Genomic DNA, 46,739 nt, shown 5'->3' with positions numbered 1-46,739 from the left:
TTTAAAGAGATAAAAAAACCAGCAATAGCTGGTTTTTTTAATTCGCCAAATTAAATATCAGACTATTCTTGATCCTTGTTAGCCTTATATGCATAAGCATAATTATAGCCATAACTACCAACCGTCCCTTTTTGTACATCATTCAGAATCACGCCATTGACTTTTACATTGGCTTGTTCAAAACGGTTTACAGTAATTTCCAGCTCTTTAATTTGTGTTTTACCATGACGAGCAATTAATAAGTTTACTCCTGCATATTGAGCAATAATAATGCCATCAGTCACCGCTAGTACTGGCGGAGTATCAATCAACACATAATCAAAATGAGCAGATGCCTTCTCTAGGATAGCTTTAAACTGATCAGTGCTCAAAAGTTCTGAAGGGTTGACTGGACTTTTACCTCGAGTGATATAGTACAGATTATCTACTGTAGAATTTTGAACAACATCCTCATAACTATTTTGATGATTCAATAGTTCAGATAGACCCGGTTTTATATCTGCATTGAAATACTTATGTAAGTAACCACGACGCATATCACCATCAATGACCAGAACTCGTTTTCCCCCTTGCGCTAAAATAGCTGCTAGGTTAGTAGTAATGAATGATTTACCGATTTCTGGAGCAGGGCCTGAAATTGCAATTACATTGTTACTTGCATTCATCAAAGCAAAATGAATCGCAGTTCGCATGCTACGTAGACTTTCAATCGCAATATCATCGCTGTCTTTAACCGCAAGAATTGGGATATTCTTTTTCTTCTTCAGAAGTTTGATACGACTTTCTTGAATTATAGAGCGAGGCACAGTGGCATATACTGGCAAGTCTAACTCATTTTCAATCTGAGTAGCATCTTTAATGCCTGAACGCATCATATTTTTAAGTAATGCCAGTAAGACACCAATAAAACCACCGACAAACAGTGATAAAATTAAAACAATCAATTTTTTAGGTTTAATTGGCTCTATTGGTTCTACTGCTGTATCAACAATACGTACATTACCAATTTCACCTGCTTTAGCAATACGAAGTTGCTGGTATGAATTAAGTAAGCCTGTATAGAGTTGCTGCTTGACTTCAACTTCACGAAAAAATTGTAAATACTGGCGCTGCAATTCTGGCAAACGTTTTAAAGTACCATCTAGTTCTGCAATTTTTTTATTGATTGCACTGAGTTGTGCATTCATTTGCAGCATTATAGGATGTTCGTCTAAAAATTTTGCTGAAGCTTCAGCTACTTTTTGTTCTAATTCGGCTTTTGTGTTTCTAAAGCAATACTTTGGGTTAAATAGAGTTCTGATTCTTTAGTCACATCTACAGTATTATATTGTTGACGAAAACGGTTAAACTCACGCTCAGCAACATCAAGTTGTTGTTTTAGTTCAGGTAACTGATCTTCAAGAAATTTAAGAGTTTGCGCTGTTTCTGCAGAACGTCGTTCAATATTCTGTTGGCTATAGGCCGATAAAATAGAATTCAGGACTTGAGTAATATGCTGTTTATCTTCGCCTTGATAGTTAAGACCTAAAACACCACTCATCTTACCTTTTTCTGCCACTGAGTAATTGCTAGTTATAAATTCCATTGCAGCAGGCAAACTCAGCTTTTCAATATTATAAGTGGTATCGAAACTATCTTGACTAAAGATACCTACTTTCCAAAGACCGTACTTAGATGAGGATTGGCTAACTTGGTTTAATGGTGCAGAAAAAACTAACTGTTCAGTTTCCTCATCAGTCAGGTTATATTTATCGTCTGAAAAACTCAAAATTAAGTTTTTATCCTGAAAATATTGTGGGATATCAAACTGGCGAATATCAAAACTGTTTTGATTGTCTTTAAATACTACAGATTTTTCTGAGTAAGCAGTGTCATACTCGTTTTTGTCTATTAGACGGTTCCAGAAACTGTCTTCTGTTCCCGAGACACGAATATTTAAATTTAAATGATTTATAACCTCACCGAGCACCAAACGTGATTTTAAAATTTCAATTTCGGCTTCAGCTGGAGATTTTTGCTCAATCATACTAGATAAATCACCCAGTAACGCAGCCGAAGCTCCTTTACTATTTTCTACCTGTACTAGGGCATCTACAGCATATGTATCTGGCGTGGTTCTTAAATATAGTAAGGCACAGACCAAACTTAAAATAATGCATAGTGCAATCAATTTCCATTGAGCAATTAAAGAAAAAAATAGTTCTTTTAAATCAATGGTATCTTCGGTGTTAGTAGTTTGGCTCATAATTTAAATATCAAAAAGTAAAATTTCAAAAAAACTTAAATATATTTTTTCCAGTCAGCAATACAGTCTTGAATCAATTGACAGGTTTCATCAAAAACTGTTTGATCATGCTGATATGGGTCGGCAATATTTTTGCTTTGCCAATGTCCTAATCTAAAAGTTTTGCCTTTAGCAAATGGCCAGGTTTGCTCTATATGTTTTTGTTGATTTTGGCTCATAACTAGAATTAGGTCAGCTTTTTTAATCTGCTCAGCATTCAGTTTTTTCGCAATATGTGGACTCATATCAATCCCCAATCGTTGCATACATAGCTGGGCTTTTTCATCCGCTGGATGCCCCATTAAACCTGAAATACCGGCAGACTCAATTCTAAGGTGTGGGTATTCCTGTCTTAAAAAATATTCTGCCATCGGGCTGCGGCAAATATTACCAATACATACCACTAAAATATGATTAATTTTCATTATTTACCTAAATTATCTAGCTGATTAAGGGCACTAGAGAATGGAATGATTTGATTTATTACACGTTGCCAGCGAGCTAGTCCTGAAGCATCGACATAGACAATATCATTACTCTGCATTTTAAACTGATTCGCGAGACCAAAGTTGGCAATACTGGTCAAATCCATCTGGTAGACTTCAGTGTGGACTGCATTAGATTGACTTCGTACTACATAAATTTTACTACGACTGGCAGAAAGTGGATTTAATCCCAGACTCTCTCCAAGTACATCACTCAGGCTCATGCCTTGATCACGCAGTGGTAAGGATTGATTTTTACCCGATTCACCCATGACATAAATTTTTGATTTTCACGATTGTTTACATATAGTGTGTCATTTGGCTGGATTAATAAATTATGTAGTGAAAAACCAGCTTTTTCTAATTCAACGGCATTTAAGTTATATGAGCGTCCCTGGCGTACCAGAGTGATAGATGCATTATCACCTTGCTGTGCATTCACACCACCTGCCATTCCTAAGGCAGTATAAACACTGACAGGTTGGTCACTTAAGTAAAATTGACCTCCTTTCATTACATTACCCTGTACTGAATAACGTTGACCTTGATATGATAATACTCGTGCAATCACATCTGGGGTTCTCAGGTAACGTGACAACTGGTTACGTAACTCACTATTGATTTGGGTGAGTGATTTGCCTGAGGCTTTATAACGACCAATAATTGGAAACTGGATATAGCCTTCAGAGTCGATCTGGAAGCCATTTGCTAGAGCAGATTGATCACTAGTAATGCTGTTGCTCGGAGATGTAAGTTCTGGATAAGCCCATAAATAGATGGATAAAATATCACCTGGGCTTAGATTATAACGTTTGTGTGATGTGCTAAAAAGATGAGAATATTGTTGTATATTATGTTCAGCGGGCTGAACAGCCATAATTGAATCTTGAGTGAGTTTAATGACATTTACTGTAGTGCCAAGGTCCGTTTGAAAGACACCTTCACTTGGTAAGTCATTTGTTTGTAGACCCGAGGTGACTGCGCATCCAGTCATACCCAAACTGAATGCTAACAAAATACTGTAACGATAGTAACTCACTCTAAATCCTGTTTTATAAAAATAATGTTTAGATACTATGAGGCAAAATAATATATGCCAAATAATGCAGATAAAATCTTTTATAAGATTCTATACTAAGTTTTATAGCTAGCCTAGGTTCATCCTTCTATATTATGCCTCTTAAATAAATTTATAGCATGGCTTAGTTGTACTAAGCTTTAAAAATTAAAAGTGAACCGTACCGGGTTTGTCGGAGAGTCAATATTCTGAGAGACTATCCCGATGACAAAATTAAAATATACCCCTGAAATCAGAGAAAGAGCGGTTCAATTATTGATTGAATCTGAAAAAGATTATCCATCGAATTGGGCTGCAATCACAGCAATTGCGCCTAAGATTGGTTGTACTCCTGAAACACTTCGTGCCTGGCATCAAAAGCATTTAGATCAGCAAAATCCTATTAAAGTACAACAGATATCTGATCAAGAAAAAATGAAGCAAATGGAACGTGAAATTAAAGAATTAAAGCGTGCCAATGAAATTCTACGTAAAGCAGCCGCTTTTTTCGCCCAGGCGGAGCTCGACCGCCCACACAAATAATGGTGGATTTCATCCATAACAATAAAGACTTATATGGTGTTGATGCGATTTGTAGGATTTTACCGATCGCAGCTTCAACCTATTACCGGACTCTAGATCTCTGCGATGAGAAGCATTGCTTCGCAAGGGAACATCGAGCAAAGCGAGATTTACATGATGAGCATCATGCTGAGGAGATTAAACGAATTTGGAAGGAAAGTTCAGGTCGGTATGGTGTACGTAAAGTCTGGCAAAAACTGAAACGTGAAGGCTATATTATTGCACGCTGTACTGTTGCTCGATTAATGAAAAAGCTAGGTATACAAGGTGTTTGGCGAGGTAAGAACAAACAAACCACCCGTAGCCGAGATGACCAAAAAAGAGCAGATGATTTAGTGAAACGTAATTTTAATGCTGATCATCCAAACCAACTATGGGTGGGTGACTTTACGTATATTCAAACTCATTCAGGCTGGGTCTATACCGCCTTTATTATTGATGTGTTCTCACGAGCAATTGTTGGATGGAAAGTATCTACACGGATGAATACAGATATGGTGCTCGATGCACTTGAGCAAGCATTGCACGATCGAGGCATGCCAAAGAATGTGATTCATCATTCCGATAGAGGTGTTCAATATCTTTCTATTCGCTATACCAATCGTTTAGAAACAGCAAATTTACGAGCATCAGTCGGTACGACTGGTGATTCATACGATAATGCTTTGGCTGAAACGGTGAATGGCTTATACAAAACAGAGGTGATTGAATATCTAAAAGCAGATTGGCAAGGTTTAGCAGATGTACAACTTGCGACACTAAACTGGGTAGATTGGTTCAATAAAAAGCGTGTACACAGTGCACTGGGTTATGTATCGCCTTTTGAGTTTGAAGCAATGTACTATGATAAGATTAACCCGTTAGGTCAGGTGGCCTAACTTAAATAAAAAAGTCTCCGACAAACCCGGTACGGTTCAATAAAATGATTGTGGTAAGCACTTGATGGGCAAGGCTTTAGATGCAGAAGAAAGATTACATGTTTGCTTTAAAATGATCACAAGCATGATGAGCGCAAAGCACTTTAAATGTGACTTGTTCCATTTTAGATATTTGTTTAAGATAAGATATAACTCATTGAGATGTGTCATAGTATTCGTCGTTAGAAAACAATTATTATGTCATTATTTCAATGAGTTATCTATTTTTGTCGTGTACAGAGAAATTTCAGTGACAATTTGAGTATGAGGAGTATTGTGGCAGTCTTAAAATTGGATGATATTTATCAAGGATACGGGCGCAGGGCACTTTTTTTAGTAAAAGTATAATAAAATACCCAGTAAAGTAATTCTATTTATTACTTTAGTTTATATTATTAGATTCATCAAAATTCAAGGTTTAGATTGATGCTAAAGCTCTCGGAAGTAAAAGTTGCCATTATTGGATTGGGCTATGTCGGTTTGCCGCTAGCAGTTGAATTTGGTAAAAAAATTCCGGTTATGGGTTTTGATATTCATCAAAAACGTATTGATGAGCTGAAATCTGGTAAAGATCATACATTAGAAGTCCTTCCCAAAGAGCTAGCTCTTTCGACACAACTGAATTACAGCTCAAATTTAGAGGATTTAAAAGACTGTAATTTTTTTGTGGTCACTGTCCCAACCCCAATCGATGAATATAAACAGCCTGATTTAACACCTCTTGTTAAAGCATCACAAAGTATTGCTAAGGTGCTGAAAAAAGGTGATATCGTCGTTTATGAATCAACTGTTTACCCCGGCGCGACAGAAGAAGTCTGTATTCCTGTGCTTGAGCAAGTGTCAGGTTTGACCTTTAACCAAGACTTCTATGCAGGTTATAGCCCTGAGCGGATCAATCCCGGTGATAAACTTCACCGTGTAACCAATATTCTTAAAATTACCTCAGGTTCAACCCCTGAAGTCGCTGACTTTGTCGATGAAGTGTATAATTTGATCATTGATGCAGGGACACACAAAGCATCCAGTATCAAAGTTGCTGAAGCGGCAAAAGTGATTGAGAACACTCAGCGTGATGTCAATATTGCATTGATCAATGAGCTGGCTGTGATATTTAATAAAATGGGCATTGATACTGAAGCAGTACTTCAAGCAGCGGGCACTAAATGGAACTTCTTACCGTTTCGTCCAGGTCTGGTGGGTGGTCACTGTATCGGCGTTGATCCATACTACTTAACCCATAAAGCACAGTCGATTGGTTACCATCCTGAAATAATTTTGGCAGGTCGTCGTCTTAATGATGGCATGGGTGCTTATGTGGTGACTCAGCTTGTTAAAGCCATGCTCAAGAAAAAGATTCAGGTCGAAGGTGCTAAAGTTCTAGTACTGGGCTTAAGCTTTAAAGAAAACTGCCCGGATATTCGTAACACCAAAATCATCGACATCGTGCATGAACTTCAGGAGTATCACATTCAGGCGGATGTATACGATTCATGGGTAGATGCATCAGAAGTGGAGCACGAATATGGGATTACGCCTGTCGCTTCACTCGAAAATGGTCAATATGATGCTGTGATTTTGGCGGTGGCACATGAGCAATTTAAAGAGATGAGTGCGGAAGCTATTCGTGCACTGGGTAAAGCCAATCACGTATTATATGACTTGAAATATGTATTAAGTCAGTCTGAATCTGACCTTCGTTTATAATAGGACATACCCCATGCATCAATATCAACAGGTATGTGAGCAACTGCAAGCTCAGCCGAAAATATGGCTGGTGACAGGTGTTGCTGGTTTTATCGGTTCAAATCTTTTAGAAACTTTACTGAAGCTTGATCAAACTGTGGTGGGGTTAGACAACTTTGCTACTGGTCATCAGCATAACATGGATGAAGTGCAAAGTTTGGTGTCTGTAGAACAATGGGCGAAATTCAGCTTTATTGAAGGCGATATCCGCAAGTTCGAAGATTGCCAAAAAGCCTGTGCAGGTGTGGACTATGTCTTACATCAAGCGGCACTGGGTTCAGTACCACGCTCGATTGCCGATCCGATCACCACCAATGACACCAATATCAGTGGTTTTTTAAATATGTTGACTGCGGCACGTGATGCAGATGTTGCCAGCTTTACCTATGCCGCAAGTAGCTCAACCTATGGTGATCATCCAGCATTGCCAAAGGTGGAAGAAAATATTGGCAATCCATTGTCGCCGTATGCAGTCACCAAATATGTCAATGAGCTGTATGCTGATGTCTTTGCACGTAGCTACGGTTTTAAAGTGATTGGTCTGCGTTACTTCAATGTCTTTGGCAAACGCCAAGATCCAAACGGTGCTTATGCTGCGGTGATTCCAAAGTGGACAGCATCGATGATTAACGGTGAAGATGTCTTCATCAACGGTGATGGTGAAACCAGTCGTGATTTCTGTTTTATCGACAATACGGTTCAAGCCAATATTTTGGCTGCAACCGCATCGGATGAAGCGAAAAATCAGGTTTATAACGTGGCTGTCGGTGACCGCACCACATTGAATGATTTATATCGTGCGATTCAAGAGGCGCTTGCGTCTAACGATGTACAGTTTGATCGTGATCCAGTATACCGTGATTTCCGTGCAGGGGATGTACGTCACTCACAAGCCAGTATTGCCAAAATCCAGCAACATTTGGGTTATGCACCTGAGTTTAAAATTGTGGAAGGTATTCGACTGGCAATGCTCTGGTACGTGAACAACTTAAAATGATCTTGAACAGATGATTGCGAAACTCTTCGCAAAATATCAGTCAATAGGGCTGATCACATTAAGTTTACTGGCAGGTGCGATAATAACATTTATCGCACTTCCTGTTTTAACACGCCTGTATTCTGTTGTGGACTTTGGTGGTTATGGCATTGCCTTGGCGCTTGTCAGTGTTTTATCTACTGTTGCAAATTTACGCCTAGATCAAGCTTTATTGGTCGCTGAGGAACAGGATAAAAAAAGCCTGATTTTTGAAGGGGCGGTGTTCTCAACTGTTATTGCTGTTGTAAGTGGCATCATCATCAGCTTTATTTTAAATATTGAAATGGCAGGTGCGGTGGTGACAGGCGTGCTTGCCAATACCTTGATTCAAAGCTTGTATAATTATCAATTTTCAGCCCACAAAGAATATTTTTGTGCAGGCTTAAATATTTTTCGCAGTACGATTGTGGTGATAGTTCAACTATCTTTACCATTGGTTATGCAAATCAGTTTGGTTAATAGCTATAATGTTAGCTCGATCATCATGATTGTGGTGGTGGTGATCTATTTAATAAAGCATCAACTGTATCAAGTCAGTTGGCAGGCCCTTAAAAATTATAAAGATTTTATTTATGCCAATACTGCACATGCCTTGTTGAATAGTTTTTCACATAACTTGCCGTACTATGTGGTTTCACATTTTGTCGGTGTGCAGGCGATGGGTTTCTATGCCATTGTAGAACGAACTTTACGTGTACCGATCAATCTGATTTCGCAAACCTTGCGTCAGTTCTTTATTCGCAAATTTAAAACCACAGAATCCAATCAAAATGCCTTAAAGGCGAGTGTACTGCTTAGTCTGGTTTCACTGCCTTTATTTGCTGTATTTTTTATTCTGCCCGAATCACTGTATTTATGGATTTTTGGCAATGAATGGGTCGGTATCTCAACCTATTTTCAAATTTTAGCCTTGGGCTATTGGGCGATTTTTTGTAATCCACCAAGCTCGGCTTTTTTGATTGCGAAGCGCAACAGCCACGTTTTATTTAAACTGCAAATTGTGGAAATGATCATAAAATTTGCATTATTTGCCGGCTTATATGTGTTAATTGACGATAAAATTTATATGCTGTTAGCGGTGCCTGTAGCGCTGATTATCTATAACTTTGCCATTTTATATGTGGTGTGGAGAAACAAAAACTGATGTTTTTAAAGCTATTAAAACTGATGAATTGGTTCACTGCACAATGTCGTCAGCAATTTTATAACCTCGCTTTTGGTACGAAGTTTCGCTATTTCGGCAAGGGCTGTATGGTTGATATTCGTGGGCAAGTCAAAATCGGCAAGAATGTCTATATTGGTGATCATGTCAGTTTAATTGTTGAAAATGGTGCGGTTTTAGAAATTGCCGATAACAGTTTTATTGGTGAAAACTGCTATATCAAATGCTTTGGTGGTAAGGTTTCAATTGGTCAGGATGTCAGTATCAATTCCAAATCGTATATCAATGGCTGTGGAAGTGTGACCATTGGTGATAACACCCGTATTGGCACGCAAAGCATTATTATCGCTAGTAATCATAAATTTGGTGAGCCTGATCTTTTGATTAAAGATACGATTACTAAACTCGGTGTGAATTTAGGTAAAAACATTTGGCTTGGCGCACGAGTGACGGTTTTGGATGGTGTTAGCATTCCAAGCAATAGCGTGATTGGTGCCTGTAGTTTGGTGTCTAAACCATTGGATGATGCTGGGGTGTATGTCGGTAGCCCAGTCAAGAAAATTAAAGCACTTTAAACAAGTTTCATGTGACTTTGACATTCATATCCGAAAACATATTTTCAGCGTAAAATATTCAGCCACTTTTCCTCCTTTTTAGAACCTCACATAGGTCAAGTATATGACATTGATTGTTTCTGCTTTTCGACAGCTGTTTGATCTTGCTTATTTTATGGCAAAGGGCAGTGTGGCATATGCACGTAAAAGGGGGGTGAAAATTGGTGAAAACTGCCGAATTTATATTAAAAATTGGGGCTCAGAACCGTTCTTGGTCAGCATTGGTGATCATGTGACGGTCACTTCAGGGGTAAAATTTATTACCCATGATGGCAGTACCTGTTTAGTCAAAGATGAGCAAGGGAAACGCTATCAACGCTTTGCCCCGATTCAAGTAGGTTCGCATGTCTTTATTGGTATGAATAGCATTATTATGCCGGGCGTGAGCATTGGCTCAAATGTGGTGATTGGTGCAGGTTCGGTGGTAACCAAAGATATTCCTGACCATAGCGTGGCGATTGGTGTACCTGCCAAAGTGGTGTCGAGCTTTGCTGATTATCAAGCCAAAATTCAAAGCATCTGTGCCAGTGATAGCGACTTGGTTGGCATCACCGATTACCGTGCCCGTGTGGAACGTGCCATGTCGATTCAAGCCTCAAAAAACTCGCATTAATATTCTCCCATTTCATTTTATTTAGGTCCGATTATGTTGAATAAAGTTATGTTCTTTTTGCCAAGCTTGGGCGGTGGTGGTGCAGAACGTACGGTCATTCAACTGGCGAATAGTTTGGCCGAACAAGGGCTTAAGATTCATTTAGGCGTATGTGACCTGAATGGTGACAAAGCCAAGCTGTTACCCGAATTGAGTTCTAAAATTGAATTGGTCAATTTTAATTGTGGTCGGGTGATGAATAGCATCACGCCTTTAAAAATAAAAATGAAAGCTGAGCAATATGATTGCTTAGTGGCCACGCAAACCCATACCAATATTGTGGCAGGGATTGCGAAAAAGCTTGCAGGTGTTGCAACACGTTTGATCTTCCGTGAAGTATCTACACCGTCAAAAAATATGAAGTTTCAAGGCATTGCTAAATTTGTGCTGAAAACTTTGGTGAATTGGACCTACTCCATGGCACAGCAAGTGGTCTGTGTTTCTAAAGGGGTAGAAGCTGATTTTCGTGAATATTATGGCTCTAAAAATAATAATTTGAGTACCATTTATAACCCTGTATTGGACGATGCCTATTTTGAAAAACTCAAAGCGCCAGTCACACACAAATTTTTAAAAGGTGACCATAAAGTGATTTTGGCAGTGGGGCGTCTCACTGAAGCAAAGAACTTTGGTTTTCTGATCCGCTCCTTTAAAGCCTTGCATAATCAGCATCCTGAAACCCGATTATTGATTTTAGGTGAAGGCGAATTACGAGCTGAGTTTGAGGCTCTAGTGGCTGACTTGGGTTTAAACGATGTGGTGGATTTACCGGGCTTTGATGCTAATCCATACGCTTATTTTAAATATGCATCGCTGTTTGTTTTAAGTTCCAATTGGGAAGGTTTACCGGGTGTACTGATTCAGGCACTGGCTTCTAAAGTGAAGGTGGTCAGTACCGATTGCCCAAGTGGACCAATGGAAATTTTAGACCATGCAAAATTTGGCTTATTGGTCGAATGCAATGATCAAGTTGGCTTGATGCAAGCCATGCAACAGGCGATTTTTGCCGATTATGTACATTATTCAGAAGCTGACTTTGAAGCGCATATTCAGCAATTCCATAAAGCAACGGTATTGCAGCAGTACTTAAATATGATGGAGTCTGCAATATGAATAAACCGTTAATGGTGCATGTGATTACCAATTTTGCAGGCGTGGGGGGGCTGAGATGATGTTGGCACGTTTGATTCAGTTTACTGAAGATCAGTATCAGCACGTGATCATTAGTTTGATGAAAACCTCAGAGGTGTATCAAACGACCTTAGATCGTTGTCAGTCACATTATGCGCTAGGTTGGAATGGCTTAAATACTTTTGGCACCATTCAAAAGCTCCGTAGTCTACTTAAAAAATTACAACCGAAAACAGTGCAATGTTGGATGTATCATGCCAATGCATTGACTAGTTTAAGTGTCATTGGTTTGTCTCAAAAGCCGAATGTCGTGTGGGGCATTCATCATTCACTTGCTTCACCCAAAGATGAATCGATCAGTACCAAGATCGCATTAGGCTTAAGTAAAATCTTATCAAAACAGCCTAGTCACATTCTTTATTGTGCGCATTCGTCCATGCAGCAGCATCAGGCCTTCGGCTTTAAAAATGGCAATAGCCAAGTTATTGCCAATGGCGTGTTTTTAAATAAATTTCAGCCTAATCCCCAATTTCATGAACCAACCGTGATTGGTTTTGCGGGGCGTTATCATACGGCCAAAGGTTATACCTATTTGTTTGAAACCATGGGTTTGCTGAAAGACAAAAACATCATCTTTAAAATTGCAGGTTCAGGTGCGAGCTTAGAGAACGTAGACGTCAAAGCCTTGTTTGAGCAGTATCAGCTAGATGCTCAAAAAGTGCATTTGCTTGATCAAATCTCGGATATGCCTGCTTTTTACCAATCGATTGATGCATTCCTCATGACCTCAATTACCGAAGGTTTTCCGAATGTGTTGGTCGAAGCCATGGCATCAGGTTTACCGTGTATCAGCACAGATGTTGGCGATGCCAAATATATTGTGCAGGATTTAGGAAGTATCGTTCCACCACGTAATGCGCAAGCTTTGGCTGATGCCATTTTAGCTTATACGCAAAAATCAGAAGCAGAAAAACAAAGCTTAAAACTAGCGACGCGTGAACGGGTAGAGCAGAATTTCAGTATTGAAAATGTCAGCCGTCAATATATGCAGGTGTGGAGCCAACAGGCATGAAGTTTTTAATGATCAGCAGTTTTTTGCCTTCTGTTTTAAATTTCCGCGGGAAACTGTTGGAAACCATTCATGCGCAAGGCTATGAAATTCATCTTATGGCGCCTGAGTTTGCATCATTTCCTGAAGAGCAGCAAAAATTGCAGGCCCTGGGCTATCATCTGCATGAGATTCCCATGCAGCGTACCGGCACTAATCCACTGGCTGATTTAAAACTGTTAAAACATATCTATCGGCAAATTCGTCAAATTCAGCCTGAGTATGTGCTGTTCTATACTATTAAACCTGTGATTTATGGCACGCTCGCGTCATGGCTGGCGAAAGTACCGCATCGTTTTGCCTTAATTACAGGTTTGGGCTATGCCTTTCAAAATGTGGAATCTGGCAAGCGTAGTTTTTTTCAAAAGCTGGTGCATGGCTTATATGCGCAAGCGCTCAAACGTAGCGACAAAGTCTTTTTCCAAAACCCTGATGATTTAAAGCTTTTCCAAGACATGCATTTGCTTGATGCCAATAAACCAACTGTGGTGGTGAATGGTTCAGGGGTAAATGTACAAGACTTTGATGTCATGCCTTTACCGAAAGATGATGCAGGCGTGGTCAAAGCTTCATTCTTGCTCATTGCACGGCTTTTGGGGGATAAAGGTGTGCGTGAATATGCTGAATCGGCACGTATCATCAAAGCACAATATCCTGAATCTGAATTTCATTTGGTCGGATGGATTGATGATAATCCTTCGGCCATTTCACAAGCTGAACTTGACACGTGGATTGCCGATGGTCGCCTCAAATATTGGGGCAAGCTCAGTGATGTCCGTCCTGCAATTGCGGAAAGCTCGGTCTACGTTTTGCCCTCCTACCGTGAAGGCACGCCACGTACGGTATTAGAGGCGATGGCGATGGGACGGGCGATTATTACCACCGATGCGCCGGGCTGCCGTGAAACCGTTACCAATGGTGTAAATGGCTATTTGGTTGCGGTTAAATCAGTCGATGAGCTGGTGCAATGCATGCAGTATTTTATTGAAGATCCAAAACTGATTGAATATATGGGACAGCGTTCGCGAGAAATTGCGCTGAATAAATATGATGTGCATCAAGTGAATAAGCACATGATGGCTGAAATGGATATTCATTAAAGGCGATTTACCCAATTTTAGAGGCGATCCAGATGACCTTAAAATATATAAAAAGTGATTTATACCGTTATACCGGTCATGTCAGTTTGAAAACCTTTTTGAAAACTTATTTTTTCAATCGTGGTTTTAATTTTTCATTTTGGCTGCGTTTAGCTAGTTCAAAAACTGTATGGGCAAAGTTGGCTTATCCTATTTATTATTATAAAAAAAAGCAGTACGGCATTGATATTCATACCACGACTCAAATTGGCTACGGCTTGTTTATTGGGCATGGCGGGCCGCTAGTTGTTAACCCTACGACTGTGCTTGGCAATAATGTGAATTTATCGCAATTTACCACCATTGGTGCAAATGGCGGCCGTCAAGCTGCAGAAATTGGCGATAATGTTTATATTGGGCCCAATGTCTGCATCATTGAGCATGTCAAAATTGGTAATAATGCCACTATAGGTGCAGGAAGCGTTGTGACAAAAGATATTCCTGAAAATGCAACTGCGGTGGGAAACTATGCGAAGGTGATCAGCATGAATAATCCGGGTCATGCAGTTAATCGTCGTTGGACAGATCTCTAAACGGCTATATGGTTTGGCAGCTTTTAGAATGAGGAATATTTGAGTCCCTTTGACCGTTGAAATATTTTACAAATCTGATGGCTTTGGACAGGGTATAATCATTGCTAGAAATGGATACCATTTCCCCATCTTTATCTAACCTCAAGAGTGAACCATGTTAAAGCGCTTATTGGATATTGTGATTGCATCGTCTGCGCTAGTGCTGCTGTCTCCTGTATATGCTTTTGTGGCATATAAGGTGCGAAAAAATTTGGGTTCACCCGTGTTGTTCCGTCAGGTGCGTCCGGGCATCAATGGCAAACCTTTTGAAATGATCAAATTCCGCAGTATGAAAGATGCGGTCGATGAACAAGGCAATCCTTTGCCAGACAGTGAGCGTCTGACGCCTTTTGGTCAAATGCTACGTTCCAGCAGTTTGGATGAAATGCCAGAACTTTGGAACGTGATTAAAGGGGAGATGAGCATTGTCGGGCCACGCCCTCTGTTGATGGAATATTTGCCGTTATATAATAGTGAACAAGCCAAACGTCATAACCTGCGACCCGGTATTACAGGTTATGCGCAAGTGAATGGCCGCAATGCCATTTCATGGGAAAAGAAATTTGAGCTAGACACATGGTATGTCGAAAATCAGTCGCTGTGGCTAGACTTTAAAATTATGCTGAAAACGGTACAAAAAGTATTGTCTAAAGATGATATTAGTGCCGAAGGAGAAGCTACCATGAGTAAATTTACCGGTACTTCCGAGCCTAAAGATGACTAAGCTCTATGCAATTTATGGCGCTTCAGGCTGCGGGCGCAGTTTAATGCCTGTTGCACGCCAGCAATTAGCACGTGAAAGCGATGCTTCAGAAATTGTATTTATTGATGATGCCTTGGAATCGGTTGCAGAAGTAAACGCTCATCGTGCCATGAATTACTTCGCATTTTTAAATGAAACGGCCTTAGAAAAATACGTGCAAATCGCGATTGCCAATAGTCATGTACGAGAAAAGATCGCTCAGCATTTAGAGATGGATGGCATTCAGCTTTGGTCGATCATCGCGGACAATGTAGTTCTAATGGATCAGCTTGAGCTCGCTGAAGGCTCTGCTTTAAGTCCATTTGTGACCATTGGCTCAAATGTCAAAATCGGTAAGTGTTTTCATGCCAATTTATATAGCTATGTCGAGCATGATTGTGTGATTGGGGATTTCGTTACCTTTGCGCCAGGCGTAAAATGCAACGGCAATATTCATATTCATGACCATGCCTATATCGGCGCAGGTGCCATGATTAAGCAGGGCACGCCCGATCAGCCATTGGTGATTGGCAAAGGCGCGATTGTCGGCATGGGTGCCGTAGTCACCAAAAGTGTCCCTGCGGGCGCAACAGTGGTGGGTAATCCTGCGCGGATTGTCACCACTTCACAGCAATAAGTTTTAGGAAAATTCCATGTTAAACAGTGCATTTGAGCCTTGGCCAAGCTTTACCCAAGCAGAAGCTGATGCGGTGTCAAACGTCCTTTTGTCTAATAAAGTCAATTATTGGACAGGGCAGGAATGCCGTGAATTTGAAAAGGAATTTGCACAGTTTGCAGGAACCCAACATGCCGTTGCAGTGGCTAATGGCACGGTCGCACTGGATTTAGCCCTGAAAGCCCTAGGCATCGGTGCAGGTGATGATGTGATTGTTACTTCACGTACATTCTTAGCTTCTGCAAGCTCGATTGTGACCGCAGGTGCGAATCCTATTTTTGCTGATGTCGAACTGGATTCGCAAAACATCTCACGTCGTACCATTGAAGCGGTGATCACGCCAAACACCAAAGCGATTATCTGTGTGCATTTGGCAGGCTGGATGTGTGATATGGACCCGATCATGCAATTGGCTGAGGAAAAAGGCATCTTCGTAATTGAAGATTGTGCCCAAGCGCATGGGGCGATGTATAAAGGCAAATCTGCAGGTTCAATCGGTCATATTGGAGCATGGTCATTCTGCCAGGACAAAATTATGACTACCGGCGGTGAAGGTGGCATGGTCACCACTAATGATGAAAGTCTTTGGAAAACAATGTGGTCGTATAAAGATCACGGTAAAAACTTTGACAGTGTGTATAACACACAACATACACCGGGATTTCGCTGGTTGCATGATTCCTTTGGTACCAACTGGCGCATGATGGAAATGCAAGCAGTGATTGGTCGTTTGCAACTGCAACAAATGCCAGAGTGGACAGCGAAACGTAATGCCAACATGGCACGCATCCAAGCGATATTTGAAAATAGTCCTTATTTTACAGTGGCTAAACCATCAAGTGACTATATGCATGCCGCTTATAAATGCTACGTACAAGTGAATGTTGATGGCTTACCTGAAAGCTGGTCACGTGATCGCATCATGGCGGAAATCAATGCGCAAGCCGTGCCATGCTTTAGTGGTTCATGTTCAGAAGTGTATTTAGAAAAAGCGTTTGATGGAACAAAGTGGCGTCCAAGCGAGCGTTTAACCAATGCTCAAGCCTTAGGTGAAAGCAGTCTGATGTTTTTGGTGCATCCGACTTTATCCGAACAAAGCCTGCAAAAAACTGTAGATGTGATTCAAAGTGTGATTACGCAGATTCAAACTGAAAACAGCGTATAATCACGCCGTGCTATTTCAGCAGATATAACCGAGCTTCAATGAAAGATTTTATTCGATCGATTGCCTCTTTACCGCGTCGCCAAAAACAAGTGGTTTTGGTGACCATGGATGTGTGCATGTTGCCACTGATGATGTGGCTTGCCTATGCCATTCGCTTGGCACGTCCAAATGTTACGGTGATGCAAGGGCTTGAGGCTTGGTATATCTATGTAGCGATCTTTGGCGTATCGGTTTTTGCTTTGCTCGGTATTTACCGTGCCATTGTGCGTTCATTTAACGAAGATTATTTACTGCGTATTTCAATCGGTACATTCGTTCAAATTGTGGCGTTGTACGCCATTAAAAAATTAGATGTAGCGTTTATCCCGATGAGCATTCCGCTCATGTATGGCTTTATGTTGTTTTCATACATGTGGTGGAGTCGAGCAGTCATCCGTTACGCAACCTTAAAGACCTTTGCGAAAAAACAAACCCGTAAGCGTGTGGCAATTTATGGGGCAGGGTTGGCAGGTCAACAAATTGCGGCAGCTTTAAATCGTTCCGATGATTATCTGCCTGTTTGTTTTATTGACGATAAGAAATCCCTGCGCAGTCAATCCTTAAGTGGTTTGAAAATTTACTCACCGAAAAAAGCGCAAAAGAAACTAGGAAAATTTGGCATTGAAGAAGTCTTGCTTGCCATGCCATCGGTGGGCCGTGCCCGTAAAAAGGAAATGATTGAATCTTTTGAAGCCACTGATGTGAAAATCATGGAATTACCAGGGGTGACCCAATTGGTCGATGGCAAAGTCAAAATCTCTGATATTCGTGAAGTCGATATTATTGATTTACTTGGACGTGATCCTGTCCCACCGAAACCTGAACTGCTAGAGAAAAATATTAAAAATAAAGTCGTGATGGTGACTGGGGCAGGGGGGTCAATTGGCTCAGAGCTTTGTCGTCAAATTGTGAAACATCAGCCGAAAATGCTAGTGCTGTTTGAAATGTCTGAATTTGCGCTCTACTCGATAGATCGTGAACTACAATCTTCAGGCATTGAGGTGATTCCAGTTTTAGGCTCTGTCACCAATCAGCAAAAATTGGAACGTATATTGCAACAATATGCTGGGCAAACGGTGTATCATGCTGCAGCTTATAAACATGTACCATTGGTTGAAGCCAATCCTTTTGAAGGCATATATAATACCTCGATTGGCACACAGCGCAGTGTAGATGCTGCAGTGAATCAAAATGTTGAAACCTTTGTATTAATTTCAACGGATAAAGCCGTGCGTCCAACCAATGTGATGGGCGCTTCTAAACGCATGGCAGAGCTGTATTGTCAGGGTTTAGCATCGACAAATCCAAAGACTCAAATCAGTATTGTACGTTTTGGTAATGTGCTGGGTTCATCAGGTTCTGTGGTGCCATTGTTTAAAAAGCAAATTGCACAAGGCGGACCTGTCACGGTGACGCATCCTGAAGTAACGCGTTACTTTATGACTATTCCAGAGGCTGCACAGCTGGTGATTCAAGCGGGTGCGATGGGTACTGGTGGTGATGTATTTTTATTAGATATGGGCGAGCCTGTTAAAATTGTAGACTTAGCCAAACAAATGATTCGCTTGAGTGGTTTTAAGCCTGTAGATGAAAAAGGGCTTGGGGATATTAAGATTGAATTTACTGGGCTAAGACCAGGTGAAAAATTGTATGAAGAATTATTAATTGATGCAGAAAATGTTGAAAAAACAAAGCATGAGCGGATTTTAAAATCTTTTGAAAAATATTATGAGTTTTTAGAAATAGTTAGTATATTTGAGCAACTTGGCGAAAGTTGTAAAGATCTTTCAAAAATACTTCATTTGAAGTCACTCTTGGAGAGTTACGTTGATGGTTACTCCAGAAATAATTAATTAGGTTCTATAAATGCAACGAAAAGAAATTTCTTTACTTGTGATTTTGTATGGCAAGGATTTTACGCAATCTCAAACACTAAAATGTATTCTTGATTTTGAAAATAAAATCGACAATTTAGTAGTTGTAAATAATGGTCCTGAAAAGTTAAATGGTGAAGATAGCTTTTTGAATTTTCTAAAATTAAAGCATAATCAAGTTTATTTTTTTGAGTTTTTGGAAAACAAACCTTTAAGTTGGATTTATAATGATTTTGTTGCTAACTTTAAAAGTGATTATTATGTGATTTTTGATGATGATACTCATATTTCTAAAGAAAGTGAAAAACAAATTTTTAATTTAAGTGATATTGATATAGAAATCCCAAAAATTTATGCAATTCAAGATAAAAAACAATATTATCCAATCGTAAATGGAAATATTTACACATCTTATGGTCTGATTACTGAGTATTCTGAGATTTACTCTATTGGTTCTGGCTTGATTTTTTCTAAAAATGTTAAAGATGTCTTCAGGGATAATAATCTTGAATTGTTTGATTCGAATTTTTCACTTTATGGTGTGGATATTAGCTTTTTTAGGAAAATTAATTATTTAAAGGGTGAAAATATAGCCTTTAAAGTTAGCTCTTTGATTTCTATTGATCACTCCTTATCCCGAGCTGAGGGGGGGATCAGTGAATGGCGATATATAGAGAGATTATATGATCAGACTTTATCTATAAAATATTATCAAAAATTTAAAATGCTCAGGTTGTTAAAGCTACTAATAAAAAATTTCCGAAAATTAAATCGTATACAAGTAATACTTATGACTTATTTTAATGGATTTCACCCTAGATGTGCGAAAAAAGCGAAAAAATAGATGTCATTATTAAATAATGTGAAATGGATTGGGGTTAGTCAGTTAGTAAAAATTTTAGCACAAATAGTAACAATTTTTTATCTAACACGGATTATCTCGCCAAATGAATATGGTTTGCTGGCAATGACAGCGATAGTCATGAATTTGGCAATCATTTTTAGTGATATGGGAACTGCTTCTGCTGTTATACAAAAGCAAAATATTACTATTGGTTTTTATAACTTAGTATATAAAATTAATATATGTATTGGAATTTTAGTATTAGGTGTGATTTTTTTATGTGCACCTATTGTTGTTGAATATTTTGGAAGGTCAGAGCTTTATGGTTTACTTTATTTTTTATCTATAATTTTTCCAATTACTGCTTTAGGTATAGTGCATAGGGCAAAATTAGAAAAAGAGCAGAATTTTAAACTATTAGCAAAAATTGAAATTTTTTCTAGTACTACTGGCTTGGTAGTGGCAATCATAATGGCGCATCTTGATTTTGGTGTGTATAGTATTGTAACTCAGATGGTGGTTTCAGCTTTACTGATTTCTATTTCTTGCCGGTTTTTATCTGGAGTGAAGTTGAGTCTATTTGATTCATATAAAAATGAAGATTTAAAACATATTTATCATTTCAGTGGGAATTTATTAGGATTTAATTTAATTAATTATTTTTCCAGAAACTTAGATGTTATTTTAATCGGTAGATACTTTTCCTCTGCTGTTTTAGGTGCCTATTCAATTGCATATAGAATAATGCTTTTTCCTGTGCAGAGTATGACATTTGTTGTTTCGAGAGCTCTTTTACCTCATATTTCTCATGATTTAAGCAACTTTGATGTAATTAGATATAATTATTTTAATTGTGTCTTCATAATTTGCATGTTAACAGCACCTCTAATGTTTGGGATATCTGCATTATCAAATGATTTTGTAGCTCTTTTTTTTAAAGATGAGTGGGCGGGTGTTACGATTATTCTTTGCTGGTTAGCGCCAAGTGCCATCATTCAAGCCATATTAAGTACATCGGGTGCAGTTTTTACAGCATTCCAACGTACAAATTGGTTGTTTTTATTGGGGTGTGTTGGAGCTCTTATATATAGTTGCGCATTTTTTATAGGTGCTCAGTATGATATTGAAATATTTGTGAAAATGTATTTTATAGCAAATATTTTGAACTTTTTCCCTGTAATGTTTTTAATGGGTAAAATTTTAAAATTTTCCTTAAAAGATGTTTTTCTCGTTATTTATAAAACTATAATACCGGCATTATTTATGTTTTTAGTGCTGTATGTAGTAAATTTATATTTAGAAAAAATAACATTTAACAATTTTTTTATTAAACTTATAATAGGGTTAATTGCATACATAATACCTCTTTGTTTTTTGAATCCAAATTTGGCAAAGAAATTTTTGAATAGATAAAAGGGCATTATTATGATGAAAATCTGTGTTGTTGGCACGGGCTATGTGGGTTTATCTAATGCGATGATGTTGGCTGATCAGCATAAGGTTATTGCATTAGATATAGATCAGCGTAGGGTAGCTTTATTGAAAAATGGAATTTCTCCGATTCAAGATGAATATATCGAGAAATATTTAAAACACGTTGCTCATTTTGAGGTGACAATTGATCGGGCGATTGCTTATAAAGATAGAGATTTTATTATTATTGCGACACCGACCAATTATGATGAAGAAACTAATTACTTTGATACTTCTTCTATTGAACAAGTAATTAAAGACCTAGATACCTTACAGTCGAAGGCAACGATTATTATTAAATCAACTATTCCAGTGGGTTTTACTCAAAATATTCGAATCCAATATCCGAATTTAAATATCGTCTTTTCACCAGAGTTTTTACGAGAAGGTAAAGCGCTGTACGATAATTTATACCCTTCACGAATAGTGATCGGTGACCGTTCAGAAACAGGGCGTAAAGTTGGGGAGTTGTTTCAGCAGGCGGCATTAAAAGATGATGTTGCTGTTTTATTGATGGAGTCAACAGAAGCAGAGGCTGTAAAACTGTTTTCTAATACCTACTTAGCAATGCGTGTAGCTTATTTTAATGAATTAGATACTTATTGTGAATTACGTGGATTAAACAGTAAAGATATTATTGAAGCTGTATGTTTGGATCCGCGAATAGGTAGCCATTATAATAATCCATCATTTGGTTATGGTGGTTATTGCTTACCTAAAGATACCAAACAGTTATTAGCCAATTATCAAGCTGTGCCACAAAATTTAATTGGTGCAATTATTCAGTCCAATACCACCCGTAAAGACTTTATTGCGCAACAAATTATGCAATTAAAGCCACAAGTGGTTGGAATCTATCGTTTAGTGATGAAACAAGGCTCGGATAACTTTAGAGAATCTGCGATTCAAGGTATTATGAAGCGTATTAAAGCCAAAGGTATTGACGTGATTGTCTATGAGCCAAATTTGATGGAAGAGCGCTTTTTTAATTCTGAAGTAGTGAATGATTTTCTGTTTTTAAACAACGTGCAGATGTGATTATTGCGAATCGGGCTGTAAATGAATTAAGTGATGTGCTCGATAAAGTGTATACACGTGATCTTTTTGGTGAAAATTAATATTTCGGAATTATTATGAAAATACTTGTTACTGGGGGAGCTGGTTTTATTGGATCAGCAGTAGTACGTCATATTGTTCAAAACACTCAAGATGTTGTTCTGAATGTTGATAAACTCACGTATGCTGGAAATTTAGAATCTCTAGCAAGTGTTCACGGTCACGAACGTTATACATTTTCACAAACTGATATTTGTGATCGTCAAACTTTAGATCGCCTTATTGCTGATTTTCAGCCAGATGCGATTATGCATTTAGCTGCAGAGTCACATGTAGATCGTTCCATTTCAGGCCCTGCTGCTTTTATTGAAACCAATATTATTGGTACGTACCAGTTGTTAGAGGCATCACGCCAATATTGGAATACTTTACCTGATAATAAAAAACAAGCTTTCCGCTTTCATCATATTTCTACAGATGAAGTGTATGGTGACTTAGAAGGGATAGATGATCTTTTCTTAGAAACAACACCTTATGCACCAAGTTCGCCGTATTCGGCAAGTAAAGCAAGTTCAGATCATTTAGTCCGTGCTTGGCATCGTACTTATGGTTTACCTGTGGTAGTGACCAATTGCTCGAATAACTATGGACCTTATCATTTCCCTGAAAAACTTATTCCTTTGATTATTCAAAATGCTTTGGCAGGAAAAGCCTTGCCTGTCTATGGTAATGGTCATCAAATCCGTGACTGGCTTTTTGTTGAAGATCATGCACGTGCTTTATATAAAGTCATGACAGAAGCTGCAGTGGGCGAAACATATAATATTGGCGGTCATAACGAACAAAAGAATATTGATGTTGTAAAAGCCATTTGTGATTTGCTTGAAGATTTAGCACCAAATAAGCCTCAAGGTATTAAGCACTATCAAGATTTGATTACTTATGTAACAGATCGACCAGGGCATGATTTACGTTATGCGATAGATGCGAGTAAAATTCAAAAAGACTTGGGTTGGGTACCTCAAGAGAGTTTTGAGACAGGCCTAAGAAAAACGATTGAATGGTATTTAAGTAATCAAGAATGGGTTGAGCATATTCAGAGTGGTGAATATCAGAACTGGATTCAACAGCAATATCGAACTGAACAGGTCTGATTATTCAATGAAGATTTTACTTTTGGGTAAAAATGGTCAGGTTGGTTGGGAGCTTCAACGTGCATTACAGCCTCTGGGTGAAGTCACAGCCTTAGATCGCTCTAATAATGAAATTGGATTATGTGGTGATATTGCAAACTTTTCAGCGATTGAACACGTATTGAAGCAAATCCAACCTGATATTGTGGTTAATGCGACTGCATACACGGCAGTCGATAAAGCAGAATCTGAACAAGATGCTGCTGATTTAATTAATCATACCGCAGTGGCATATTTGGCTGAGCGATGTAAACAGCAGAATATACTGTTAATACATTACTCGACTGATTATGTATTTGATGGTATGGGGGTAAATGCTTGGACTGAAGATGAGGTCAAACAGCCTATAAACTATTATGGCCGTAGTAAGCGTGATGGTGAAATTGCGCTTGAAAATAGCCAAGTGCGTTTTATTAATTTCCGTACCTGCTGGGTCTACGGTACACATGGGCATAATTTTATTAAGACTATGCTTAAATTGGCAAAAACCAAAGATGAATTGAGCATTATTCAGGATCAAGTGGGTGTGCCTACAGGTGCAGCTTTAATTGCTGATATTACAGCTCAGGTTCTACGTTATTACAGTTTGCAATCTTCTGGGCAGCAAGCAATCTTACATGGGCATTATCATTTGGCACCTGCGGGCGAAACAACATGGTATGACTATGCTCAGTTTATTTTCGCACAAGCTCGTCAAAGTGGCATAAATTTAGCTATTCAAAGGGTAACTCCAATTGCTACATCTGCATACCCAACTCCAGCACGACGCCCATTAAATTCGCGTTTAAATACACAGAAATTAAAACATACATTTAAGTTGCATTTACCAGAGTGGAAGCAAGGCGTAACTCAGGTCATTCAAGAGATTTTATAACATGACAAACTCAATAAATCGTAAAGGCATTATTTTAGCAGGTGGCTCTGGTACACGTTTATACCCAATTACAATGGGAACATCTAAACAATTGCTACCAATTTATGACAAGCCAATGATTTACTACCCGCTTTCTGTTTTGATGCTAGCGGGTATTAAAGAAATTCTGATTATATCGACACCAGAAGATTTACCAAATTTTGAAAAACTATTGGGTACGGGTGAGGAACTTGGTATTCAACTGTCTTATAAAGTTCAGCCTTCACCAGATGGTTTGGCGCAAGCATTTATTTTGGGTGAAGAGTTTATTGGCGAAGATAATGTTTGTCTGATTTTAGGGGACAATATTTTCTATGGTCAACACTTTAGCGATCAGTTAAAACGTGCGACAGATCAGTCAAATGGTGCAACTGTATTTGGCTATTATGTCAATGATCCTGAGCGTTTTGGGGTGGTTGATTTTGATACTGAAGGTAAAGCTTTAAGTATTGAAGAAAAACCGGCAAAACCAAAATCAAATTATGCCGTAACTGGTCTTTATTTCTACGATAATTCTGTTGTTGAGATTGCGAAAAATATTCAGCCCTCACATCGTGGTGAGCTCGAAATTACTGACGTAAATAATGTTTATCTTGAAAAGAATGCCCTAAATGTAGAAGTTTTAGGCCGTGGTTTCGCGTGGTTGGATACGGGCACACATGACTCATTGCTTGAGGCAAGTCAATTTGTACAAACCATAGAAAATCGTCAAGGTTTAAAAGTAGCTAGCCTGGAAGAGATTTCTTTTAATAATGGCTGGATTGATGCTGATCAGTTAAAAGCACGAGGCGACTTCTTTAAGAAAACGGGCTATGGTCAATATTTATTAAAACTGCATGCTGAACATATCAATCAGGATTAATATTTAAAGTGCCTATTATGAGCACTTTTCTTTAGTCAACTTTTTAGAATATAAGGAGTACAACGAATGAATGTTATTGAAACAAAGATAAAAGATTTATTGATATTTGAGCCGCGTGTGTTTGGAGATGATCGTGGTTGGTTCATGGAGAGCTTTAATCAGCAGGCATTTGAAAGTGCGCTGTCTGAGCGTGGGTTGGACATCCCTCACTTTGTACAAGACAATCATTCATTTTCAAAAAAAGGTGTCTTACGAGGTTTGCACTATCAGTTAAATCCACATGCTCAAGGTAAATTAGTCCGCGTTGTTCAGGGACGTGCTTGGGATGTTGCCGTAGATATACGTAAAGACTCTGAAAGCTTTGGTCAATGGGTAGGTGTAGAGTTAAGTGGAGAAAATCATAAGCAGTTTTGGATGCCTGCTGGTTTTGCGCATGGTTTTATAGCATTGGAAGATAATACACAGTTTTTATATAAAACAACTGATTACTATTCTAAAGAGTGTGAGCGTAGTATTGTTTGGAATGATCCAGAAATAGCAATTGAGTGGCCTAATATTGGAGTTGATATTCTCTTAACAGAGAAGGACCGATTGGCATGTAAATTAAATAACGCCAAGATTTTTGGTTAAAATAATATGAGAATTTTAATCGTAAATACATTATATCACCCATTTAAGGTGGGTGGGGCTGAGGTTTCTGTACAACTTCTGGCTGAAGGTCTTGTAAAAGCAGGGCATCAGGTTCGAGTCGTTTCTTTACATGATCAAAATGTAAAGAAAATAAATAGAGTAAATGGAGTAGAGGTCTCTTATTTACCACTGTTTAATAAGTATTGGCCATATTCTGATTATGTGCCGACTAAATTGGAAAAGTTAGTTTGGCATTTTTTAGATAATTATAATATAGTCATGGCGAAAAGAGTTGAAAGTGAGATTTTGGACTTTAAACCAGATATTATCCATACTAACAATTTAGCAGGATTCTCGGTATCAATTTGGAGTAAAGTTTCAAATTTAAGAATACCTTTGGTACATACATCAAGAGATTATTATTTATTTCATCCTAATAATACCTTATATAAAAATAATGATATTCAAGATCCTAATTCAATAGAAGTGAGACTGTTTTCAATTTTTAAGAAAATAATTTCAAAAAAGGTGCAATATTACATTGGGATAAGTGATTTTATAAAAGAATTTCATTTAAAAAATAATTTTTTTGATAAAAATAAATCTTCCTTTATTTATAATGCTGTTGATATGATAAAAAAAGAAAATAATGTAGATCGAAGAAAAAAAATTGGGTATATAGGAAGTTTAACAAAAGATAAAGGTTTCGATAAATATTGTGAAATAGCTAAAAATAATAATGATAAATATGATTTTTTAGCTGCTGGTAGGTTTAAAAAAAATACTGAAGGATTGCGTTTAGAAAAAGAAGCAGAGCTATCTAATGTAAAACTATTAGGCTTTGTTGAATTTAAAGATTTTTTAAAAATAGTTGATTCTGTAGTTTTACCAATACAATGGAATGAACCATTTGGAAGAGTGATAGTTGAGAGCTGTTTAGCCGGAGTGGATGTTTACTCTAATAAAGTTGGTGGAATATCAGAATTATATAAAATTTTTCCTAATTTAAAGGAAATAAAGAATGGTGATCTATTCATAAATGAAAAGCGTGTAGATAATACAGTTATTTCACACATTTTTAGTGTTGAAAATGTAGTATTTGAACATTTGAAAATATATGAAAAAGTGTTGAGTGAGTTTTATGGCGATCGCTAATTTAAAATTTATCATTAGTTACAGAAAATTCATTTTATTCCTTTTATTTCCTTTGATTTTCTATTGCTGCTACTTAGTTTCATTAAGAAGCCCATTTTTCCCAGATTATCAGATGTATCAACATTTATTTTATAATGAAAGAGATTATGTCGAATTTTCTTTTAATTATATCTCTTCATTGTTTGATAAAACCGATCAAGGTTTTTTGAATTTTTTATTTTATATGCAATTCTAGGGTTTGGATTGCATATGTTTTTTCTGGCTAGATATGTTTATTTAGTTAGAGGCTTAGGATGGTATTTATTATCCCTATTTATATATTTTCCTTATTTCTATATTTATTGGGGGCTTATTCAAATTAGATATGCTGCAGGCATATCATTTCTATTATTGGGTTTAATGGCTAAAAAAAATATAAATAGATACGTATTTTTTGTTATTGCAGTATCTTTTCATAATACAATGTTACTTCCAGCACTATTGTATTTAATATTTTATCAAATAAAAAATATGACAATCAAATTATTGTTAGTGCCTATATTAATTGCTTTAGCAGTATTTGGAATATCTTTTACAAGATACAAGGAAAAATATTCTGATTATGGCATGGAGTCTTTTGGTTATCTTAGTGGTAATATGGTCTTACTTTATTGCTTTTGTATTTTATTCTTTTTCTTTAGAGGGGATATAATTGATAAATTTAAGGATAGAATTATAAATACATATTTAGTGGTTATCGTTTTACTTTTATGGGTTCTGTTTTTTAACTTAATAATGCCTATAGTTGCAAATAGATTTTTAACTTTAAATATTTTTTTAGCAGCTATTTGTTGTCTTTTTATTAAAAATAAATATTATTGGATTTTAATGACGCTTCTAGTTTTCTTGTTTAGCATTTGGAACTTAGAGGTTCTTATATTAAGAGAAAATGAAGTTTTTACTCCATAATTCAAATTTAAGGTTTTATAGAATGATATATGTTAATGGTCGTTTTTTAACTCAAAAATTATCAGGTGTGCAACGTTTTGCATATAATATTTTATTAGAATTATCTAAGTTTTCTTATGTCACGGTTTTGGTACCTAAAGGTAATATTTTATATCAACTTCCAGAAAATGTAATTTTAAAATCTGTAGGATTTGGAAATGGTCATTTTTGGGAGCAAATCACATTACCTTTTTTTTTAAAAAAATTAAATAACCCATTACTATTAAGTTTATGCAATACAGCTCCTTATTTATATAATAATAATATATATACTTTACATGATTTAATATTTAAAGAATATCCGTTATCGTATTCATATTTATTTAGAAAATACTATAATTTTTCATCAAAATATCATGTGTTTAACTCTAGACATGTGTTCACTGTTAGTAAATATTCTAAAACAAAAATTTTAGAGTATTTTTCTGTTTCACCAAATAATATTAGTGTAATTTATAATGCGGTTACCACTGATATATTAAATATATCAAAAAAAATTAATAAAGATAATTATTCCAAAGATAGGTTTATTATGACTCAGGCTTATTTTGATGAAAATAAAAATATACAAGTTTTAATTGATGCTTTTAAAAAAATTGATCCAAAATTTAATATATATTTATATTTGGTTGGTTCTAATATTATTAAAGATCAGAATAAATTTAATGATTTAATAAAACTTAAAAATGTTAAATATATAGGTAGAGTTACTGATTGCGAGTTGGTGAGTTTATATAGCGAAGCACTTTGCTATGTAATACCATCTAAATTAGAAGGTTTTGGAATTCCACCTCTAGAAGCTCAAGCTTGTGGATGTCCTGTAATATCATCAAATACAAGTGCATTACCAGAGGTTGTAGGAGATAGTGCGTTGTTATTTGATCCGGAATCTAGTCATGAATTATATAATAAATTAATGGAAATTATTGTCGACGAAGATGGTTGTACGCGTAAATCAATAATAGATAAAGGCTATAAGAATTATATTAGATTTAGTTATTATAAATCGGCTAACAAAGTTTATAATACTATTAAATTATTTGATTCGGAAGCTTAGAAATTATGAAGATTTCATTTGTTATTTTAGCAGAAGATGGTGGTGGTGGTCCTCAATCTACGAAAGATATTATTCATAGTCTTGATTTGAATGGTATCAAATCTAATTATTATATTTTTAAATGTAAAAAAGGAATTTTTGGTTTGATGTATGATTGCTGGAATTTTTTATTATATATTTTAAGACATGATAAAGATGGTCTAATTTTTAATAGTGCTGGATTATTTGTTGGTGCATTATTAAGTTTTATTGTAACCTTTTTAAATATTTTTGGAAGAAACATAAAGCTAATTCAAATTTTTCACAATCGTGTTAAACGTGAAGATAAATCTTATATAAGAAATTTATTTCGCCATATTCTATTTGAAATTATTTTATTAACATATTCTAAATTTGTTAGTGTTTCTAAAGGGATTCATAATGAAATTACAGGCGAGACATGGTTTAGTTCCAATAAGTTAAAAAAACATGGTAGATACATTTATAATCCTACTAGAAAGTTGGAAAATTTTGAAACTAATCCTTATAAATTTGATGGTAAAGTTATTCTTGGTGTAGGAAGGTTATGTGCACAAAAAGATTTTAGTACATTAATAGAAGCACATTCATTATATTCAATAATTGACCCAACATGTAACTTAGTAATTGTCGGAGATGGCGAAGATAAGAAATACCTTCAAAGCTTAGCCATGAATTCTAACAATCCTGATCGTATCCATTTTTGGGGGTATGATTCAAATATTGAAAAACATTATAAAAATGCTGATGTTTTTGTATTGTCATCTATTCACGAGGGTTTTGGTTTAGTGTTAGTTGAAGCAATGAATTCAAAGTTACTGACTATTTCAACTAACTGCCCTTATGGACCTGAGGAAATTTTAGACCATGGTAAGTTTGGTAAATTGGTAGATATTGGTGATTCGCAAGCTATATGTAAAGCAATTCATGAGGTTCTTTCTATGGACAATTCACTTAAAGATTTAATGATTGATCTAGCGTATTCTCGTTCTTTGCAATTTAGTCCGAGTGTAATTGGTCAAGAATACAAAAAATTAATCCAAAGTCTGTGAGTTTGTTCAATCATGTATAATTCATTTAAAATTGCTTTTGTAGCGGATTGGCTAGTTACTTATGCAGGTGCTGAAAAAGTCATTAGTGAGATGTTAAAAGTTTTTCCACAGAGTGAACTTTTTTCAGTAATTGATTTTCTCAATGATGATGCTAGAGCTAAGATGTTAAATAAACGTGCTCAAACTACGTTTATTCAAAAATTACCCAATGCTGAAAAAAAATATAGAAACTATCTACCACTAATGCCATTAGCAATTGAGCAATTAGATGTTTCAAATTATGACATTATATTGTCAAGTAGTCATGCTGTTGCAAAAGGTGTGTTAACAGGACCAGATCAATTGCATATTAGTTATGTACATTCCCCAATTCGCTATGCATGGGACTTACAGCACCAATATTTAAAAGAATTAGGTTTAAATAAAGGAATTAAAAGTTTAATTATTAGATGGTTACTTCATAAGATTAGAATGTGGGACTATCGTACAGCTAATGGTGTAGATCACTTTGTAGCAAATTCACAGTTTATCGCAAGACGTATAAAAAAAGTTTATGGGAGAGAGGCTGATGTAATTTATCCTCCTGTAGAAACAAATCGTTTTACTTTGCAGGAGAATAAAGAAGATTTTTATTTCACAGCTTCTCGAATGGTGCCTTACAAAAAAATTGATTTGATTGTTGAAGCTTTTGCACATATGCCCAATAAAAAATTGGTTGTCATTGGCGATGGTCCTGACATGGAAAAAGTAAAAGCTAAAGCGAAAGGGAATATTGAAATATTAGGTTATCAATCTAATGAAGTTATGCAAGATTGTATGCGTAGAGCAAAAGCTTTTGTTTTTGCTGCGGAGGAGGATTTTGGGATTACACCTGTTGAAGCACAAGCATGTGGAACACCAGTAATAGCTTTTGGTAAAGGTGGTGCCTTGGAAACTGTAAATTCTGATTTACTCAATAAGCCATCAGGATTATTTTTTGGTCATCAGGATGTACAAAGTATTGTAAAAGCAGTTCATCAATTTGAATCGCATGTTGATTTATATCTTCCTGAAAATTGTCGAGAAAATGCTATCAAATTTTCAGATGCTAGATTTAGAGAAGAGTTTAATCAATATGTAGCTGATAAGTGGGAAACAAGAAGTTTTTAAATAGAAAGCAAAGGGCCATTTACGATAATGGCCCTTTAGTTATTATCTATACACGTCCATACAAATCTTCAAAACGCACAATATCATCTTCACCCAAATATGAACCTGACTGAACTTCAATCAGTTCTAGTGGTACTTTTCCGGGGTTTTCAAGCGCATGTGTTTCTCCGAGCGGAATATATACGGATTCATTCTCAGTGAGTAAGAAAGTTTCTTTGCCTTTGTGGATGCGAGCTGTTCCACTGACTACAATCCAATGCTCTGCACGGTGATGATGCATTTGTAAAGAAAGCTTTTGCCCTGGATTCACTGTAATGCATTTCACTTGGTGGCGTTGTCCATTATCAATGGAATCATAGCAACCCCAAGGGCGATATACTTTACGGTGAGTATCCACCTCGGTACGTTCATTTGATTTTAATTTTTCTACAATCTTTTTATGTCTTGGACTTTGTTTTTATTTGCAACTAAAACAGCATCAGGTGTTTCAATTACAACAACATCATCCAATCCAAGGACGCTAACTAAGCGACTGTCAGCGTGAATTAAAGAATTGGATGTGTTTACAGCGATGGTATCGCCACGGCAAACATTGCCATTTTGATCTTTGTTGCTGACTTCCCATACGCTTTTCCAAGCACCTACATCACTCCAGTTGGCTTTAAGAGGCACAACAACAACCTGATCAGATTTTTCCATTACGGCATAATCAATAGAGTCATCAGGTGATTTTTTAAAACTTTCTTGATCTAATCGTACAAAATCTAAATCATTTTTACTGAGTTTGAAGGACTCTTTGGCTTGATTTGCAATCGCCGAATTAAATTTCTGCAACTCCTGTAAGTAGACAGACGCTTTAAACATAAACATACCGCTATTCCAAAGGTACGAGCCTTGGTCTAAATATTGTTGGGCAGTTTGAGCATCTGGTTTTTCTACAAATTGCTCAACTTTGCATGCTTTTATTGCTTGGTCTGTATAAATTGAGTCTGATGCTTTAATATAACCATAGCCGACTTCTGGTGAAGTAGGAACAATCCCAAATGTAACCAGTAGACCAGATTCAGCGGCTTCTAAGCCCACTTTAACAGCATCATTAAAAGCTTCTTGTTGCTGTATAATATGGTCTGCAGCAAGAATGAGCAAAACAGGATCATCTCCATAAGAGAGGGCAAGTTCTGCGGCGGCAGCAATAGCAGGTGCTGTATTTCTAGCAACGGGTTCAAGTAAAATTTTTGCGTTGAGTTTCTGTTGTCTTAGTTGTTCGGCAACAATAAAGCGATGATTTTCGTTGGTGACAATAATAGGGTTTTGAAAATTATCTATGGCATGATTTAATTGTGTAATTCTTTCTAAAGTAAGCTGAAATAATGTTTTTTCTTCAGTAATGGGTAAAAATTGTTTAGGATAGTTGGATCTTGAAAGTGGCCAAAGTCTCGTGCCAGAACCACCAGATAGAATCACAGGAATCATATTATGGGTCTCACATAATTTTATTATTGCTTATCCTACAGGAATATATATCTAAATCCAAATTTTTGCTCGATATTCAATAATATATAGGACTTACGCACTATTATTTATAGATTTTCTGTGGCAGCAGATGATTCTTATCGAGAATAAATTCATCAATAAAGTTCTTGATAATTGGTCTAAATAATTTCTTCTGCCAACGATATACATTTTCAAAGATCCGCTCAAACTGGTTCTTTTGTATCTCAACATAGGCCATCAAGGCTGAGAAAATATGATTCAAAATCAGCTTGGATCGTCTTACTTGAAACTTTTCAATATGACAAACCTGTTTAATTACTCGATGATATTGTTCTATTTTCCAATGACTTGAATGTAATTCATAAAAACCATCAAAGGACAATAAATCATCTTCATCTTGATGCACAATATAAAATCTCTGCTGTTCTTTTAACTGAGTCTTAAATAATTGTACAAAGCCAACATCTTTGAGCCAGACCACTTGACCCTGATGAAAATTCGGCAATAAACGGAGTTGAAACCATTGTCCTTTTTCAGGGGAAACCTTACGGTTACTGTCGACACCAAACATAAATCGAATACCATGTTTTCTTATGGTTTTTAGATTTTCAGTCGATGAATACCAACTATCACCTGTAATGAATTGAATCTTTGCACCCCAATCGAGTACTTCACTTAACATCTCCATAAAGTAATCATTCTTGGTTTTACTTTCTGACTTATCATAAATTCGAAAATTAATTGGAATATTTTTGCCATGTTGATCTGTCGCATACAAGGTAATGAGATTAATACCCTTGACGGATCGGTGGTGTTTACCTGACCAAAAATAGCTAACTAAGTCCATATGTTGACTATATGGCTTATCTAAAACAGTATCATCAATACTGACTATAAGTTTATTATTATCAATGTGTTGAATTGCTTCTTGATATAGATCGTGAGCTGTGTAGTCTTCACGCTCCAAAAAGCGATTTACACTGTCATGCGAGATATTATAAGTCTCGGCAAGTTGTGTGCAGCTAATAGAGTTTGGTTCTGTCATGAGAAAGCCCATATAAATGGGTAATGTACAAGTTGCTGTAGAAGCATGTTTAGTTCGTCTGATCACAGATACGTTATAAAGTAGTTTGAGACTTTTTTAAATCCGTCAATGCGTAAGTCCTAATATAGTCAAAGATAATGGATGAACCGTACCGGGTTTGTCGGAGAGTCAATATTCTGAGAGACTATCCCGATGACAAAATTAAAATATACCCCTGAAATCAGAGAAAGAGCGGTTCAATTATTGATTGAATCTGAAAAAGATTACCCTTCTACTTGGGCTGCAATCACAGCAATTGCGCCTAAGATTGGTTGTACTCCTGAAACACTTCGTGCCTGGCATCAAAAGCATTTAGATAAACAAAATCCAGTTAAAGTACAGCAGCTTTCAGACCAAGAACGTATCAAACAACTGGAACGCGAAAATAAAGAACTGCAACGCGCCAATGAAATTCTACGTAAAGCAGCCGCTTTTTTCGCCCAGGCGGAGCTCGACCGCCCACACAAATAATGGTGGATTTCATCCATAATAATAAAGAGCTGTACGGAGTCGAGGCGATTTGTAGGATTTTACCGATCGCAGCTTCAACCTATTACCGGACTCTAGATCTCTGCGAAAATCCAGAACATCGAGCGAAACGAGATCTACATGATGAGCATCATGCTGAACAAATTAAACGAATTTGGAAGGAAAGTTCAGGTCGATATGGTGTACGTAAAGTCTGGCAAAAATTAAAACGTGAGGGTTATGTTATTGCACGTTGTACAGTTGCTCGATTGATGCAAAAGCTAGGTATACAAGGTGTTTGGCGTGGTAAGAATAAACAAACCATCCGTAACCGAGATGACCAAAAACGGACAGATGATTTAGTGAAACGTAATTTTAATGCTGATCATCCAAACCAACTATGGGTGGGTGACTTTACCTATATTCAAACTCATTCAGGCTGGGTATATACCGCATTTGTTATTGATGTGTTCTCACGAGCAATTGTTGGATGGAAAGTATCTACACGGATGAATACAGATATGGTACTCGATGCATTGGAGCAAGCATTGCACGATCGAGGCATGCCAAAGAATGTGATTCATCATTCCGATAGAGGTGTTCAATATCTTTCTATTCGCTATACCAATCGTTTAGAAGCTGCAAATTTACGAGCATCAGTCGGTACAACTGGTGATTCATACGATAATGCTCTGGCTGAAACGGTGAATGGCTTATACAAAACAGAGGTGATTGAATATTTAAAAGCAGATTGGCAAGGTTTAGCAGATGTACAACTTGCGACACTAAACTGGGTAGATTGGTTCAATAAAAAGCGTGTACACAGTGCACTGGGTTATGTATCGCCTTTTGAGTTTGAAGCAATGTACTATGATAAGATTAACCCGTTAGGTCAGGTGGCCTAACTTAAATAAAAAGTCTCCGACAAACCCGGTACGGTTCAGGAAGTAATTTTAGAGTTTAATTGTCAAAAAATGATTGCGTGTTTATAATGGTAAAGAAAATATTAATTATTTTATTGATTTTTCAAGACTTTGGATGGACTTTCTAAATAAATCAAGAATCTATGTAATGGGTTTCATTGATAAGAATGGCTGTTTATATAATAAATTAAGCGATATGGGAAAAAAAATGGCTTCTCGATTAAATGCCTCTTACGTATCAATTTTACAAAGATTTTGTGATGTGGTTGCCATTTATTGGGCTTTGTATGCTGTTTTTAATTTAAACTCATTAGTGATCAGCCACCAGACTATGCTTATATTTTTAAGTATGGTCAGTTTTTTTCAATTGATTGGTGGATTGACCGATTTTTACCGCTCTTGGCGTGGTGTAAGTTTATTTAATGAATTGGTTGCTTGCTTAAAAAATATCTTCTTTAGTGCTTGTTTGCTTCTTCCATTTTGTCTTTTTTATTCTGATATTAGTTTAAAGGTTCTGATTCAATATTTTTGTGCAGTCTTAGTATTTATGGCAGTGTTGCGAATTTTTGTTCGTTTAATATATGCCATTTCTTTTAAAATATTCAAAAAATCTCGAAATGTAATTGTTATTGGTGATTCTGTTAAAGCGCATAAGCTTTTTACTGATTTGAAAAAATCAGAGTGGATTGGATTTAATCCGCTGGGTATTTATTCATTTAATGAAAAAGCAGACCAATATGATTTCAATGGTAATGTAAATGATGCAATTGGCATTATTCATTCAGAAGATATTAATCAAGTCTATATTGTGACAAGTCAGGAAAATATTCATCAAGTCGATAACCTATTAAAAATGCTTTCGGATACAACATGTTCAACAGTTATTGTCCCTGAGTTATTTAGTTATGATTTTTTATATTCTCGAGTAGAAGATATTAATGGGACTCCAATTATTCCAATTATCGATACACGTATTAAAGGCATTAATATTTTTTTGAAGCGTATAGAAGATATTTGTGTCGCTTCGGCTATTTTAATGCTGATTTCACCACTCCTTCTTTGCATTGCTATCGCTATTAAGCTGAATTCTAAAGGGCCTGTGTTTTTTAAACAAATCCGCTATGGCTTAAATGGCAAGCCTATTCTAGTCTATAAATTTAGAAGCATGTCTGTAATGGAAAATGGCGCAGACGTTAAGCAAGCTGTAAAGAACGATCCACGTGTGACCAAAGTTGGTAGTTTTCTGCGTAAAACTTCTTTAGATGAGTTGCCACAATTTATTAATGTTATTTTAGGTAATATGTCTGTTGTAGGGCCTCGTCCACATGCTGCTGCACATAATGAAGAGTATCGGAAGTTGATTACTGGCTATATGCTGCGCCATAAGGTTAAGCCTGGCATTACAGGATTGGCTCAGATCCGCGGTTGGCGGGGTGAAACAGATACGCTGGATAAGATGGAAAAGCGGGTAGAATGCGATTTGGAATATATTCGCACATGGAGCCTGCTGCTGGATCTTAAAATTATATTTTTAACGGTCTTTAAAGGTTTTATTAATAAGGCTGCCTATTAATCAGTTTATATTTAGTAAACATCATTTTACAAAATTTAATTTTAGAAGTGTGATGCAATGATCAAAAAAGCAATTCTTCCAGTCGCAGGTTTGGGTACCCGTTTTCTGCCAGCCAGCAAATCAATTCCTAAAGAAATGGTGACAGTCGTTGACCGTCCAGCCATTGAATATGTTGTCAAAGAAGCTGTAGCTGCAGGAATTGAGCAGATTATTCTGGTGACGCATTCTTCAAAAGCATCGATTGAAAATTATTTTGACCGCAACTTTGAGCTAGAAACAACATTAGAGAACAAAAAGAAATACGATTTATTAAAGTCGATTACTGAAATTGTTCCAGATCATGTCAGTATTGTCAGTGTGCGTCAGCCACAGCCGCTGGGTTTAGGGCATGCGGTATTATGTGCCAAAGATATTGTGGGCAATGAAGCCTTTGCGGTGCTGCTGCCGGATGTGCTGGTGAAAGACACTGACTTAAAAAATGATTTGGCGCAGATGATTGAGCGCTTTAATGAGGTTAATGCTTCTCAGATTATGGTGGAAGCTGTGCCTGATCATATGGTGGATCAATACGGCATTGTGGATGTTGAACACAGTCCTGAAGAAGGCAAAAGCATCGTCATGCAGGGCATTGTTGAAAAGCCGGCTGCAGGTACAGCGCCTTCAAATCTTTCAGTTGTTGGCCGCTATGTGCTGCCTGCTCAAATTATGAAGCTGCTTCAGGAAACGCCTAAAGGTGCCGGCAATGAAATTCAGCTGACGGATGCTATTGCAATGCTGCAAAAAACCGAAGCTGTTGAAGCTTACCGTATGAAAGGCCAAACCTTTGACTGCGGCAGCAAATTGGGCTACTTAAAAGCTGTACTGCGTTATGGTGTTGATCATCCTCAATTGGGCGATGATTTTAAAGCGATGATTCAAGAATTGAATTTATAAAGAGGGGAATCAGAGAAGCATGAAAATAGCAATATTCGGGACGACGCTTTATGCTGCCGTAACTGCAGCATTAATGGCTGAATGCGGACACTATGTCTATATCTGCAGTGAGGACCTTTCTGAATCTTTGGATTGTTTTGATACCAAAGAACAGGACGTTGTACAGGCTTTAGAAAAGCAGCTTAAAGGCCCATTTCTCCAATATTGCAATTTTGCTTCTTTGCCTTTGGATATTGATGTTTATTTTTTCAGCTATAATCCTGTGGATATCAGCAAAGCGTTTGCAATGGCTGAAAAGCTGAAGCTGAAAACCATTATTCATCCTAAATTAATGGTCAATGCTTCCACTTTCGGCCTGAAGGGAACCCAAAAGCTGAAAGAAATTTTATCCGAAGATGATTGGGTTTATTTGCCAGATACGGTGCAGGAAGGCCACGCCATTCTCAGTGTAAGCAGCGCAAGTAAAGTGATCATCGGCTGTGATGACATTAAGCTTGAATCTAAGCTGAAGGAAATGCTGCGGCCATTATTTCCCCGCGAGCAGCAGTATTTATTTATGCCGGTTGTCGATGCAGAGTTTACCAAACTCAGTATTTCAGGCATGCTGGCAACACGCATCAGCTATATGAATGATTTGGCTGTGGTGGCTGAAAAATTAGGTATTGATATTTCGAATGTCCGGGACGGCATGGCAGCAGACAGCCGTATCGGAGCAGCCTATTTATATGCTGGCGCTGGATTTGGCGGTGAAAATTTTTCACACGATATTTTAACTTTATCGAATACGATTGCCGGTACGGGCATCAAAAGCCGTTTATTGGATCAAGTCTGGGAAATCAACGAGCAGCAGAAAGAGTTTTTGTTTCGTAAACTATGGAATTATTTCCATGGGGATTTAGCTGGAAAAACAGTTGCGATTTGGGGCGCATCCTTCAAAGTCAATACATCCAGCACGCATTTTTCTCCCATACATATTATGCTTGAGGCTTTGTGGGCGCAGGGCGTCAAAGTGAGGCTGCATGATCCTCAGGCTTTGGATGAGATATTTGAATATTATGGTGACCGTGATGATTTGACGCTTTGCGCGGATCAATATCAGGCTGCTGACGGTACGCATGCGCTGTGTATTTTGACCGCCTGGAAACAGTATTGGTCTTTAGACTATCAACAACTAAAAACAGCTATGCGCCATCCGCTTATTCTTGATGGACGCAATATTTACCAGCCTGACTATGTTAAGGGACAGGGTTTCGCTTATATTGGGGTAGGGCGATAATGATGAATTTGCAGATTTTTCTAAAAAAAGATTTAGCGTCGGCTATGGCGCATTTAGATAAGCTGAAAGAAAATGTAGGGCATAAGCATTTAAGCCAATTGTTCGCTGAAAATGCGCAGCGTTTTGAGCAGTTTTCAATTGAATGCAATGAGCTTATTTTTGACTACAGCAAACACCGTGTTGACCAAACGGTCCTGAGCAGTTTGCTGGACGTTGCGAAAGCGCGGGATCTCTCCACATGGATTAAGCGCTTATTTTCTCAGGAAGCATTAAATCATACCGAACAGCGCGCAGCGATGCACTGGGCTTTGCGTTTGCCTGAAAATCATGAGATTCATCCTCAATTGGCGCGTCAGGTTCATGAACAGCTGGAGCGCATGTACGCGCTCGTGGATAAAATTCATGCTGGCCAGTACCGCGGCGCAACAGGTGAAGTTATTCAGGATGTCGTGAATATTGGTGTAGGCGGTTCGGATCTTGGACCAATGATGGTCAGCCATGCGCTGTCAGACTTTAAAGTGAAAACTGTTAAACCGCTGAATGTGCATTTTGTTTCCACTATGGATGGCACACAGCTTTCAGATATTCTGCATAAGCTCCGTCCAGAAACAACGCTGTTTATTATTTCCTCGAAATCATTTGGCACCGTTGATACCTTATATAATGCGCAGACAGCGCGTCAGTGGCTGGAAAAGCAGCTGGGCAAGTCTGAAAGTGTAGACTGCCATCACTTTGTGGGTGTATCCACCAAAGCTGATAAAATGACAGAATGGGGTATTTGCAAGGATAAGCAGTTCCTGCTCTGGGACTGGGTGGGCGGCCGTTATTCTTTATGGTCCTGCATTGGCCTGCCAATTGCGCTGAATATCGGGACGGAGGGTTTTAAGCAGCTGCTCAGCGGCGCTTATGCTATTGATGAGCATTTTAAAAATGCGCCATTGCATGAAAATATTCCTGTCATTATGGGCGTGCTTGGCATGTGGAACCATAATTTTCTTGATATTCAAAGCCATGCTGTATTGCCTTATGATGGGCGGTTAAAATATTTCTCGGCTTATTTACAGCAGCTGGAAATGGAATCCAACGGGAAATCGATTCAGCGTACAGGCAAAAAAGTAGAGTCTAAGACCTGTCCGATTATCTGGGGAGAAGTGGGTCCGAACGCGCAGCATGCTTTTTATCAGCTGCTGCATCAGGGCACGCATGCCGTGAGCTGTGATTTTATTGCGCCAGTAAAGCGCTATGCATCAAATCAATTTACCTATGTGGAAAATGCGGATGCATTGATTGAACAGCATTATTTGGCGCTGTCCAACTGCTTGGCGCAATCGCGCCTGCTGGCATTCGGCAACGATGCTTTGGATCCTTCTGAATTGCAGGATTTGCCTGAATATAAGCAATATGCCGGCAATCAGCCGAGCACAACCATCTTGCTGAAAGAGCTCACCCCTTATACCTTAGGTATGCTGGTTGCGCTTTATGAGCATAAAGTCTTTGTACAGTCGGTGCTGTGGAATATCAATGCATTTGACCAGTGGGGTGTTGAAAAAGGAAAGCAAATTGCGAATCAGGTGCTGCCTGTTCTGGAAGGCAAAAAGCACAATGTTGCTGAATTTGATAGTTCAACCCGCGGTTTATTGAATATTTTACTTGGAAAATAATATGGCAAAAATTTTAGTGACCGGCGGTGCAGGCTATATTGGGTCGCATACCTGTGTTGAATTGCTGACAGCCGGTCATGATGTGGTAGTGATTGATAATTTATCTAACAGTTCTGCAGCGTCTTTGAGCCGGGCGGAACAGCTGACACAGAAAAAATTAAGTTTCATTGAAGGCGATATTCGGGATGCTACTGTTCTTGATCAGCTGTTTCAAGAGCATTCTATTGATGCTGTGATTCATTTTGCGGGCTTAAAGGCGGTGGGCGAGTCACAGCAGATACCATTAAGGTATTTCGACAATAATATCGGCGGTACAATCTGTCTGATTCGAGCAATGCAGCGGGCAGGTGTATTTAAGCTGGTGTTCAGTTCATCTGCCACTGTTTATGATGAGTCAAATGCCTCACCGCTGAATGAAGATATGCCGACAGGCATGCCGAGCAATAATTACGGCTATACTAAGCTGATTGTTGAGCAGATGCTGGAAAAGCTGGCCGCTGCAGATGACCAGTGGTCGATTGCGCTGCTTCGCTATTTCAATCCGGTAGGCGCGCACAAGAGCGGCCGGATCGGTGAGGATCCTAATGGCATTCCGAATAACTTAATGCCATATTTGACTCAAGTTGCGGTCGGGCGCCGTCAGAAGCTTTCGATTTTCGGCAATGATTATGATACGCCAGATGGAACAGGTGTGCGAGATTACATCCATGTGGTTGATTTGGCGAATGCACATTTATGCGCATTGAATCATCGTTTAAAAACGCAAGGCTGCCGAGCATGGAATATTGGCACAGGAAATGGTATTTCAGTTAAACAGATTCGAGATAATTTTGAAAAAGTGAATGGAGTTGAGATTCCATTTGAGTATGTACCACGTCGCGAAGGGGATGTTGCAACGTCATTTGCTGATAATGCGCGTGCAATTGCGGAGTTAGGTTGGCAGCCACAATATGGCTTAGCAGATATGTTGGCGGACAGTTGGAACTGGCAAAAGCAGAATCCGAATGGGTTTAACGAGAGTTAAATTTCAGCTATTGGATTCGTGTAAGAATGCGTGACTAATGTGATAAGGCTTTAGCCACACAAAACTGAATAGCATACCAGTTTGATTTTAAGATCGAATCATGTATGGATTGTGCAAATAATGCACGGGTTATTATCTTTTATCAAAAAAAATCGTTATGATGTGTGATAGATAAATTAATTGAAAATTTTATGAAATATCAAATTCTTAAAAGTCTATCATTTGCAATATTATCTTCTTTAGCTCTGCCCGTTGTTGCTCAAGGGATTGTATTAAATAACAAAGATTTACGCACAGATTTAAATTGGTTAAATCAGCAAGGCGTAATTCAAATCAGTACATCAACTTGGCCTTTGAGTGGAGATGAAATTCAGCGTGCCTTGTCAAATGCCAAAATTGAAAATTTAGTTCAGCAGAAGGTTATAAATTCCGTTAAAGCTAGTTTGGAGGCTGAAAATACGACTGCGAAGTTGGCGCTATTCGCTGAAACAGATCCACAAAATATGCCGCAGCAATTTGCAGATGAGCAAAAGTCCCAATATCAAGCAGCGTTTGAATTGAATGCTGGCGGAGCGCAGTGGGATGCACGACTTCGTGTAAATGCCGAAAAAGATCCAATTATTGATAATGGGCATGATGTGAATGTTGAAGGGTCATATTTAGCTGGTAAATTATGGAATCAATGGCTCATTGCTGGGCAAATCCCAACGTATTGGGGGCCAGGGCATGATGGTAGTCTAGTTCGAGGTGATGCAAGCCGTCCAGTCTATGGCTTGACCATGCAGCGTGCTGAACAAAATGCATTTGAAACAAAATGGTTATCTTGGATTGGACCTTGGCAGTATCAAGTTTTTGCTGGCCGATTAGATAATTATGAGGCCGTGCCAAATACAAATCTCTTGGGAATGCGTTTAACAGCCCAACCTTTACCTTATCTTGAATTGGGTGCATCACGTACATTCCAAATAGATGGTCAAGATCAACCCGATAGCCTTAAAGCCTATTGGAATGCTTTTATTGGTAAAGATAACGAATGTGATGATAGTGGGTGTACTGGAGAGGGGAATGCCTCAAACCAAATTGCAGGCCTAGATGCACGTTTAAACTTACATCAATGGATCAACGCTCCTGTAAGTTTATATGGACAGTTTGTCGGTGAAGATGAAGCAGGTCTATTGCCATCTCGGAAACTGTATTTGGCAGGATTAGACTATTCCTCACAAGTGAAAAATATGCCGTTCCAGCTTTATACTGAATGGGCGGATACGCGTACCAATGGAAAGGTTTGGGGTTATTCATATAATCATCATGTCTATACAGATGGCTATTACCAACATGGTTTTCCTTTAGCACATGCTATAGGGGGGGATGGTCAAATGTACAGTATGGGCGGAGATATTCGCGTTGACGCTATGAATCGTCTAAATGGTCGTATCTTGTTGGCAAAAGTAAATCAAGCTGCGCTGGAAATTAATCGTGCATTTCCACAAAAAGATGAAATCAAAGCTCTGGATTTAACGTGGACACATTATCTTCGTCCAAATACACCGTTGAAATTAAGTGGTTGGGTCAGTGACTCAGATGTGCATGGGAACGACAGCGGGGTATCGGTAGGTCTTGAAATTCCTTTAGATCGTTCATTATTTTAATAAGCTGTTGGTTTTTATAGAGCCAATCGAGAATGCAGCTGAAAATAAAACCATTCAACTTATCGTATAGGTTGAATGGTTTTTATCAAAAGGCAGAACAATATTAACCTTGAATCAACTGCGTTAATTCATCGACATAATCTTGCATTGGTTTTGGATTTTGATCTTTACGGCTTTCAATATTTAAGCGCAGTAGTGGTTCAGTATTTGAAGCGCGGACATTTAAGCGCCACGAACCAAAGTTGAGGCTAACACCATCAGTTTCATCTATTTCAGGATTTTGATCGGAAAAGTGATCAAAAATCTTTTGAATGGTGGCTTGAGTATCCGCAACTTTAAAATTGATCTCACCCGAGCAAGGGAACTTTTCAATCATGTCTTCAACCAGTGAAGATAGTGTTTGCTGAGTTTCTGAGAGTACAGAAATTGCCAGCAACCAAGGAATCATGCCACTATCGCAGTAAGCGAAATCACGGAAATAGTGGTGAGCAGACATTTCTCCACCATATACAGCATTATGTTCGCGCATAACCTGTTTAATAAATGCATGTCCTGACTTAGACTGCACAGTTTCACCTTTGTACTGTTCAGCAATATCCAAGGTATTCCATACTAGACGCGGATCGTGCACAATTTTTTCGCCTGACTGTTTCAGCAGGAAGGCCTGAGCCAATAGGCCGACAATGTAATAGCCTTCGATAAATTGCCCCTTTTCATCGAATAAGAAACAGCGGTCAAAGTCGCCGTCCCAGGCAAGGCCCATGTCTGCGCCGTGCTCCAAAACTGCATTGCGAGTGCTATCACGGTTTTCGACTAGCAATGGATTAGGAATACCATTCGGAAAAGTACCATCCGCTTCATGATGTATCTTAATAAATTTAATAGGAACATTCAGTGTTTTGAACTTTCCTTCAATTGCATCAATAACATGCCCAGCAGCGCCATTACCGGCATTTACTACTAGCTTCAACGGAATAATTTTTGCTGGATCAATATAGGTCATCAAATGTTCGATGAATTCAGGCAGGATATTGTATTTTTCAGTTGAGCCTTTCACCGTAGTTTTAGTAAATTCACCAGATTCTGCCAATGCTTGAATCTCTTTTAAACCTGTATCCGCACTAATTGGTCGTGAGTTCTCGCGAACCAGTTTCATCCCATTGTAATCCATAGGGTTATGGCTGGCCGTTACTTCAATACCACCTTGGACATCTAAATGGAATGCGCCAAAGTAAACTTCTTCTGTACCTGTCATACCTAAATCTAAAACATTCACACCCGCATCATTTAAGCCACGAATGGTTGCTTGCTTTAAATCTTCACTGCTTAGACGAATATCGCAGCCCACAACCACGGTTTGGGGTTGATAAATTTGCCCATAAGCACGGCCAATTTTATAAGCAATATCTTCGTTCAGTTCTGTACCGAGTTTGCCTCGAATATCGTAGGCTTTAAAACAAGTGAGTTGTGTCATCTGAATTCTCGAAATAATTCCTGAGTAGTGAGGGAAATGTGATTATAGAAGGAAAATAGCTTCTATATGCCATGTTACTGTTTAACTTTTATATCGATTTTGCTTTTGCTAAGATCCGTTGAGCCCAGTCAACATAATAATTTACATCGTCTAGTTGTTCCTTTTTTGAAGGATGATTAATTGTAGTAAAGGCGGTAATACCTCTTACTTCAGATATAAACTTTTTAGGCCAACTGAGTGATTGAGAAAGTATTGAATTGTTTAATTTTTCGAAATCTATCTCAATTAATAATTGAGTTTTTTCTTCATATCGGAGTAATAGTGTAGAGATGTTCTTTTTTCCATCAGATGTATCAATTTCACATAGATAGAATTGTTCATCATTTTTTGTGTTTATAATTCTATAGACATAAAAGTATCGTAGTTGATTGGCGTTAGAAAACTTGTGGCCTCGGAAACGTTTATATTTTTTAAACGGTGAATTCTTAATTTCTTTGATTTCATATCCTTTTTGTTCAATTTTGTCCAATACCTTAATCAAGTCTTTATGAGTGACTCGCTCTAGTTGAATATCTGATTCTGTTGTAACTCCAGGCAGAGTACCCTCTATATCTCCTTCTCCGCCAGCAAATCCTTCTTCTTGATTTTGGTCTTTATCCATCTGCTTTCGTCTTTGCCGTATGGTAGTTTCGGAAGGGGGCGTCTCTAAAGAAATTTTTAATTCTTCTATCGTATAAATTTTTCCTGGGAGGTTTCTTAGTTTGGCTATTAGTTTATCGATATCTGCATCAGCTTTTTGATTTAATTTTTCTCTAGGTGGACATGTTGGTGTTGACTGCTTGGGATTTTGTCCTTGAGCATTTTTTATTTGTTGTATAATCTTTTTTGAAGTGAAATGAAATTGAATAGGGCGGTTGATAGCTGTATCAAGATTTTTGAAAGACGTGATGCGCTCAATTCTGTAAATACCTGTTTTTTTATTAAAAATACCCTCTACTGTTAGGTTAATATTTTTGATATTAGGAGCTTCCATATCAAAATTAAAGCTTTTAACACCTTTTTGATCAACAATTGTTTTTTGATAAATACTAAGGAAGGCCTTATTTAAGTCCGGCTGTAATAAAATTAAAGCTAGCTTCTTTAAAAAATGAGGATCAGAGATATCAGCTCTCATAATTTTTTTGTTTTGCGCAATATTAATATGTATAGCATTTTCATCATTCATATCCACTAAAATATCTGTTGAATAATTTTCTGCAAAAAGTGCTGCACGTAAAAGATAGGGGTGTGAAAAAAATAGATCCCGAGCAAGAATAAGCTTAGGTAAAAGAATTGTCATATTTTTCTTTAATATGGGTGAATCATAATTAAACTCAAAGTATAACTGACCGTTATGCGTTTTTTGATAATTGTTCTTGGATAAATCTAAAACGTTGAGCGCTGAAAAATCCACTGATTTCAGGGTGTGGTTAAATAATTTCTGTGGATCAGGATTGGCAATTGGAGTTTTATGGTAATAAAGAAGAATACTTTCAATTGGCAATTTAAGATGAATATACCGTTTAATAAGAGGGTTAAATAAACAAGTATCAATATCAAACCGAGTTTGACCATGTCGACTAATTTTTTTCGCAGTATAATAAATCATATCTTTCGGTAAATATTCGATCAGACAATCACTCATTTTTAATTTCCCCCCCAAATACTATTAAAAAATCTACGAGCTTCTGGCGTTAATCGTTCAGGGCTTAATCCGGATAGTCGAAGAAAAACACTCGGTGGATAGAACTGATTTTCAGTGTATTGGCGAATA

General features: G+C 37.7%; 37 protein-coding genes, 5 pseudogenes and 2 other annotated features (1 of these 44 cut by a window edge). Of the genes and pseudogenes, 33 read left to right on the top strand and 9 right to left on the bottom strand.

Annotated elements, in window-relative coordinates; genetic code table 11:
• Positions 1 to 62: 62 nt before the first annotated feature.
• The 3 genes and pseudogenes from HGD77_RS15420 to HGD77_RS15410 form a co-directional block, all read right to left on the bottom strand.
• Positions 63 to 2,245 (bottom strand): annotated as a pseudogene (locus HGD77_RS15420) (polysaccharide biosynthesis tyrosine autokinase).
• 35 nt (positions 2,246 to 2,280) lie between these two features.
• On the bottom strand, positions 2,281 to 2,709 hold the full coding sequence (locus HGD77_RS15415; protein ID WP_168730975.1) for a low molecular weight protein-tyrosine-phosphatase: 429 nt from the start codon (positions 2,707 to 2,709) through the stop codon (positions 2,281 to 2,283).
• A pseudogene (locus HGD77_RS15410) lies at positions 2,709 to 3,763 on the bottom strand (polysaccharide biosynthesis/export family protein). The gene HGD77_RS15415 and the pseudogene HGD77_RS15410 overlap by 1 nt, the downstream one beginning before the upstream one ends.
• A gap of 288 nt (positions 3,764 to 4,051) precedes the next feature.
• On the opposite strand from HGD77_RS15410, the gene HGD77_RS15405 reads away from it, so the two are divergent.
• Positions 4,052 to 5,286, top strand: a protein-coding gene (locus HGD77_RS15405) for an IS3 family transposase (RefSeq protein ID WP_168730974.1) whose coding sequence is annotated in 2 segments (ribosomal slippage) — positions 4,052 to 4,328 and positions 4,328 to 5,286 — 1,236 coding nt in all. Because the reading frame shifts where the segments join, the coding sequence is not laid out codon by codon here.
• Positions 4,327 to 4,443: a sequence feature (AL1L pseudoknot), on the top strand. Its footprint overlaps the gene before it by 117 nt.
• 39 nt (positions 5,287 to 5,325) lie before the next feature.
• Here the strand turns inward: HGD77_RS15405 and HGD77_RS15400 are convergent.
• Positions 5,326 to 5,496 (bottom strand): annotated as a pseudogene (locus HGD77_RS15400) (IS4 family transposase); the annotation flags it as partial.
• A gap of 255 nt (positions 5,497 to 5,751) precedes the next feature.
• Here HGD77_RS15400 and tviB point away from each other — a divergent pair.
• The 25 genes and pseudogenes from tviB (at position 5,752) to HGD77_RS15275 (ending at position 31,367) form a co-directional block, all read left to right on the top strand.
• Positions 5,752 to 7,029: a Vi polysaccharide biosynthesis UDP-N-acetylglucosamine C-6 dehydrogenase TviB gene (gene tviB, locus HGD77_RS15395; RefSeq protein ID WP_168730973.1), complete on the top strand. Its 1,278-nt coding sequence runs from the start codon at positions 5,752 to 5,754 to the stop codon at positions 7,027 to 7,029.
• 13 nt (positions 7,030 to 7,042) lie between these two features.
• The gene (locus tag HGD77_RS15390; RefSeq protein ID WP_168730972.1) at positions 7,043 to 8,065 is read left to right on the top strand and encodes an NAD-dependent epimerase/dehydratase family protein; all 1,023 of its coding nucleotides are present in this window, start codon (positions 7,043 to 7,045) and stop codon (positions 8,063 to 8,065) included.
• Positions 8,066 to 8,075: 10 nt separating this feature from the next.
• The gene (locus tag HGD77_RS15385) at positions 8,076 to 9,248 is read left to right on the top strand and encodes a lipopolysaccharide biosynthesis protein (protein WP_168730971.1); all 1,173 of its coding nucleotides are present in this window, start codon (positions 8,076 to 8,078) and stop codon (positions 9,246 to 9,248) included.
• On the top strand, positions 9,248 to 9,841 hold the full coding sequence (locus HGD77_RS15380; protein WP_168730970.1) for an acyltransferase: 594 nt from the start codon (positions 9,248 to 9,250) through the stop codon (positions 9,839 to 9,841). Before HGD77_RS15385 ends, HGD77_RS15380 begins: the two co-directional genes overlap by 1 nt.
• Positions 9,842 to 9,944: 103 nt before the next feature.
• Positions 9,945 to 10,493, top strand: coding sequence for an acyltransferase (locus HGD77_RS15375; protein ID WP_168730969.1), 549 nt, complete (start codon positions 9,945 to 9,947; stop codon positions 10,491 to 10,493).
• Between the two features lie 33 nt (positions 10,494 to 10,526).
• Entirely contained in the window at positions 10,527 to 11,645 is a 1,119-nt protein-coding gene (locus HGD77_RS15370; RefSeq protein WP_168730968.1) for a glycosyltransferase, read from the top strand.
• 55 nt (positions 11,646 to 11,700) lie between these two features.
• Positions 11,701 to 12,735, top strand: coding sequence for a glycosyltransferase (locus HGD77_RS15365; protein ID WP_228761450.1), 1,035 nt, complete (start codon positions 11,701 to 11,703; stop codon positions 12,733 to 12,735).
• Positions 12,732 to 13,871 carry a glycosyltransferase family 4 protein gene (locus HGD77_RS15360; RefSeq protein WP_168730967.1) on the top strand — a complete coding sequence of 380 codons (1,140 nt, stop codon included), beginning with the start codon at positions 12,732 to 12,734 and terminating at the stop codon, positions 13,869 to 13,871. The genes HGD77_RS15365 and HGD77_RS15360 overlap by 4 nt, the downstream gene beginning before the upstream one ends.
• 32 nt (positions 13,872 to 13,903) lie before the next feature.
• Positions 13,904 to 14,443, top strand: coding sequence for a serine O-acetyltransferase (locus HGD77_RS15355; protein ID WP_168730966.1), 540 nt, complete (start codon positions 13,904 to 13,906; stop codon positions 14,441 to 14,443).
• Positions 14,444 to 14,597: 154 nt separating this feature from the next.
• Positions 14,598 to 15,206: a sugar transferase gene (locus tag HGD77_RS15350; RefSeq protein ID WP_168730965.1), complete on the top strand. Its 609-nt coding sequence runs from the start codon at positions 14,598 to 14,600 to the stop codon at positions 15,204 to 15,206.
• Positions 15,199 to 15,861: a NeuD/PglB/VioB family sugar acetyltransferase gene (locus HGD77_RS15345; protein WP_168730964.1), complete on the top strand. Its 663-nt coding sequence runs from the start codon at positions 15,199 to 15,201 to the stop codon at positions 15,859 to 15,861. The genes HGD77_RS15350 and HGD77_RS15345 overlap by 8 nt, the downstream gene beginning before the upstream one ends.
• Before the next feature lie 16 nt (positions 15,862 to 15,877).
• A complete protein-coding gene (locus HGD77_RS15340) occupies positions 15,878 to 17,065 on the top strand; it encodes a DegT/DnrJ/EryC1/StrS family aminotransferase (RefSeq protein ID WP_168730963.1) in 1,188 nt (395 codons plus the stop codon).
• A 38-nt stretch (positions 17,066 to 17,103) separates the two neighbouring features.
• Entirely contained in the window at positions 17,104 to 18,957 is a 1,854-nt protein-coding gene (locus tag HGD77_RS15335) for a polysaccharide biosynthesis protein (RefSeq protein WP_168730962.1), read from the top strand.
• A 13-nt stretch (positions 18,958 to 18,970) separates the two neighbouring features.
• Positions 18,971 to 19,822: a glycosyltransferase family 2 protein gene (locus HGD77_RS15330; protein ID WP_168730961.1), complete on the top strand. Its 852-nt coding sequence runs from the start codon at positions 18,971 to 18,973 to the stop codon at positions 19,820 to 19,822.
• Positions 19,823 to 21,235 (top strand): lipopolysaccharide biosynthesis protein, encoded by a 1,413-nt coding sequence (locus HGD77_RS15325; protein WP_168730960.1) that lies wholly within the window; start codon positions 19,823 to 19,825, stop codon positions 21,233 to 21,235.
• A gap of 15 nt (positions 21,236 to 21,250) precedes the next feature.
• Positions 21,251 to 22,413: pseudogene (locus tag HGD77_RS15320) on the top strand (nucleotide sugar dehydrogenase).
• Positions 22,414 to 22,428: 15 nt separating this feature from the next.
• Complete coding sequence (rfbB, locus tag HGD77_RS15315) at positions 22,429 to 23,505, top strand: dTDP-glucose 4,6-dehydratase (RefSeq protein ID WP_168730959.1); 1,077 nt, start codon at positions 22,429 to 22,431, stop codon at positions 23,503 to 23,505.
• A 7-nt stretch (positions 23,506 to 23,512) separates the two neighbouring features.
• Positions 23,513 to 24,418, top strand: a complete 906-nt coding sequence (gene rfbD, locus HGD77_RS15310; RefSeq protein WP_168730958.1) for a dTDP-4-dehydrorhamnose reductase — start codon at positions 23,513 to 23,515, stop codon at positions 24,416 to 24,418.
• Between the two features lies 1 nt (position 24,419).
• On the top strand, positions 24,420 to 25,319 hold the full coding sequence (gene rfbA, locus HGD77_RS15305) for a glucose-1-phosphate thymidylyltransferase RfbA (protein WP_168730957.1): 900 nt from the start codon (positions 24,420 to 24,422) through the stop codon (positions 25,317 to 25,319).
• 66 nt (positions 25,320 to 25,385) lie between these two features.
• On the top strand, positions 25,386 to 25,949 hold the full coding sequence (gene rfbC, locus HGD77_RS15300) for a dTDP-4-dehydrorhamnose 3,5-epimerase (RefSeq protein ID WP_168730956.1): 564 nt from the start codon (positions 25,386 to 25,388) through the stop codon (positions 25,947 to 25,949).
• A 6-nt stretch (positions 25,950 to 25,955) separates the two neighbouring features.
• Entirely contained in the window at positions 25,956 to 27,104 is a 1,149-nt protein-coding gene (locus tag HGD77_RS15295) for a glycosyltransferase (RefSeq protein WP_168730955.1), read from the top strand.
• A gap of 216 nt (positions 27,105 to 27,320) precedes the next feature.
• Positions 27,321 to 28,052, top strand: coding sequence for an EpsG family protein (locus tag HGD77_RS15290; RefSeq protein WP_168731011.1), 732 nt, complete (start codon positions 27,321 to 27,323; stop codon positions 28,050 to 28,052).
• 22 nt (positions 28,053 to 28,074) lie between these two features.
• Positions 28,075 to 29,148, top strand: a complete 1,074-nt coding sequence (locus tag HGD77_RS15285; protein WP_168730954.1) for a glycosyltransferase family 4 protein — start codon at positions 28,075 to 28,077, stop codon at positions 29,146 to 29,148.
• 5 nt (positions 29,149 to 29,153) lie between these two features.
• Positions 29,154 to 30,218 carry a glycosyltransferase gene (locus tag HGD77_RS15280; protein ID WP_168730953.1) on the top strand — a complete coding sequence of 355 codons (1,065 nt, stop codon included), beginning with the start codon at positions 29,154 to 29,156 and terminating at the stop codon, positions 30,216 to 30,218.
• Positions 30,219 to 30,230: 12 nt separating this feature from the next.
• Positions 30,231 to 31,367, top strand: a complete 1,137-nt coding sequence (locus HGD77_RS15275) for a glycosyltransferase family 4 protein (protein WP_168730952.1) — start codon at positions 30,231 to 30,233, stop codon at positions 31,365 to 31,367.
• A 46-nt stretch (positions 31,368 to 31,413) separates the two neighbouring features.
• Here the strand turns inward: HGD77_RS15275 and HGD77_RS15270 are convergent.
• Both HGD77_RS15270 and HGD77_RS15265 read right to left on the bottom strand, forming a co-directional pair.
• A pseudogene (locus tag HGD77_RS15270) lies at positions 31,414 to 32,840 on the bottom strand (mannose-1-phosphate guanylyltransferase/mannose-6-phosphate isomerase).
• Positions 32,841 to 32,943: 103 nt separating this feature from the next.
• Entirely contained in the window at positions 32,944 to 33,972 is a 1,029-nt protein-coding gene (locus HGD77_RS15265) for a transposase (protein WP_080591875.1), read from the bottom strand.
• A 126-nt stretch (positions 33,973 to 34,098) separates the two neighbouring features.
• Between HGD77_RS15265 and HGD77_RS15260 the strand changes: the two genes are divergently transcribed.
• The 7 genes from HGD77_RS15260 to HGD77_RS15230 all read left to right on the top strand — a co-directional run bounded on the left by HGD77_RS15260 (position 34,099) and on the right by HGD77_RS15230 (position 43,452).
• Positions 34,099 to 35,318, top strand: a protein-coding gene (locus tag HGD77_RS15260) for an IS3 family transposase (RefSeq protein ID WP_168730951.1) whose coding sequence is annotated in 2 segments (ribosomal slippage) — positions 34,099 to 34,375 and positions 34,375 to 35,318 — 1,221 coding nt in all. Because the reading frame shifts where the segments join, the coding sequence is not laid out codon by codon here.
• Positions 34,374 to 34,490 (top strand) — a sequence feature (AL1L pseudoknot). (Overlaps the previous gene by 117 nt.)
• Positions 35,319 to 35,484: 166 nt before the next feature.
• Complete coding sequence (locus HGD77_RS15255) at positions 35,485 to 36,909, top strand: undecaprenyl-phosphate glucose phosphotransferase (protein WP_228761448.1); 1,425 nt, start codon at positions 35,485 to 35,487, stop codon at positions 36,907 to 36,909.
• 57 nt (positions 36,910 to 36,966) lie between these two features.
• Complete coding sequence (gene galU / locus HGD77_RS15250) at positions 36,967 to 37,842, top strand: UTP--glucose-1-phosphate uridylyltransferase GalU (protein ID WP_168730950.1); 876 nt, start codon at positions 36,967 to 36,969, stop codon at positions 37,840 to 37,842.
• Positions 37,843 to 37,861: 19 nt separating this feature from the next.
• Positions 37,862 to 39,118 (top strand): nucleotide sugar dehydrogenase, encoded by a 1,257-nt coding sequence (locus tag HGD77_RS15245; protein ID WP_168730949.1) that lies wholly within the window; start codon positions 37,862 to 37,864, stop codon positions 39,116 to 39,118.
• A gap of 44 nt (positions 39,119 to 39,162) precedes the next feature.
• Positions 39,163 to 40,779, top strand: coding sequence for a glucose-6-phosphate isomerase (gene pgi / locus HGD77_RS15240; protein WP_415877833.1), 1,617 nt, complete (start codon positions 39,163 to 39,165; stop codon positions 40,777 to 40,779).
• 1 nt (position 40,780) lies between these two features.
• Positions 40,781 to 41,803: a UDP-glucose 4-epimerase GalE gene (gene galE, locus HGD77_RS15235; protein WP_168730947.1), complete on the top strand. Its 1,023-nt coding sequence runs from the start codon at positions 40,781 to 40,783 to the stop codon at positions 41,801 to 41,803.
• 191 nt (positions 41,804 to 41,994) lie between these two features.
• Positions 41,995 to 43,452, top strand: coding sequence for a capsule assembly Wzi family protein (locus tag HGD77_RS15230; protein WP_168730946.1), 1,458 nt, complete (start codon positions 41,995 to 41,997; stop codon positions 43,450 to 43,452).
• 103 nt (positions 43,453 to 43,555) lie between these two features.
• Here the strand turns inward: HGD77_RS15230 and HGD77_RS15225 are convergent, their stop codons facing one another.
• The 3 genes from HGD77_RS15225 to HGD77_RS15215 all read right to left on the bottom strand — a co-directional run.
• Positions 43,556 to 44,926, bottom strand: coding sequence for a phosphomannomutase CpsG (locus HGD77_RS15225; RefSeq protein ID WP_168730945.1), 1,371 nt, complete (start codon positions 44,924 to 44,926; stop codon positions 43,556 to 43,558).
• An 88-nt stretch (positions 44,927 to 45,014) separates the two neighbouring features.
• Positions 45,015 to 46,610 (bottom strand): Tn7-like element transposition protein TnsE, encoded by a 1,596-nt coding sequence (locus HGD77_RS15220; protein WP_026056512.1) that lies wholly within the window; start codon positions 46,608 to 46,610, stop codon positions 45,015 to 45,017.
• Positions 46,611 to 46,612: 2 nt separating this feature from the next.
• On the bottom strand, positions 46,613 to 46,739 hold the end of the coding sequence (locus tag HGD77_RS15215) for a TnsD family Tn7-like transposition protein (RefSeq protein WP_138742793.1). It continues 1,421 nt past the right edge of the window; 127 of the gene's 1,548 nt are visible here — the last part of the coding sequence; its start codon lies beyond the right edge, outside the window; the stop codon is at positions 46,613 to 46,615.

The organism is Acinetobacter sp. NEB149, assembly GCF_012516415.1.
Lineage (GTDB): Bacteria > Pseudomonadota > Gammaproteobacteria > Pseudomonadales > Moraxellaceae > Acinetobacter > Acinetobacter lwoffii_V.
The sequence above is the reverse complement of the archived record's forward strand: the minus strand, read 5'-3'. Positions and strand labels throughout refer to the sequence as shown.

What these genes read in the sequence shown, in the direction of transcription:
- HGD77_RS15415 (WP_168730975.1), bottom strand. Translation starts at nt 2,709, where the DNA reads ATGAAAATTAATCATATTTTAGTGGTATGTATTGGTAATATTTGCCGC.
- tviB (WP_168730973.1), top strand. Translation starts at nt 5,752, where the DNA reads ATGCTAAAGCTCTCGGAAGTAAAAGTTGCCATTATTGGATTGGGCTAT.
- HGD77_RS15390 (WP_168730972.1), top strand. Translation starts at nt 7,043, where the DNA reads ATGCATCAATATCAACAGGTATGTGAGCAACTGCAAGCTCAGCCGAAA.
- HGD77_RS15385 (WP_168730971.1), top strand. Translation starts at nt 8,076, where the DNA reads ATGATTGCGAAACTCTTCGCAAAATATCAGTCAATAGGGCTGATCACA.
- HGD77_RS15380 (WP_168730970.1), top strand. Translation starts at nt 9,248, where the DNA reads ATGTTTTTAAAGCTATTAAAACTGATGAATTGGTTCACTGCACAATGT.
- HGD77_RS15375 (WP_168730969.1), top strand. Translation starts at nt 9,945, where the DNA reads ATGACATTGATTGTTTCTGCTTTTCGACAGCTGTTTGATCTTGCTTAT.
- HGD77_RS15370 (WP_168730968.1), top strand. Translation starts at nt 10,527, where the DNA reads ATGTTGAATAAAGTTATGTTCTTTTTGCCAAGCTTGGGCGGTGGTGGT.
- HGD77_RS15365 (WP_228761450.1), top strand. Translation starts at nt 11,701, where the DNA reads ATGATGTTGGCACGTTTGATTCAGTTTACTGAAGATCAGTATCAGCAC.
- HGD77_RS15360 (WP_168730967.1), top strand. Translation starts at nt 12,732, where the DNA reads ATGAAGTTTTTAATGATCAGCAGTTTTTTGCCTTCTGTTTTAAATTTC.
- HGD77_RS15355 (WP_168730966.1), top strand. Translation starts at nt 13,904, where the DNA reads ATGACCTTAAAATATATAAAAAGTGATTTATACCGTTATACCGGTCAT.
- HGD77_RS15350 (WP_168730965.1), top strand. Translation starts at nt 14,598, where the DNA reads ATGTTAAAGCGCTTATTGGATATTGTGATTGCATCGTCTGCGCTAGTG.
- HGD77_RS15345 (WP_168730964.1), top strand. Translation starts at nt 15,199, where the DNA reads ATGACTAAGCTCTATGCAATTTATGGCGCTTCAGGCTGCGGGCGCAGT.
- HGD77_RS15340 (WP_168730963.1), top strand. Translation starts at nt 15,878, where the DNA reads ATGTTAAACAGTGCATTTGAGCCTTGGCCAAGCTTTACCCAAGCAGAA.
- HGD77_RS15335 (WP_168730962.1), top strand. Translation starts at nt 17,104, where the DNA reads ATGAAAGATTTTATTCGATCGATTGCCTCTTTACCGCGTCGCCAAAAA.
- HGD77_RS15330 (WP_168730961.1), top strand. Translation starts at nt 18,971, where the DNA reads ATGCAACGAAAAGAAATTTCTTTACTTGTGATTTTGTATGGCAAGGAT.
- HGD77_RS15325 (WP_168730960.1), top strand. Translation starts at nt 19,823, where the DNA reads ATGTCATTATTAAATAATGTGAAATGGATTGGGGTTAGTCAGTTAGTA.
- rfbB (WP_168730959.1), top strand. Translation starts at nt 22,429, where the DNA reads ATGAAAATACTTGTTACTGGGGGAGCTGGTTTTATTGGATCAGCAGTA.
- rfbD (WP_168730958.1), top strand. Translation starts at nt 23,513, where the DNA reads ATGAAGATTTTACTTTTGGGTAAAAATGGTCAGGTTGGTTGGGAGCTT.
- rfbA (WP_168730957.1), top strand. Translation starts at nt 24,420, where the DNA reads ATGACAAACTCAATAAATCGTAAAGGCATTATTTTAGCAGGTGGCTCT.
- rfbC (WP_168730956.1), top strand. Translation starts at nt 25,386, where the DNA reads ATGAATGTTATTGAAACAAAGATAAAAGATTTATTGATATTTGAGCCG.
- HGD77_RS15295 (WP_168730955.1), top strand. Translation starts at nt 25,956, where the DNA reads ATGAGAATTTTAATCGTAAATACATTATATCACCCATTTAAGGTGGGT.
- HGD77_RS15285 (WP_168730954.1), top strand. Translation starts at nt 28,075, where the DNA reads ATGATATATGTTAATGGTCGTTTTTTAACTCAAAAATTATCAGGTGTG.
- HGD77_RS15280 (WP_168730953.1), top strand. Translation starts at nt 29,154, where the DNA reads ATGAAGATTTCATTTGTTATTTTAGCAGAAGATGGTGGTGGTGGTCCT.
- HGD77_RS15275 (WP_168730952.1), top strand. Translation starts at nt 30,231, where the DNA reads ATGTATAATTCATTTAAAATTGCTTTTGTAGCGGATTGGCTAGTTACT.
- HGD77_RS15255 (WP_228761448.1), top strand. Translation starts at nt 35,485, where the DNA reads ATGGGTTTCATTGATAAGAATGGCTGTTTATATAATAAATTAAGCGAT.
- galU (WP_168730950.1), top strand. Translation starts at nt 36,967, where the DNA reads ATGATCAAAAAAGCAATTCTTCCAGTCGCAGGTTTGGGTACCCGTTTT.
- HGD77_RS15245 (WP_168730949.1), top strand. Translation starts at nt 37,862, where the DNA reads ATGAAAATAGCAATATTCGGGACGACGCTTTATGCTGCCGTAACTGCA.
- pgi (WP_415877833.1), top strand. Translation starts at nt 39,163, where the DNA reads ATGGCGCATTTAGATAAGCTGAAAGAAAATGTAGGGCATAAGCATTTA.
- galE (WP_168730947.1), top strand. Translation starts at nt 40,781, where the DNA reads ATGGCAAAAATTTTAGTGACCGGCGGTGCAGGCTATATTGGGTCGCAT.
- HGD77_RS15230 (WP_168730946.1), top strand. Translation starts at nt 41,995, where the DNA reads ATGAAATATCAAATTCTTAAAAGTCTATCATTTGCAATATTATCTTCT.
- HGD77_RS15225 (WP_168730945.1), bottom strand. Translation starts at nt 44,926, where the DNA reads ATGACACAACTCACTTGTTTTAAAGCCTACGATATTCGAGGCAAACTC.
- HGD77_RS15220 (WP_026056512.1), bottom strand. Translation starts at nt 46,610, where the DNA reads ATGAGTGATTGTCTGATCGAATATTTACCGAAAGATATGATTTATTAT.